51 protein-coding genes (1 of these 51 cut by a window edge) are annotated in these 57,104 nt (G+C 68.1%); 36 read left to right on the forward strand and 15 right to left on the reverse strand.

The window, feature by feature from the left end; genetic code table 11:
• Window positions 1-108 precede the first annotated feature (108 nt).
• On the forward strand, window positions 109-582 hold the full coding sequence (locus tag M4578_RS06480; protein ID WP_258092645.1) for a MarR family winged helix-turn-helix transcriptional regulator: 474 nt from the start codon (window positions 109-111) through the stop codon (window positions 580-582).
• Window positions 579-1,718: an FUSC family protein gene (locus M4578_RS06485; protein WP_258092646.1), complete on the forward strand. Its 1,140-nt coding sequence runs from the start codon at window positions 579-581 to the stop codon at window positions 1,716-1,718. Before M4578_RS06480 ends, M4578_RS06485 begins: the two co-directional genes overlap by 4 nt.
• Window positions 1,719-1,785: 67 nt before the next feature.
• On the opposite strand, the gene M4578_RS06490 is transcribed toward M4578_RS06485, so the two are convergent.
• The 5 genes from M4578_RS06490 to M4578_RS06510 form a co-directional block, all read right to left on the reverse strand.
• Complete coding sequence (locus M4578_RS06490; RefSeq protein WP_258092647.1) at window positions 1,786-2,328, reverse strand: peroxiredoxin; 543 nt, start codon at window positions 2,326-2,328, stop codon at window positions 1,786-1,788.
• 220 nt (window positions 2,329-2,548) lie between these two features.
• On the reverse strand, window positions 2,549-3,649 hold the full coding sequence (locus M4578_RS06495; RefSeq protein WP_258092648.1) for an FAD:protein FMN transferase: 1,101 nt from the start codon (window positions 3,647-3,649) through the stop codon (window positions 2,549-2,551).
• Window positions 3,646-4,131 carry a SoxR reducing system RseC family protein gene (locus M4578_RS06500; protein WP_258092649.1) on the reverse strand — a complete coding sequence of 162 codons (486 nt, stop codon included), beginning with the start codon at window positions 4,129-4,131 and terminating at the stop codon, window positions 3,646-3,648. Before M4578_RS06500 ends, M4578_RS06495 begins: the two co-directional genes overlap by 4 nt.
• A gap of 8 nt (window positions 4,132-4,139) precedes the next feature.
• Window positions 4,140-4,337 carry a 4Fe-4S binding protein gene (locus M4578_RS06505; protein WP_258092650.1) on the reverse strand — a complete coding sequence of 66 codons (198 nt, stop codon included), beginning with the start codon at window positions 4,335-4,337 and terminating at the stop codon, window positions 4,140-4,142.
• 75 nt (window positions 4,338-4,412) lie between these two features.
• On the reverse strand, window positions 4,413-4,700 hold the full coding sequence (locus M4578_RS06510; RefSeq protein ID WP_258092651.1) for a 2Fe-2S iron-sulfur cluster-binding protein: 288 nt from the start codon (window positions 4,698-4,700) through the stop codon (window positions 4,413-4,415).
• Between the two features lie 492 nt (window positions 4,701-5,192).
• Here M4578_RS06510 and rsxA point away from each other — a divergent pair, with 492 nt between their 5' ends.
• The 8 genes from rsxA to M4578_RS06550 are packed head-to-tail and all read left to right on the forward strand — an operon-like array spanning window position 5,193 to window position 11,637.
• Window positions 5,193-5,774, forward strand: a complete 582-nt coding sequence (rsxA, locus tag M4578_RS06515) for an electron transport complex subunit RsxA (protein WP_258092652.1) — start codon at window positions 5,193-5,195, stop codon at window positions 5,772-5,774.
• A gap of 19 nt (window positions 5,775-5,793) precedes the next feature.
• Window positions 5,794-6,360 carry an electron transport complex subunit RsxB gene (rsxB, locus tag M4578_RS06520; protein WP_258092653.1) on the forward strand — a complete coding sequence of 189 codons (567 nt, stop codon included), beginning with the start codon at window positions 5,794-5,796 and terminating at the stop codon, window positions 6,358-6,360.
• Complete coding sequence (gene rsxC / locus M4578_RS06525; protein WP_258092654.1) at window positions 6,360-7,892, forward strand: electron transport complex subunit RsxC; 1,533 nt, start codon at window positions 6,360-6,362, stop codon at window positions 7,890-7,892. The genes rsxB and rsxC overlap by 1 nt, the downstream gene beginning before the upstream one ends.
• Entirely contained in the window at window positions 7,889-8,953 is a 1,065-nt protein-coding gene (locus M4578_RS06530) for an RnfABCDGE type electron transport complex subunit D (RefSeq protein ID WP_258092655.1), read from the forward strand. Before rsxC ends, M4578_RS06530 begins: the two co-directional genes overlap by 4 nt.
• Entirely contained in the window at window positions 8,950-9,609 is a 660-nt protein-coding gene (gene rsxG, locus M4578_RS06535) for an electron transport complex subunit RsxG (RefSeq protein ID WP_258092656.1), read from the forward strand. Before M4578_RS06530 ends, rsxG begins: the two co-directional genes overlap by 4 nt.
• A complete protein-coding gene (locus tag M4578_RS06540; protein WP_258092657.1) occupies window positions 9,609-10,334 on the forward strand; it encodes an electron transport complex subunit E in 726 nt (241 codons plus the stop codon). Before rsxG ends, M4578_RS06540 begins: the two co-directional genes overlap by 1 nt.
• Window positions 10,331-10,588: an RnfH family protein gene (locus M4578_RS06545; RefSeq protein WP_258092658.1), complete on the forward strand. Its 258-nt coding sequence runs from the start codon at window positions 10,331-10,333 to the stop codon at window positions 10,586-10,588. Before M4578_RS06540 ends, M4578_RS06545 begins: the two co-directional genes overlap by 4 nt.
• A 41-nt stretch (window positions 10,589-10,629) precedes the next feature.
• Window positions 10,630-11,637, forward strand: a complete 1,008-nt coding sequence (locus M4578_RS06550; protein ID WP_258092659.1) for an FAD-dependent oxidoreductase — start codon at window positions 10,630-10,632, stop codon at window positions 11,635-11,637.
• A 27-nt stretch (window positions 11,638-11,664) separates the two neighbouring features.
• On the opposite strand, the gene M4578_RS06555 is transcribed toward M4578_RS06550, so the two are convergent.
• Complete coding sequence (locus M4578_RS06555; RefSeq protein WP_258092660.1) at window positions 11,665-12,012, reverse strand: RidA family protein; 348 nt, start codon at window positions 12,010-12,012, stop codon at window positions 11,665-11,667.
• Window positions 12,013-12,241: 229 nt separating this feature from the next.
• Here M4578_RS06555 and M4578_RS06560 point away from each other — a divergent pair, with 229 nt between their 5' ends.
• From M4578_RS06560 to M4578_RS06595, 8 genes are all read left to right on the forward strand, one after another.
• Window positions 12,242-14,125: a TRAP transporter permease gene (locus M4578_RS06560; RefSeq protein ID WP_258092661.1), complete on the forward strand. Its 1,884-nt coding sequence runs from the start codon at window positions 12,242-12,244 to the stop codon at window positions 14,123-14,125.
• 34 nt (window positions 14,126-14,159) lie between these two features.
• Window positions 14,160-15,155 carry a TAXI family TRAP transporter solute-binding subunit gene (locus tag M4578_RS06565; RefSeq protein ID WP_258092662.1) on the forward strand — a complete coding sequence of 332 codons (996 nt, stop codon included), beginning with the start codon at window positions 14,160-14,162 and terminating at the stop codon, window positions 15,153-15,155.
• 117 nt (window positions 15,156-15,272) lie between these two features.
• A complete protein-coding gene (locus tag M4578_RS06570) occupies window positions 15,273-15,980 on the forward strand; it encodes an aspartate/glutamate racemase family protein (RefSeq protein WP_258092663.1) in 708 nt (235 codons plus the stop codon).
• 10 nt (window positions 15,981-15,990) lie between these two features.
• Entirely contained in the window at window positions 15,991-17,151 is a 1,161-nt protein-coding gene (locus M4578_RS06575; protein WP_258092664.1) for an NAD(P)/FAD-dependent oxidoreductase, read from the forward strand.
• A gap of 11 nt (window positions 17,152-17,162) precedes the next feature.
• Window positions 17,163-17,468, forward strand: a complete 306-nt coding sequence (locus M4578_RS06580; protein WP_258092665.1) for a (2Fe-2S)-binding protein — start codon at window positions 17,163-17,165, stop codon at window positions 17,466-17,468.
• Entirely contained in the window at window positions 17,465-18,898 is a 1,434-nt protein-coding gene (locus M4578_RS06585; RefSeq protein WP_258092666.1) for a (2Fe-2S)-binding protein, read from the forward strand. The genes M4578_RS06580 and M4578_RS06585 overlap by 4 nt, the downstream gene beginning before the upstream one ends.
• Window positions 18,899-19,010: 112 nt before the next feature.
• Window positions 19,011-19,703, forward strand: coding sequence for a GntR family transcriptional regulator (locus M4578_RS06590; RefSeq protein ID WP_258092667.1), 693 nt, complete (start codon window positions 19,011-19,013; stop codon window positions 19,701-19,703).
• Between the two features lie 29 nt (window positions 19,704-19,732).
• On the forward strand, window positions 19,733-20,680 hold the full coding sequence (locus tag M4578_RS06595) for an NAD(P)-dependent oxidoreductase (RefSeq protein WP_258092668.1): 948 nt from the start codon (window positions 19,733-19,735) through the stop codon (window positions 20,678-20,680).
• A gap of 9 nt (window positions 20,681-20,689) precedes the next feature.
• Here the strand turns inward: M4578_RS06595 and M4578_RS06600 are convergent, their stop codons facing one another.
• Genes M4578_RS06600 through M4578_RS06610 form a run of 3 tightly spaced genes read right to left on the reverse strand, consistent with a single transcriptional unit; the run spans window position 20,690 to window position 26,175 of the window.
• A complete protein-coding gene (locus tag M4578_RS06600) occupies window positions 20,690-22,330 on the reverse strand; it encodes a thiamine pyrophosphate-binding protein (protein WP_258092669.1) in 1,641 nt (546 codons plus the stop codon).
• Window positions 22,327-23,736, reverse strand: coding sequence for an FAD-binding oxidoreductase (locus tag M4578_RS06605; protein WP_258092670.1), 1,410 nt, complete (start codon window positions 23,734-23,736; stop codon window positions 22,327-22,329). Before M4578_RS06605 ends, M4578_RS06600 begins: the two co-directional genes overlap by 4 nt.
• A gap of 21 nt (window positions 23,737-23,757) precedes the next feature.
• Window positions 23,758-26,175: a GcvT family protein gene (locus tag M4578_RS06610; protein ID WP_258092671.1), complete on the reverse strand. Its 2,418-nt coding sequence runs from the start codon at window positions 26,173-26,175 to the stop codon at window positions 23,758-23,760.
• Window positions 26,176-26,577: 402 nt separating this feature from the next.
• Between M4578_RS06610 and M4578_RS06615 the strand changes: the two genes are divergently transcribed.
• The 7 genes from M4578_RS06615 to M4578_RS06645 all read left to right on the forward strand — a co-directional run bounded on the left by M4578_RS06615 (window position 26,578) and on the right by M4578_RS06645 (window position 36,703).
• Window positions 26,578-27,417 carry an enoyl-CoA hydratase/isomerase family protein gene (locus M4578_RS06615; protein WP_258092672.1) on the forward strand — a complete coding sequence of 280 codons (840 nt, stop codon included), beginning with the start codon at window positions 26,578-26,580 and terminating at the stop codon, window positions 27,415-27,417.
• A complete protein-coding gene (locus M4578_RS06620; protein WP_258092673.1) occupies window positions 27,410-29,530 on the forward strand; it encodes an acetate--CoA ligase family protein in 2,121 nt (706 codons plus the stop codon). The genes M4578_RS06615 and M4578_RS06620 overlap by 8 nt, the downstream gene beginning before the upstream one ends.
• A 1-nt stretch (window position 29,531) precedes the next feature.
• Entirely contained in the window at window positions 29,532-31,025 is a 1,494-nt protein-coding gene (locus tag M4578_RS06625) for an aldehyde dehydrogenase family protein (RefSeq protein ID WP_258092674.1), read from the forward strand.
• 348 nt (window positions 31,026-31,373) lie between these two features.
• Window positions 31,374-32,969, forward strand: coding sequence for a GMC family oxidoreductase (locus M4578_RS06630; protein ID WP_258092675.1), 1,596 nt, complete (start codon window positions 31,374-31,376; stop codon window positions 32,967-32,969).
• A 52-nt stretch (window positions 32,970-33,021) separates the two neighbouring features.
• Window positions 33,022-34,134, forward strand: a complete 1,113-nt coding sequence (locus M4578_RS06635) for a sugar ABC transporter substrate-binding protein (RefSeq protein ID WP_258092676.1) — start codon at window positions 33,022-33,024, stop codon at window positions 34,132-34,134.
• Window positions 34,131-35,702 carry a sugar ABC transporter ATP-binding protein gene (locus M4578_RS06640; protein ID WP_258092677.1) on the forward strand — a complete coding sequence of 524 codons (1,572 nt, stop codon included), beginning with the start codon at window positions 34,131-34,133 and terminating at the stop codon, window positions 35,700-35,702. Before M4578_RS06635 ends, M4578_RS06640 begins: the two co-directional genes overlap by 4 nt.
• Window positions 35,699-36,703 (forward strand): ABC transporter permease, encoded by a 1,005-nt coding sequence (locus tag M4578_RS06645; RefSeq protein WP_258092678.1) that lies wholly within the window; start codon window positions 35,699-35,701, stop codon window positions 36,701-36,703. The genes M4578_RS06640 and M4578_RS06645 overlap by 4 nt, the downstream gene beginning before the upstream one ends.
• Before the next feature lie 212 nt (window positions 36,704-36,915).
• On the opposite strand, the gene M4578_RS06650 is transcribed toward M4578_RS06645, so the two are convergent.
• From M4578_RS06650 to M4578_RS06665, 4 genes are read right to left on the reverse strand one after another with little or no spacing between them, the layout of a single operon-like run.
• Window positions 36,916-37,908, reverse strand: coding sequence for an ABC transporter ATP-binding protein (locus M4578_RS06650; RefSeq protein ID WP_258092679.1), 993 nt, complete (start codon window positions 37,906-37,908; stop codon window positions 36,916-36,918).
• Window positions 37,905-38,882, reverse strand: coding sequence for an ABC transporter ATP-binding protein (locus M4578_RS06655; RefSeq protein WP_258092680.1), 978 nt, complete (start codon window positions 38,880-38,882; stop codon window positions 37,905-37,907). Before M4578_RS06655 ends, M4578_RS06650 begins: the two co-directional genes overlap by 4 nt.
• A gap of 8 nt (window positions 38,883-38,890) precedes the next feature.
• A complete protein-coding gene (locus M4578_RS06660) occupies window positions 38,891-39,817 on the reverse strand; it encodes an ABC transporter permease (protein ID WP_258092681.1) in 927 nt (308 codons plus the stop codon).
• 33 nt (window positions 39,818-39,850) lie between these two features.
• Complete coding sequence (locus M4578_RS06665) at window positions 39,851-40,822, reverse strand: ABC transporter permease (RefSeq protein WP_258092682.1); 972 nt, start codon at window positions 40,820-40,822, stop codon at window positions 39,851-39,853.
• Window positions 40,823-41,337: 515 nt separating this feature from the next.
• Between M4578_RS06665 and M4578_RS06670 the strand changes: the two genes are divergently transcribed.
• The 11 genes from M4578_RS06670 (at window position 41,338) to M4578_RS06720 (ending at window position 54,623) form a co-directional block, all read left to right on the forward strand.
• A complete protein-coding gene (locus tag M4578_RS06670; protein ID WP_258092683.1) occupies window positions 41,338-42,933 on the forward strand; it encodes an ABC transporter substrate-binding protein in 1,596 nt (531 codons plus the stop codon).
• A gap of 104 nt (window positions 42,934-43,037) precedes the next feature.
• The gene (locus M4578_RS06675) at window positions 43,038-44,627 is read left to right on the forward strand and encodes an ABC transporter substrate-binding protein (RefSeq protein ID WP_258092684.1); all 1,590 of its coding nucleotides are present in this window, start codon (window positions 43,038-43,040) and stop codon (window positions 44,625-44,627) included.
• A gap of 102 nt (window positions 44,628-44,729) precedes the next feature.
• Entirely contained in the window at window positions 44,730-46,085 is a 1,356-nt protein-coding gene (locus M4578_RS06680; RefSeq protein ID WP_258092967.1) for a dihydroorotase, read from the forward strand.
• Between the two features lie 126 nt (window positions 46,086-46,211).
• Entirely contained in the window at window positions 46,212-47,129 is a 918-nt protein-coding gene (locus M4578_RS06685; protein WP_258092685.1) for a carbon-nitrogen hydrolase family protein, read from the forward strand.
• Window positions 47,130-47,140: 11 nt separating this feature from the next.
• Window positions 47,141-48,145, forward strand: a complete 1,005-nt coding sequence (locus M4578_RS06690) for an LLM class flavin-dependent oxidoreductase (RefSeq protein WP_258092686.1) — start codon at window positions 47,141-47,143, stop codon at window positions 48,143-48,145.
• Between the two features lie 9 nt (window positions 48,146-48,154).
• On the forward strand, window positions 48,155-48,802 hold the full coding sequence (npdG, locus tag M4578_RS06695; protein ID WP_258092687.1) for an NADPH-dependent F420 reductase: 648 nt from the start codon (window positions 48,155-48,157) through the stop codon (window positions 48,800-48,802).
• 134 nt (window positions 48,803-48,936) lie between these two features.
• The gene (cofE, locus tag M4578_RS06700) at window positions 48,937-49,689 is read left to right on the forward strand and encodes a coenzyme F420-0:L-glutamate ligase (protein ID WP_258092688.1); all 753 of its coding nucleotides are present in this window, start codon (window positions 48,937-48,939) and stop codon (window positions 49,687-49,689) included.
• Window positions 49,686-50,630 carry a 2-phospho-L-lactate transferase gene (gene cofD, locus M4578_RS06705; RefSeq protein ID WP_258092689.1) on the forward strand — a complete coding sequence of 315 codons (945 nt, stop codon included), beginning with the start codon at window positions 49,686-49,688 and terminating at the stop codon, window positions 50,628-50,630. The genes cofE and cofD overlap by 4 nt, the downstream gene beginning before the upstream one ends.
• Entirely contained in the window at window positions 50,627-51,334 is a 708-nt protein-coding gene (gene cofC / locus M4578_RS06710; protein WP_258092690.1) for a 2-phospho-L-lactate guanylyltransferase, read from the forward strand. Before cofD ends, cofC begins: the two co-directional genes overlap by 4 nt.
• Window positions 51,291-53,654 carry a 5-amino-6-(D-ribitylamino)uracil--L-tyrosine 4-hydroxyphenyl transferase CofH gene (gene cofH / locus M4578_RS06715; RefSeq protein WP_258092691.1) on the forward strand — a complete coding sequence of 788 codons (2,364 nt, stop codon included), beginning with the start codon at window positions 51,291-51,293 and terminating at the stop codon, window positions 53,652-53,654. Before cofC ends, cofH begins: the two co-directional genes overlap by 44 nt.
• A 72-nt stretch (window positions 53,655-53,726) precedes the next feature.
• Window positions 53,727-54,623, forward strand: a complete 897-nt coding sequence (locus tag M4578_RS06720) for a MurR/RpiR family transcriptional regulator (protein ID WP_258092692.1) — start codon at window positions 53,727-53,729, stop codon at window positions 54,621-54,623.
• 28 nt (window positions 54,624-54,651) lie between these two features.
• Here the strand turns inward: M4578_RS06720 and acuI are convergent, their stop codons facing one another.
• Window positions 54,652-55,635 (reverse strand): acrylyl-CoA reductase (NADPH), encoded by a 984-nt coding sequence (gene acuI / locus M4578_RS06725; protein WP_258092693.1) that lies wholly within the window; start codon window positions 55,633-55,635, stop codon window positions 54,652-54,654.
• A gap of 31 nt (window positions 55,636-55,666) precedes the next feature.
• Window positions 55,667-57,104, reverse strand: the 3' portion of a protein-coding gene (locus M4578_RS06730) for a GMC family oxidoreductase (RefSeq protein ID WP_258092694.1). It continues 167 nt past the right edge of the window; only the last 1,438 of its 1,605 coding nucleotides appear in the window; its start codon lies off the right edge, out of view — the gene reads right to left on this strand; it ends in the stop codon at window positions 55,667-55,669.

Genomic DNA, 57,104 nt, shown 5'->3' on the forward strand with positions numbered 1-57,104 from the left:
CCCCTTCCCCTTCCCCTTCCCCTTCCCCTTCCCCTTCCCCTTCCCCGACAGGCCGGCCAGAAATTTAATTTGAATTGCAAATCAAATTTTATACGTTATGTCTGCTCCATGCCCGACACACCGACCTCCCCCCGATTCCGCTTTGGCATCCGTTTCTCCCTGCTCGCCCGGCGCTGGCGCCGCGCGCTCGACGCGCATCTGGCCAAGGCCGGGCTCACCGATGCCACCTGGGTGCCGCTGATCCATCTCGAAGAGACCGGCGGCGGGATCACGCAAAAGGCGCTCGCCGCGCTGGTCGGCGTCGACGGGTCGAGCCTCGTGCGGGTGATCGACATCCTCTCCCGTCAGGGGCTGGTCGAACGGCGGACCGACGAAAACGACAGCCGTGCCCGGCTGATCCATCTCACTCCCTGCGGCAAGCGCCGGGTGGCCGAGATCCGAAAGGAACTGGCCAGCGTCGAAACGCTGCTCATGGCCGATCTGAGCGATGACGAGATCGCCCGGATGCTGGCGCATTTCGAAGCCATCGACGCGCGCCTGACCGAGCTTCAGAACCAGGATCAGCAGGAGCAAACCTCATGAGCGCCGCCCCGCAGCCACCCATGTCCTCCGGCATGACCCCGCCCCCGCGCCGGATCGATTCCGCCCGTCATCTGCTGCAACGCTGGCACCTTTCGGACAGCGCCGCGCTGGCGCGCCAGCCCTCGCTGCGCAACTCGATGCTTGTCGGCCTTCAGGCCGGGCTCACCGTGATCATCGCCCTGCCCCTCGTACTCCTCTCCCCTTGGGCGCATCTGATCGGGTTTGCCTCGCTCGGCGCGCTTGCCGCACTTTTCGGGCGGTTCGAAACAAGCCGGGGCCGCCGCCGCATCGTCCTGCTGAGCGCGCTCTGCCAGACCATGGCCGTGCTCGCGATGTCCACTGTCGCCTGGCTCGGCCTGCCCGGCACCGCCGAGCTGCTGCTGCTCGCGCTGGCCTGCGGCGTGCTGTTCTTCGTCACCGTCTCGGATCGCTTCGGCCCGCCGGGCTCGCTGATCTTCGTCTTTGCCGCCGGTGCCTCGCTGAGCCCTCCCGACAGCTTTGCCAATGTGCTCGAACGCGGCGCGGCCACCGCCGCCGTCGCGCTGCTCGCCTGGATCATCTGCCTGATCACCGAGGGGCTCCGCCACCGCCCCGGCCCCGAGCGTCGCTTTCCCGCCGAGCCAATACGCCCTCTGAACCACCGTCTGGTCGCCGCCGCGCGGATCGTGCTCGGCGCCGCCGTCGCGCTTTTCGTCAGCCGCCTCGCCGGGGCCGATCACCCGCTCTGGGCCGCGATGGGCGCGCTCGCGGTCATGCAGGGACCGTATCTGCACATCAACCTGCACCGGGCGCTGCAACGGATGGCGGGCACGGTGCTGGGCGCGACGCTCGCCTGGGTCATTCTGATCCAGGATCCCTCGGTCTGGACGGTCATCGCCGCACTCTTCGTGCTGCAATTCGTGACCGAACTGGTGATCGGCAGCAATTACGCGCTGGGACAGATCTTTGTCACCCCGATGGCGCTGCTGATGACCCAGCTTGCCGCGCCGCAGGCGGCGGGCGCCGCCATGGCGCCCGAGCGGGTGCTCGACACACTGCTGGGCGCCAGCGTGGGCATCGTGATCGCGGTGCTGCTGTCCACGCTCGACGACCGCCACCACCTGGCCACGCAGCACGCCGAACGGGCGGCGCGCTGAGCCCGCCAAATGAAAAGCCCCGCCGCGCGATGCGCGACGGGGCTCTTAACTCACTGTTGCGAAGGGCTTATTCCGCCGCAACCGCCTGCTTGAGATAGGCCAGCAGGGTTTCCGGGCTCGACTCGCCATAGGGGTCGTCCGGGCAATTGTCCATCAGGCCGGGCTCTTCGAACCAGGCTTCGACCACGCCGTTGTTGACGATGGCGGCATAGCGCCAGGAGCGCGCGCCAAAGCCCAGATTGTCCTTGTTCACGAGCATGCCCATCTTGCGGGTGAACTCGCCCGACCCATCGGGGATGACCTTGACGTTCTCGATGCCCTGGGCCTTGGCCCACTGGTTCATGACAAAGCTGTCATTGACCGACAGGCAGTAGATCTCGTCGATGCCCTGCGCCTTGAACTCTTCGAAATTGTTCTCGAAGCCGGGGAGCTGATAGGTCGAGCAGGTGGGCGTGAACGCGCCGGGCAGCGAGAACAGAATCACGCGCTTGCCGGCGAAATAATCCGCCGTGGTCATATCCTGCCAGCGATAGGGGTTCGGGCCGCCGACGCTCTCGTCGCGGACGCGGGTGCGAAAGGTGACATCGGGCAGCTTGACGTTGGTTTTCATGACTTCACTCCTATTGAAAAACACTTCCTGGTGCCTGGCACATGTGCCGGATCCTCCTCCCGATGTGCGCGGGGCAAAACACGCAGACCGCGGGCCCCATGGCATTGCCGCAGCAACGACCATGCCAGCCCGTCCGCCAGCGCCGCTTCACCCGAAACGCCCCGCGCTTGTCCGACGCGGCGGCGGAAAAGTCGAGTCGATTGCCCGTGTTTTCCGAGGCTTAATACGCATCACATTCCGGTGGCGCCGAAAGATGCGGCAGAGCGACTTCGCGCAAAGGTCCGGGAAAGCCGCCACCCGCCGGCTCCAGCCGCGCCGCCATCGCCGGCGTCGCGTATAGCGTGCCCTCCGCGTCGATCATCAGCACCGCCGCGACCCCCATCGCGGCGGCCACTTGCGGCCAGTCGGCGCGCCCAGCGACCGCCAGCGCGGTGGCCGCCGCATCGGCCCGGGTGCCGCTGCTGTCGAGCACGGAAACCGAGACGATCTCGCGCACCGGCCAGCCGCTGCGCGGGTCGATGATATGCGCGAAACGCGCACCATTCTGCTCGAAGAACCGCTCGTAATTCCCTGATGTATAAAGCACCTCTCCGGGTTCGAGCGAAATCGCCCCGACCGTGCCCCAGACAAAGGGATCGCGGATCGCCACCCGCCAGGGCCGCGCGCCATGGCGACCGATCACGTTCACGTCGCCGCCCGCGTTCAGCACGGCGCTGGCGATTCCCGCCGCCTCCAGCGCGGCGGCGGCGGCATCAAGCGCCGCCCCCTTGGCAAAGCCGCCGAGATCGAGCTGCACCGTCGGGTTGACCGAGGCGATCCGGTCGCCGTCAAAGCGCAGATCCGTCATGCGCGGCGCGGCGCGACGCAACACGTCGATGGCGGCGGGGTCGGGCAAGGCGCCTTCGGGCGGCGTATCCGCGTGAAAGCCCCAGAGCCCGATCAGCCGGCCGATGGCCGGATCGAAACGCCCGCCGCTGAGACAGGACAGCCGCCGCCCCTCGCGCAGCAGCGCGGCCAGCGGCGGCGCCACCGCCCGCCCGCGCCCGGCGGCCAGCGCGGCGTTCAGATCGCCCAGCGCGCCCGGCTGCCAGGCGTGCCAGTCGCGATGCTGGCGCTGCAACGCCCGCCCGATCTCGGCGCTCGCCGCGCGCGCCTCGGCCTCGTCCGCGCCGAAGATGACGATCTCGACAAGCGTGCCGAAGACGTAAAGCGTTTCGCGATGCTCGCGGTCGGGCTGCGCCGCGCGCACCGCGCCGAAATACAGCAGCGCAAGACCCAGCCCCAGCAGGATCACCAGACGGCGGACAGCGAGCGGCGTCATGCCCGTCCGTCCTCTGCCGGATGGATCTCGGCCACCGACAGCGCCGACAGGAGACGCCCCCGGCGGTCCGCCCGGCGCAATGGCAGGAGAGACAGCACAAATGCCGGCAGGCAAAGCGCCGCCGCAAGAACATCCGGCGCCCCAGCGGCGCTGGCCAGCGCCGCGGTTGCCGCCAGCGCCGCCGGGGGCAGAAGATAGGCCAGGCTCGCGGCCCCGAGAAAGGCCCCCGCGGGCATTGCGACCACCACCTCGTCGCCGGGGGCCGCGGCGCCGTCATGCGGCAGGCTCAGCCGCAAAGGTGCCGGGCCGGACAGATCGGCCAGCGCCCCGGCGCCGCAGCCGGTGCGGGCGGCGCATTGCGCGCAGGCCGAGATACGCTGCCCCTCGAGCCGCATGCGCCCGCCCTCGACCGCGACCACGCGCAACCGCTGCCGCAGGGCGCGGGGCGCGGCGCCTTCGGGGTCGTCGCGCGCCTCCGCCACGGCGGGTCTCATTCCGCCGGAACGATACAGCCGTCTTCCATGCAAACCGAGAGGCATTGCGGCATGTCGTGGTCGGGCTCGCATTCGGTACAGACCGAGGCGTTGATGAAGAACACCCCTTTCCTGGGCACGATCGCGCCGGTCGGGCAGACCGGCTCGCAATCGCCGCAGGAGGTGCAGAGGTCGGATACGATGAACATTGCCATGGGAGGGGTCCTTTTCTCATATTGTCAGAGGATTGCGCGGCGGTATTGCCACGCCGCATCATGCGCCCGGGCCGCCTAGCCCGGACGGACCTTGACGCGACCGCCCAGCACCTGGCACTGGCAGGCAAGGCGGATGTCGTGACCGGCGAGGTTTTCCTTCAGCACCCGCCGTTCCAGCGCCGAGGGCTCCGAGAGAAAATCGGCCCCTTCGATCACCTGCGTCAGACAGGTGCCGCAATCGCCTTCGCGGCAGCCATAGGTGATGCCCGCGCCGATCTTTTCCGAGATCTCTATGATCCGCGTGCCCGCAGGCACGGTCACCGTCAGATCGACATCGGTGAAGCTGAGTTGCGATTTGGCCATCGGAGGCTCCCTGAAACCCTGCGCCGGCATCTGCGCAGGCCGCATGACGTGGCGCAGCAAGGAGTGTGCCATGTGCCGGAGTACAGCGATGCACCGTGGCGCGCGTCCGGGGGACGGCGCTGTCCGACAAATTGTCGGGTATCCGACACTGAGGGAGGCCGCAGGGTGCCAAAGCCCCTCTCCGACGATCACGCTCCAAAGACCCGCGCGGGATCAGGCCCGCAGGGCGCCGCTTGACCGCCAGCCCGCCCCACCGGACTGGCGATTTGGTGACGCCCGTGCCCCGTTGCGAGGTCCTTCGGATTTGGCGGGGATAAATCGAGAGGTTCGAACCGGCAGCTCGCCATCACGCAGGTCGCGACCGCGCGGCGCGCGCTATGGCCCGGAAGCCCGTCGGCCCGGCGCACCCGCCTCTCGCCCCGCCCACATGGCACAACCCTTGCTGTTTCCCGTCAAAGGCCCGCGCCCTTCGCAACCCAATGGGAGTTTCGCATGCAAGAGTTCTTCATGATCCTGCTCGGCACGGCACTGGTGAACAATGTCGTGCTGGTGAAGTTCCTCGGGCTCTGCCCCTTCATGGGCGTCTCGCGCAGGGTCGATGCTGCCATCGGCATGGGGCTCGCCACCACCTTCGTGCTGACGCTCGCCTCAATGGCAAGCTGGGTCGTGGAAACCGCGATCCTGGTGCCGCTCGGTCTGGGCTTCCTGCGCATCCTCAGCTTCATCCTCGTCATCGCCGCCATCGTGCAGTTCACCGAGACCGTCATGCGCAAGCTGGCGCCCGGGCTCTACCGCGCGCTCGGCATCTACCTGCCGCTGATCACCACCAATTGCGCCGTGCTGGGGGTCGCGCTGCTGAACATCCAGGAGGCGCATGATTTCGCGCAAAGCCTGCTCTACGGCTTCGGCTCGGCGCTCGGGTTCACCACCGTGCTCGTCCTCTTCGCCGGCATGCGCGAACGGCTGGCGCAGCTCTCCGTTCCCGCGCCCTTCTCCGGCCCGCCCATCGCCTTCATCTCGGCGGGGCTCCTGTCCATGGCCTTCATGGGCTTCGCCGGGCTCACCCCCAATTGACCGCAAGGAGACCCATGGAATGATCACCGCCGCTGCCTCCATGTCCGCCCTCGGGCTCGGTCTCGGCCTCCTGCTCGGGGCCGCCGCGCGAAAGTTCCACGTCAAAACGCCCCCCGTGGTCGATGAAATGGAACGCATCCTGCCCGGCACCAACTGCGGCCAATGCGGCTATCCCGGCTGCCGTGGCGCCGCCGAAGCCATCGCGGAAGGCGGCGCGCCGGTCACCCTCTGCCCCCCCGGCGGACGCGACGTGGCGCTGAAACTGGCCGAGATCGTCGGCGTGGACTGCTCCGGTGGGCCGGAGATTTCGGGCATGACCGACATCGAACCGCAGGTGGCCTTCATCTTCGAGGATCATTGCACCGGCTGCACCAAATGCTTCAAACGCTGCCCGACCGACGCCATCGTCGGCGCTGCCAAGCAGATCCACACGGTGATCTGGGATGCCTGCACCGGCTGCGACGCCTGCGTGCAAGTCTGCCCAACCGAGGCGATCGTCCTGCGCAGCAAGCCCCGGACGCTGCAAAGCTGGTACTGGGACAAGCCCGACCAGCCCCTTGCCGCGCTCCGGACAGGAGCCGCGTGATGGGCGCCCTTCTCTCCGCCCTCCTCTCCTCGATCCGCGGCGGGGTCCATCCCGAGACCCGCAAGTTCCTCAGCGCCGAAAGCCCCATCGAGCCGATGCCGATCCCCGCGCTGCTGCGCCTTCCGCTTCAGCAGCATATCGGCGCGCCGGCGGAACCGCTGGTGGCGCGCGACGACCATGTGCTCAAGGGGCAGCTCATCGCCCGGGCCCGCGGGCCGATCTCGGCCAATCTGCACGCACCGACCTCGGGTCGCGTCATCGCCGTGGGCCCGTTCCCGGCGCCGCATCCCTCGGGCCTGCCCGTGCCCACAATCACGCTGCGCCCCGACGGCGCGGATCGCTGGGCGCCGCGCCTGCCCCGCCTGCGCCCCGAAGACGCCGAGCCCGAGGAGATCGCGGCGCGCGTGGCCGAGGCCGGCATCGTCGGCATGGGGGGTGCGACCTTCCCCGCGGCGGTCAAGCTGACCCTGCGCGACCGCTACAGGCTGCACACGCTGATCATCAACGCCGCCGAATGCGAGCCCTATCTCACCTGCGACGACCGGTTGCTGCGCGAACGCGCCGAAGAGGTGGCAGACGGCGCCGGGATCATGGCGCGGGCACTGGGGGTGACGAAGATCATCGTCGCCATCGAATCCAACAAACCCGCCGCCGCCGCCGCAATGCGCCGCCACAACCTCGGGCTCGGACACCCTGTCCAGGTCCGGGTGGTGGCCACACAATACCCGATGGGATCCGAGAAACATCTCGTCCGCGCGGTGACCGGACGCGAGACCCCGGCCCGCGCGCTCACCGCCGAGCTGGGGATCGTGGTGCACAATTCCGCCACCGCCCAGGCGGTGCATCTGGCGGTGCGCTATGGCGAACCGCTGCTGTCGCGCGTGGTGACCGTGTCGGGGCGCGGGGTGGCGCGGCCCGCCAATGTGCAGGCGCTGCTCGGCACGCCGGTGGCGGATCTGCTGGCCCATTGCGGCGGGCTTACCGAAGATCCCGACCGGCTGCTGCTTGGCGGGCCGATGATGGGGCAGCCGATCCGGAGCCCGCGCGTGCCCGTCGTGAAAGGCACCAACGGCGTCCTCGCGCTGACCCGGGCCGAAACCCGCAAGGCCGAGACGATGCCCTGCATTCGCTGCGGCGCCTGCGTGCGGGCCTGCCCCTGCGGGCTGACCCCCTTCGAGCTCAACGCGCGCATCCAGGCCGGCGATCTCGAGGGGGCGGCGGCTGTCGGGCTGCTCGATTGCGTCTCCTGCGGCTGCTGCTCCTACATCTGCCCGTCGAACATTCCGCTGGTGCAGGGCTTCAGCTTCGCCAAGGGCAAGCTGGCCGAGACCGAAAGCCGCAAGCACCAGCAGGAGGAAACCCGGCGTCTCGCCGCCGCCCGTACCGCGCGCGAAGAGGCCATCGCCGAGGCCAAGCGCGCCGCCATGGCCCGGCACAAGGCGCAGATGGCGGAAAAGAAGCGGCGCGCCGCAGAGGAGGCTGCGCAAGCGGCCGAGGAGGCGCCCGCCGAGCCGCAGGAGGCCGCGAAATGACCGCCCTGGCCAGCGCCCCCCACACCCATTCCCTGTTCACCGTGTCGCGCACGATGGTGGCGGTCATGGTCTGCCTCAGCCCGGCCACCGCGCAGGGGCTTTACCAGTTCGGCTGGCCCGCGGTGATCCTCTTCGCGCTCACCCTCGCTGCCGCCTGGCTCTTCGAAATCTTCTGCCTCCTCCTCGCCGGACGCCCGGTTGCGCCCTTCGCGGGCGACGGATCGGCGCTGCTGACCGGCTGGCTGGTGGCCATGACCCTGCCGCCCTGGGCGCCCTGGTGGATCGGCGTGCTGGGCGCGGGCATCGCCATCGTGATCGGCAAGCACGTCTTCGGCGGGCTCGGGCAGAACCTCTTCAACCCCGCCATGGTGGCCCGCGCGATGCTGCTTGTCGCCCTGCCCGTCCCGATGACCCAATGGGTCGCCCCGTCGGATCCGGCGCACGCACCCGGGCTGCGCGCGGCGCTCGACATCACCTTCGGCGCCGGCGCACCGGTCGATGCCGTCAGCAGCGCCTCGGTGCTGGGCCACCTCAAAAGCCAGTTCGACGCCGGCCTGCCCATGGAGCGGATCCTCGCCGGCACCGCCAGCCTGCAGGATCAGCTCTTCGGGATCACCGCGGGCAGCCTGGGCGAGACCTCCGCCTTCCTGCTGCTGGCCGGCGGGCTGTGCCTGATGCTTCTGCGGATCATCAGCGTCGTCACGCCGCTCTTCCTGCTCGGCACGCTGTTCGGGCTGGCGGCGCTCGCCCGGCTGCTTGCCCCCGAGAGCTTTCCGCCGCCGCTTCTGCACCTGACCTCGGGCGCCACCATGCTCTGCGCCTTCTTCATCGCCACCGATTACGTCACCGCCCCGGTGACCGCTGCCGGCAGGGCGCTCTACGGGGCCGGCATCGGCGCGCTGATCTTCGTCATCCGAAGCTGGGGCGCCTTTCCCGAAGGCGCCGCCTTCGCGGTGCTGCTGATGAATGCCTGCACTCCGCTGATCGACACCTATATCCGCCCCCGCATCTTCGGCCGCACCCGCACGGGCAAGCCGCTGCCGCTGAGAGACCGCACATGACCGCCCCAATCCCCGCCTCTCCGCGCCTCGCGGCATTGCGCCGCTCGCCGGGGCTCGTGCTCGGCGCCTTCTCGCTCTGCACAGCGCTGATCCTCGCCGCCGCCGACGACCTGACCCGCGCCGCCATAGCCGCGCGCGCTGCCGAAGATCTCCATGCCTCGCTGGCACAGGTGCTGCCGCCCGCGCAACCTGAGGCCGATCCCACGGCACAGACCCGCCGTCTGGAGGACGCCGAGGAGGGCAGCGTCCCGGTCTATCTGGCGACCGAGGCGGGCCAGATCCGCGCCGTGGCCTTCGAACTCACCGGCTATGGCTATGGCGGCGCGATCCGCGTGCTGATGGGGCTGGCCGCGGATGGCACGATCCTGGGGGTGCGGGTGCTTTCCCATGCCGAGACCCCGGGGCTCGGAGACAAGATCGAAACCGCCAAAAGCGATTGGATTCAGGGATTTGACGGCCGTTCCATAGGCGCCCCCGGGCCCGAGGGCTGGAAGGTGCGCAAGGACGGCGGCGTCTTCGACCAGTTCTCGGGCGCCACCATCACGCCCCGCGCGGTGGTGAGCACGGTGCATCGCGGGCTCGCCCTTTTCGAGCGCCACCGCCCCGAGCTACTCGCCCCCGTGACCGCCAGCCCCAGCACAAGGGAGACCGGCTGATGTCGGAGAATTATGCCAGGATCGCCCGCGACGGGCTGTGGAACAACAACATCGTGTTCGGCCAGTTGCTGGCCCTCTGCCCGCTGCTGGCGGTCACCGGCACCGCGACCAACGGGCTCGGCATGGGGCTCGCCACCGCCGCCGTTCTGGTCGCCTCCGGCGGCACCGTCTCGCTGCTGCGCGCAGCGGTTCCCCCCGAGATCCGCATCCCCGCCTTCGTGCTGATCATCGCCTGCATCGTGACCGTGGTGGACATGGTGCTCAACGCCTGGGCCCACGATCTGCACAAGGTTCTGGGCCTCTTCATCCCCCTCATCGTCACCAATTGTGCGATCCTCGGCCGCGCCGAGGCCTTTGCCTCGCGCAACCGGCCGCTGGCGGCTGGGTTTGACGGGCTGATGATGGGCATCGGCTTTACCCTCGCGCTCACCGGGCTCGGGGCGCTGCGCGAGATCTTCGGCGCGGGCACGCTCTTTGCCAATGCCTCGGTGCTGCTCGGGCCGCGCTTCGCCTTTCTCGAAACAAAGGTCATTCCCGAGTATCAGGGCTTTCTGCTGCTGATCCTGCCTCCAGGCGGGTTCATCGCCCTGGGGATGCTGCTGGCGCTGAAATCCCTCGCCGACCGCCGCCGGACGCCCGGCGCCCTGACCGACGACGGACGCCCGGCGCGCGTCTTCACCGCCGCCGGCGTGCTCACCCCCGCCCCCGAAGGAGACCCGTCATGAAAGTCGGAATCGCCTATGCCAGGCCCACCTCCCAGATCTGGAGGAGCTTCGAGATGCCGGAAGGCGCGACCGTGCGCGACGTGATCGACCGGTCCGGCCTGCTCCGGGACTTCCCCGAACTCGACCTCACCGCCAACAAGGTCGGCATTTTCGGCACCGTCGCGAAACTCGACAAGCCGGTCAAGGAGGGCGACCGAGTCGAGATCTACCGCCCGATCCACCCAGATGCCGAACTGCTGGAGAAGAAGACATGACCGCGCCCCGCACCGCCAAACCGCGCACAGAAGGACCGACCATGCCCCGTCTCGACCGCCGCCGCTTCACCGGAACCCTGCTCGCCGCCGTGGCAGCGACCGGCGCCGCCGCCCTGATCCCCGCCTTGGGACGACAGCGCGCACTGGTCATCGGCGGCGGCCCCGCCGGCGCGACCGCCGCGCTGGCGCTGCGCCAGGCCCGGCCCGATACCGAGGTCGTGCTGATCGAACGCGACCCCGGCCGCCTCGGGCCCGCCGCCCCGGGCGACGGCTTTGCCAAGCCCGGCGCCGGCATCGGCCTGGCCGAGCTGCGCGCCGCTGGCGTGGAGGTGCTGCTCGACGAGGTGACCGGCATCGCCTGGGCCGGCCTGCGGGCCGCGCTGTTCAGCGGCCGCAGCCTGGCCTTCGACCGGCTGCTTCTGGCCCCCGGCACCGCCCCGGTGGCCGAACCCATCGCCGGGCTCGATGCCCGCGCCCGCCATCTCTGGCCCGCAGCCTGGGGCAGCACCCGCGAGGCCCGGCGCCTGCGGGCCCAGCTCGGCGCCCTGCCCGAAACCGGCCGGGTCGTGCTGCGGCTCCCCGCCGAGTTGCCCGGACATCCCGACATCGCGCTGTCCCGCGCCTTGGCGCTGTCCGGCTGGCTGGGCAAGCACCGCCCGCAGGCGCGACTGACCGTGCTGGACGGCGGCAGCGACCCGGCGCTCGCCCGGCGCTTCGCCATGCTGACCGCCGCGCGCGGCGACCGGATCGCCACGGACTGGCGCATCGCGCCGCAGGGCGGCACCGTCCTGCGCCTCGACGCCGGGCGCGGCCTGATCGAGACCTCTCAGGGGCCACTCCGGGCCGATGTCGTGAATTTCGTGCCGCCACAACAGGCCGGACGCATCGCCCAGATCGCGGGGCTGGCCGATGCCAGCGGCTGGTGCCCCTGCACCGAGACCGGTCGTTCGGTCCGGCAGCCCGCCGCGCTGATCCTCGGAGACGCCCGCCGCGGCGCCCTGCGCACCGTGGCGGGGGCCGTGCACTCGGCCCGGTCCGCCCGCCTCTGAACGCCAGACAAGCCCTGTCTGGACGCGCTATTTCGCCGCCACCGGGATCATCTCGACCTTGATCCGGGGATCGGCCATCTCGACCTTGCCGCAGGCCCGTCCCGGCGGATTCTCCGGGTCGATCCAGGCGTCCCAGACCGCGTTCATGGCGTCGAAATCCGCCATATCCGCAATCCAGATCTGCACCGTCAGCACCTTCGACCGATCCGACCCCGCCTCGGCCAGCAGCGCGTCGATGCGCGCCAGCGTCTGCCGCGTCTGCTCGGCGATGTCGCCATCCCAGTCATCCGCCACCTGCCCTGCGAAGAACAGCAGGCCGCCGGCCTCCACCATGCGGCTGCGGCGGCTGTTTTTGTCGTAACGAACTGGCTGCATCGAAGTCTCCCTATGTCACCCGCCTCGCGGGATTTGCTCAAGATTTGCGCGTTGATCCGGCGTTCAACGAAATGATCGGGACATGGCCGCGATAATCCTTGACCGCCTCCCGGCGAGCTTATTAGCGCTGATCCTCAAGGGCAACATATTATATATAATATCAAGTATACGGGCGCCACGCGCCGCAACCTGCCCACCGACTGACCGGAAACCGACAGGGAGACTCCGGATGCGAGAACTGAAGGGGCCGGCGCTGCTGGTCGTCACCACCTGGCTCAGCCTTGCCGTGCTGGTGCATTTCTACTGGGCCGGTTTCGGCTTTCCCGAACCCCTGCAACTGGCGGCGCTGCATGTGCTGGCCTTCCTGCCGCCGGTCTTCCTGCTGTTCCCCTGGCGCAAGGCGGCGACACCGCGCCCGCCTGCCCTGCTCGACTGGGCGCTGGCCGCGCTGGCGATCGTGCCGCCGCTCTTCGTCTATCTGCATTTCGCCGAGATCTACCGGCGCTCGACCTTTCTCTCGCCGCTGCCCGAGGGCGCTCTGCCGCTCGGCCTGGTGATGATCGTGCTGGTGATCGAAGCGGTGCGGCGCGCATTGTCGGCGGTGCTGGCCGGGCTGGTGGCGGTCTCGCTGCTCTATCTCTGGATCTGCGACCTGCTGCCGGGCATGTGGAACTACCGCGACCTGCCGCTGAAGCAGATCGTCGAAATCCAGTATTACATGGTCGATAGCGGCGTCTTCGGCTCGCTCACCCGGATCTCGGCCACGCTGATCGCCGCCTTCCTGATCTTCGGCGCGGTGATGCAGGCCAGCGGCATGGGCCGGCTCTTCACCAATGTCGGCGCGCGCATCGCCGGGCGCTATTCCGGCGGCCCCGCCAAGGTGGCCGTCATCAGCTCGGGGCTGTTCGGCACCATGAGCGGCTCTTCGGTGGCCAATGTGGTGGTGTCGGGATCCATCACCATTCCGATGATGAAGAAGATCGGCTTCCGCCCGGCGCTCGCCTCGGCGATCGAGGCCACCGCCTCGGTCGGCGGGCCGCTGATGCCGCCGCTGATGGGCGCCGCCGCCTTCGTGATGTCGGAAACCACCGGCATCCCCTATCTCGAGATCATCAGCGCCGCCGCGCTGATCGCGGTGATCTATTTCCTCGCCCTGCTCGTCAACGTGCATTTCGAGGCCAAGCGGCTGGGCATCGGCGCCATGGCCGAGGACGAGCTGCCAACCCGCCACGACCTGCTGCGCGACCTGCATCTGGTGATCCCGCTGGCGGTGCTGGTCTTCATGCTGACGGCGCGGTTTTCCCCCTATATCGCCGCCTTCTGGTGCGTGCTGCTGACGCTGGGCGTATCCTGGCTGCGGGCCCATACCCGCATGGGCCCGAAGGCCATCGTCGCGGCGCTGGCCACCGCCGGCCAGACCATCTGCATCGTGGTGGTGGCGGTGGCCGCGGCGGGGATCATCACCGCGACGCTGACCCAGACCGGGCTGGTGCTGGCGATCACCGGGATCATCCGCAACGTGGCCGGCGACAATCTCGTGCTGATGGTGCTGCTGCTGGCGCTGGCCTGCCTGGTGATGGGCATGGGGATCCCCACGACGCCGGCCTATATCATCACCGCCGCCGTCGGGGCGCCGCTGCTGGTCGAGCATGGCGTGTCGATGCTGGATGCGCATCTCTTCGTCTTCTATTTCGCCGTGCTGGCCGATGTGACGCCGCCGGTGGCGGGCGCCACCTATGCCGCCGCCGCCATTGGCAACGCGCCGCCGCTGCGCGCGGGGTTCCTCGCTTTCCGACTCGCCATCGGCGGCTTTCTCTGCGGCATCGCCGTGGCCTTCGACGACGCGCTGACCTTCGGCGCGCCGCTGCCCGAAACCGTGGCCGTGGCGCTGGCGATCCTTGGCGGCATCACCCTGATCTCGGCCGGGATCGTCGGCTGGTTCGAAACCCGCCTGCCGCATTGGCTGCGGCCGCTGTTGATCGTCGCGGGCCTGTTCTGCGGCCTTTATCACGCCGTTGGCGCCTGGGAGCGCGCGGCGCTGGCCGGGCTGCTGATCGGCACGCTGACCGTTCTCGCCCTGCGCAGCCGACGCCTGGCCCGCGCCGGAGCCTGACACAAAAAACCGAACCCCAACAAGGAGAAACGCGATGACCTTCACCCAAACCCTCAGACAGAACGCCCGCGCGGCGGCCGCTGCCGGCCTGCTGACCCTGTCGCCGCTGTTCGGCGGTGCCGCCCAGGCACAGACCGTAGAGTTCACCGCGGGCTCGCCCGGCGGCTCCTGGTTCACGCAGGTGACCGGCCTGACCTCGATCCTGATGGAAAAGATCCCCGGCCTGTCGATCCGCGTCGTCCCCGGCGGTGGCACCGACAACCCCTCCAAGATCCAGGCGGGGATCAGCCAGATCGGCATGGGGCTCGATTTTCTCTCCAAGGCGGCGATGGACGGCAAGGCGCCTTACGAGGCGCCGATGGACAAGATCCGCACGCTCGGCGGCACCGGGGTCGAGGCCCAGTTCATGGTCTATGCCGACCCCGCCGAAGCCCGCTCGCTGGAGGCGCTGCTGTCGGCCGAGGATGTGAAATGGGGCGTCACCCCCGCCTCGACCTCGGAAAACCTCACCTTTCAGCGCGCGCTCGCCTTCTACGGCAACAGCGAGGACAAGATCCGCGCCGGCGGCGGCGCGGTCTACGTGGCCTCTTATGCCGATCTCGTCTCCGCCTATGGCGACGGACAGATCGACGTGCTCTGGGGCGCCGGCGAGATCCCCTCGGGCGTCGCCGCGCAGGTCGCCAGCGGTCGGCGTGCCGCCAAGCTGCGCGCCTTCCCCGAGCCGCTGATGGCCCATCTCGGCAGCGAATACGGCTATTCCAAAACCGTGATCCCCGCCGGCACCTATCCCGAGATGCAGGACAGCGACCTCACGGTCAGCGGCATGGGCAACATCATCCTGGTCTCGGCCGATCTGCCCGACGATCTGGTCAAGACCATCACCGAGGTCTTCATCTCCGAACATGGCCGTTTCGGCTCGATCTACGCGGCGCTTGGCAATTACGACCCGGCGAAGGCGGCGCTGATCCAGCCGATCCCGATGCATCCCGGCGCGCTTGCGGCTTTCGGAGAGGCCGGCCTGCTCGACTGATCCCCACAGCCGCCGGAGCGCTTGTTGCAGCGCGGCGGCATCGTGTCGGGGGCCCTTCTCCCTTGGGGTCCCCGGCCCCCTCTCCGGCGGAAGAAACGACAGGAAAGACAGAGAGATATGAAGAAAAGCTACTATGGTGTGACGGTCGGAATCCTGATGGTCGAAACCTATTTCCGCCGCTTCGTGGGCGACATCGGCAACGCCGAGACCTGGCCGTTTCCGGTGCAATACAAGGTCGTTCATGGTGCCACGCCCGACAAGATGGGCGCCTTCGACGAACATGACGTGCTCGAACCCTTCCGCCTCGCGGCGATGGAACTGATCGAGGGCGGCTGCACCGCGATCACCACCACCTGCGGCTTTCTCGGCTACTACCAGAAGGATCTGGCCAAGGCGCTGCCGGTGCCGGTGGCGACCTCGGCGCTGCTCCAGGTCCCCATCGTCGAACGGATCATCCAGCCCGACCGGACGGTGGGCGTGCTCACCTATTCGGCGGAAAAACTGACCGGCCCCTATCTCGAAGCCTGCGGCGCGCCCGCCGACAGCCCAGTCTTCGGTATGGATCCGGGCTCGGAGTTCTGCCGCTCGATCCGCGAGGGCGACCCCAGCGTGCCCTACGAGGTCTGGGAACGCGAGGTGGTCGAGACCGCGCGCGCCTTTGCACAAGCGCAGCCCGACCTGGGCGCCATCGTGCTGGAGTGCACCAACCTCACGCCGTTCTCGCATCAGATCTCGCAGGCCACCGGGCTGCCCGTCTTCGACAGCATCAGCCTGGTGAACTGGTTCCGCGCCGGGATCGTGCCCTCGGCCTATCCGCATCGCTGAGCGCATGGAGATGACCGGACTGCCCGACCTGCCCGCCGCCCAGGCGCTGCCCGCCACCGCCGATGTCGCGGTGATCGGCGGCGGGCTGGTGGGGGCCGCCGTCGCCTGGGGTCTGCTGCGGCGCGGGCTGCGCGTCGTGGTGCTTGACGAGGGCGACCTTGCCTATCGTGCCAGCCGGGGGAATTTCGGGCTGGTCTGGGTGCAAGGCAAGGGGCTGGATTTCCCGCCCTACGCCCATCTGACGCGCGATTCCGCGGATGCCTGGCCCGGCTTCGACGCCGCATTGACCGAGGCAAGCGGCGTTTCACCGATGCTGACCCGCGCCGGCGGCTACGGCTTCTGCTTCTCGCAGGCCGAGCTCGACAAGGCCGCCGCCAACATGGCGCGGCTCGCGCAGCAGACCGGCGGGCGCTTTGCCTACCGCATGGTCGGGGCGGAAGAGCTGCGCCGGGAGCTGCCCTGGATCGGGCCGGAGATCCCCGGCGCGGTCCATACCGAACTCGATCGCGGCGCCAACCCGCTGTACCTGCTGCGCGGGCTGCATCTGGCCATCGCGCGCGCCGGCGGGGTGCTTCTGCCCGACCACAAGGTCACCCGCCTTGCCGAAACCGGCGCCGGCTATACGGTCGAGACCAAAGCGGGCACGCTGTCAGCCGGTCAGGTGGTGCTGGCGGCGGGGCTTGGCAATGCCGCGCTGGCACCGATGGTGGGGCTGACCGCGCCGGTGCGTCCGGTGCGCGGGCAGATCCTCGTCACCGAGCGTATTCCGCCCTTTCTGAACGCGGTCACCAGCGTGATCCGGCAGATGCACGAAGGAAGCTGCCTGATCGGCGCCACCAATGAAGAGGCCGGTTACGACACCGGCACCCTGCCCGGCGCCCAGGCGGCGCTGGCCGCGCAGACCTTGCGGCTTGTCCCCGCTCTGGAACATGTGCGCATCGTCCGCTCCTGGGGGGCGCTGCGCGTGATGACACCGGACGGGCTGCCGATCTACGACCGCGCCGGACCCGGCGCCTGGCTGATCACCGTGCATTCCGGCGTGACCCTCGCGCCGATGCATTGCGAGCGGCTCTCCGCCGCCATCGCCCATGGCGCCCTGCCCGAAGCGCTCGCCCCGTTCTCCGCCAGCCGGCTTGCCGCCATGCCCGAAGCGGCGCGCGCGGCGCATTGAAGGACTTCTCGATGTTCAAACGTTCCGACGACCCCGCCTCCGCCCCGGTCCGCTTCACCTTCGACGGGCGGCAGATGACCGCCCGCGCCGGCGACAGCGTCGCCGCCGCGCTGCTGGCGGGCGGGGTCACGCGGTTTCGCGACACCCCGGTCGGCGGCGCGCCCCGCATGGCCTATTGCATGATGGGCGTTTGTTTCGACTGCCTGGTGCGGATCGACGGCATTCCGAACCGCCAGGCCTGCCTGGAACCCGTGACCGAGGGCATGGCGGTCGAACGCCAGCCCGCCCCCGCCGCCACCGGGGGCGAGCTGCGATGAACCGGCTGGACGATCTGCGCCGTCTGCGCCCGCTCTACGATCTGGCGGTGATCGGCGCCGGCCCCGCCGGCATCGCGGCGGCGCGGGTGGCGGCCGAGGCCGGGGCCTCGGTGCTTCTGGCCGATCTCGGCACCGCGCCGGGCGGCCAGATCTGGCGCGGCGTGACGCAGGCTCCCGCGTCGCGGCTGGCCGCGCTCGGGGCGGACTACGCCCGTGGACACGCCGCAATCGCCGCGCTCGATGCGCTGGCGATCGACTACATGCCGCAAACGGCGGTCTGGTCGCTGGCCCCCGGCGGCAGCGGAGGGCTGCCCGAAGATCTCCAGGAACTGGGCCTGCGCGCCCATGGCGCCACGCGGCTGATCCGCGCGCGGCGGGTGGTGCTGGCCACCGGGGCGCTGGAACGGCCGATGCCGCTGGACGGCTGGACGCTGCCGCAGGTGATGACCGCCGGGGCCGGGCAGATCCTGCTCAAGAGCGCGGGTCTGCTGCCCTCCGGCAAAAGCGTGCTGATCGGCTCGGGGCCGCTGCTCTGGCTGCTGGCGGCGCAATATCTGCGTCTCGGGCATCGCCCGCAGATGATCCTCGACACCACGCCTCCCGGGCGGCTGTCCCGCCAGCCCGGCCAGGCGCTGGGATTTCTCGCCACCGGCTATGGCCGCAAGGGGCTGGGGCTGCTGGCGGCGGTGCGCGCACGGGTGCCGCTGCGCAGCGGGGTCACCGGCCTGCGCATCGCACGCGACGAGACCGGCCTGTCCGTGCATTGGGCAGAACATGGCCGGGCGCAGCACCTGCGCACCGATCTTGCGCTCTTGCATCAGGGGGTGATCCCGAACCTGTCGCTGGCGCGCGCGGCGGGATGCGCGATCGCCTGGGATGCCGCGCAGGCGGCCTTCCGGCCGGTCACGGGCGCTGCGGGCCAAAGCTCGCATCCCGGCCTGCGCATCGCCGGCGACGGCGCCGGGATCGCGGGCGCCGAAGCGGCGCTCGCCTCGGGCGAGATCGCCGCCGCCGCCGCGCTGGCCGAGATCGGCCTGCTGCCCGAGGCGCCCCGCCCCGGCGCGGAACGCCGTCTGGCGCGGGCCCTGCGCGGCCGCGGCTTTCTCGACCGCGTCTATACCCCGCCGCCCGAGGCCCGGCGCGCGCAGGGCGCGGCGCTGGCCTGCCGCTGCGAGGAAATCCGCGCCGATACGCTCGACGCGCTGCTGCACGAGATCCCGGTCAGCGGACCCAACCAGCTCAAGAGCCACACCCGCTGCGGGATGGGCCCCTGCCAGGGCCGGATGTGCGGCCCCGGGATCTCGGAAACCCTGGCCGCGCAGCAGGGCCGTCCGGTGGAGGAAATCGGATATTTCCGGCTGCGCAGCCCGGTCACCCCGGTTACGCTGGCGGAACTGGCCCGGCTGGCCGAGCCGGAGGCCGCGGAATGAGCCCGCGCTGCGGCAAAGCGTGGCGGCGCGCGAGACGCTGTCTTGTCAACGGCTTGCCCCGGCGGGCAAGATCCGGGGCGGCGCAGGGAAGCAGCCGGAGGAGAACGGGATCATGCCGGTAAAAAGAACGACACTGGCCGAGCAAATCGTCGAGTTCGTGCGCGACAAGATCAGCCAGAATCTCTATCAGCCCGGCGACAAGCTGACGATTCAGGGGCTCGCCGAAGAGCTGGGCGTGTCGATGACCCCGGTGCGCGAGGCGCTCAAGACGCTGGCGGCGGAACGGCTCATCGAACTGCTGCCGAACCGGGGCGCGGTGATCGCGCGGCCGGATCCCGAAGAGATCACCCAGATGCTCGAGATCTATGCCCGGCTCGACGCGATGGCGGGCGAGATGGCCGCGATGCGCGCTTCCGAGGCCGATGTCGCCGAGCTGCGGGCGCTGGCACGGGCCGTGGATGCCGCGGTCGCCGGCGGCGATCTGGTGGAATATTTCCACGCCAACCAGGATTTCCATCTCGGGATCGCGCGGGTCTCGGGCAACGAGGTTCTGCGCGAGCTGCACCGCAATCTGAACGCCCGGCTCTACCACGTCCGGTTTCGCGGCATCGACCAGACCGCGCCCAATAGCTGGCACAGCCTGGCCGCCGAACATCACGAGATCGTCGATGCTATCGCCGCCCGCGACAGCGCGCGCGCCGCCGATCTTCTGACCGCGCATTTCCGTGGCGCGCGGATCAGCGCCGAAGAGCTGCGGCCCCGCGCGGCAGCCTCGGATCCGCAACCGGCGATGCAGCCCGAGTGACCCTTTTCCAATCCCGACCGGACCAAGACATGACCCAGCCTCCCCTGACCATCGTCAACCAGATCAACGCGGAATTCGGCGCCTTCCTCGCCGGGCTCGACGGCGCCCCCCGCGTGATCGACCAGGCGGGCACCGATCGCCCCTGGGAGCTGCCCGAAGAGACCGATGTGCTTTTCACCCGCGCCCGCGGCTGGCGCGCGGCGCCGGACACGCCGCCGGCGCTGCCCCGGTTGAAATGGGTACAGACCTATTCCGCCGGCATCGAAAACTATCCCGACTGGCTCAAGAACGGGCGCATCGTCACCACAGGGCGGGGCCTGACCTCGCCCCAGATCGCCGAATACGTGCTTGCGGCGATGCTGCGGGTCGAAAAGGATCTCGACAGGCTCCGCGCCCGCTCTCCGGCGGACTGGACGGAAAGCCCGCTCGGCACGCTCGAAGGCAAGACGCTTGGCGTGGTGGGCTATGGCGCCATCGGTCAGGAGGTGGTGCAGCGCGCCGCGGGCTTCGGCATGCGTATCCTCGCCTCGCGCCGCAGCGCCTGGACCAGCCCCGACCCCCGCGTCACCGCCTGCGCCGATGCCCGCGCGGTGGTCGCCGAATCCGACCACCTGGTGCTGGCCCTGCCGCTGACCGACCAGACCCGCCGCTCCTTCGATGCGGAGATGTTCGCGCTTGCCCGTCCCGGCCAGCATCTGGTGAATGTCTCGCGCGGCGGCATCGTCGATCAGGAGGCGCTCATGGCGGCGCTCGACAGCGGCCGGCTCTCCTTTGCCACGCTCGACGTGACCGACCCCGAGCCGCTGCCCGAGGGGCACCCGCTCTGGACCCATCCCAAGGTGCTGCTGACGCCGCATGTCTCCTATATCGGCGGGCCCGAAATGGCGCGGTTCCGGACCAAGACCCGCGACAATCTCAGGGCCTTCCTGGCCGGCACTCCGATGACCGACGTGGTGTCGCTCGATCGGGGCTACTAGGCGCGGCGATCAGCTTGCCGGGATATTGTCGGGATCGAGCCGTAGCTCGATCAGCACCGGCCCCCGGCGGTTCGCGATCAGCGCCTCGGCATCGGCCAGCGCCTCCGGACCGGTCACGCAGACCGCCTCGGCCCCGAGCGCCCGCGCCATGGCGGTGAAATCCGGCGGGGCGGTCATCGACAGCGCGGGGTTCATCGCGCGGTTGGTGAACTGCACATGCTCGGCACCGTAAGAGCCGTCGTTGCAGAGGATCACCACCAGATCGAGCCCGTCGCGCAGCGCCGAGGCAAGCTCTCCGACACCGCCCAGCATGAAGCCGCCATCGCCGGCGACCAGAACCGTGGTCTTGCCCCCGGCCGCATGCGCCGCGCCGAGCGCCTCGGCCAGACCGAGACCGATGGAGCCGAAATGCGCGGTATAGACCAGCGCCTCGGGCGCGGTCACCGGCAGGCAGCGCCAGGCGGTGCTGACGAAGCGGCCCAGATCGGTGACCAGCACCCGGTCGGGCGGCAGTGCCCGGTCGAGCCTGCGCATCGCGGGCAGGTAATCGACGGTGCCGGGGGCGGTTGCGGCGAAAGCGGGCAGCGCCGCCTGTTCCTCGCGCTGGCGGGCAAGCCGGTAGGAAAGATCGGCGTCGGTGTTTCCCGAGGGCGGGATCTCGACCAGATCGAGCAGTTCGACCATGCGCCGCGCGGTCAGCACCGGATCGCCGACCAGCAGCAGCGTCGGCTCGGTCCGCCGGCCGTTCTCGCGCGCGTCGGGCAGGATCTGCACCACCCGGCGCCCGGCGGTGAAGGCGCCCGATTCCGTGGTCTGGCGGCTGAGGCTCGCGCCAAAGGCCACGATACAATCGGATTTCTGGATCTCGTCCACCGCCAGCGGCGTGCTGAGCCCACCGAACACCCCCAGATCGAAGGGCGCGCCATGAAACAGCCCCTGCGCCTTGAGCGTGGTGGCCACCGGCGCCTCGAGCCGTTCGGCCAGCGCCAGCAGCGCCTCGCGCGCCTCGGGGCTGGCCGCGCCCCGCCCCGCCAGGATCAGCGGCCGGCGGGCCGAGGCGATCATCCCCATCGCCTCGTCGAAACTCTCGTCCTCGGCCACCTGATGCCGCAGCGCGGGCGGCGACAGCACCGCCGGCGCCGCCTCGGGCGCCGGCTGCCACATCAGATCGACGCGCATGTTGAACACCACCGGACGCCGCTCCAGCGCCGCCTGCCGGAAGGCGCGGGCCAGATCGGTGGCGGCGGTCTCGGGGCTGCGCATCTCGACAAAACCCGCGCCGGTGGCGGCCACCACCTCGCGCTGGCCGATGCGCTGAAGATGTTCCAGATCGCCCGGCGGGGTATCGCCGCAGAGCAGCACCATGGGGATGCAGCCGCGCACCCCCTCGACCAGCGCGGTGACCACATTGGTCAGCGCCGGACCATGGGTGATCGTGGCCACCCCCACCCGCCCGGACACCTGCGCATAGCCAAGCGCCGCCAGAACCGCATTCGATTCGTGATGACAGGCGACATACTGGCCGCTGTTGCCGCGCTGGAACGCATCGACCAGAAAGAGATTGGCATCGCCGACCAGCCCGAAGAGATGGCGCACCTCATGGGCGGCCAGGGATTGCGCCAAAATCTCGTGGGTGGTCTTGCTGCTCATATCGCTCCGTTCCCGGCCCCGGGGCCGTCTGCTGCCTTTGGAACCGCAAGAATGCGGCCCATGTTCAGGATGCCCTGCGGGTCGAGCGCGGCCTTGAGAGCGCGCATCGTGGCGATCTGCCCCGCGTCGCGCACAAGCGGCAGATGCGCCGCCTTCTTGAGCCCCAGCCCATGCTCGGCCGAGATCGCGCCGCCGTTCTGCGCCGACAGCCGGAACACCGTCTGCGAGACCGCGGCGGGTTCGGTCGTATCGACGATGTAATGCAGGTTGCCGTCGCCCAGATGGCCGAAGGGAAAGATCCGCGCCGCGGGGTCGATGGCCCGGATCGCCGCTTCGGTCGCGGTCAGGAAGGTCTCCAGCCGGGCAAGCGGCAGGCTCACGTCATGGCCGACCGAGTTCGCCAGCGTATAGACGAATTCGCTGCAATTCTCCCGAACGCCCCAAAGCGCAAGAACCTCGTTCAGCGATTGCGACAGGATCACATCGGCGCAATGCCCGGCCTCATAGGCCGCCGCCATCGCCTCTTCGAACCGCGCGGCATCGCCCTCGGCAAAGGCCTGCGCCTCGATCAGCAGGTAAAGCCCCGCCCCGGTGGCCAGCGGCGCGTTGCCAAAGCGTTCGGCCATCGCATCGTAAAGCGGCCCCCAGATCGCCTCGAAAGCCGAGAGCGACGCGCCCAGCGAGCCGCGCAGATGCACCAGCAGCGCCTGGGCCTGCGCCAGCGTGTCCACCGCGCAGAATGCCAGCGTTGCCTCGCGCGGGGCCGGATGCAGAGCCAGCCGCGCGCGGGTGACCACGCCCAGCGTGCCCTCGGAGCCGATGAAGAGCTGCTTGAGATCGTAGCCGGAATTGTCCTTGACCAGCCCGACCATCCCGTCGAGCACCGTGCCGTCGGCCAGCACCGCCTCGACCCCCAGCACCTGCGCCCGCATCATGCCGTAGCGCAGCACGCGGATGCCGCCGGCATTAGTGGCGATCATGCCGCCGAGGGTGGCGGTGCCCCGCGCGCCCAGATCGACACCAAAGAACAGCCCCGCCGCCTCGGCCCGCTCCTGAAGGCGCTGCAACGGAACCCCGGCCCCCGCGACGATGGAGGCGGTCAGCGGATCGGGCTCTTCGAGATCGGTCAGCCGTTCGAGCGACAGCACGATTTCGCCGGGCTGCGGGCAGGCCCCGCCGGCCAGCCCCGTCCGTCCGCCCTGCACCACGACCCGTTGCCCGGCATCGTGGCACAGCCGCAGCGCATCGGAGACGTCCATGGTGTCTCGCGGCCGCAGGATCAGCGCCGGCGGCGTTCCGGTATCTCCGGTCTCATCGCTCAGATAGCGGGCCAGATCGGGGCGGTAGGCCAGAACCGCCTCGGCCCCCAGAGCGGCCTCGAGCAATTGGCGCAGATGCTGCGGCACGATACGGATCTCCTTGCGCTGTCAGGGTTTCAACGGCCCTTTGAGCACAAGCGTCACCGGATAGCGACGGCCCGCAACCTCGATTTCCGCCACGGTCCCGTCGCGCGCCTTGGCGTCGCCCCCGTCGAGCGCGATATAGGCCTGCCCGACCGGTTTCCCGGCATGATGGGCAAAGCCCGCCGAGGTGGTCCGCCCGATGATCTTGCCGTCGAGATAGATCGGCTCGTTGCCGAGCATGAGCAGATCGGGGGTCTCGCACGCCACGATCATGCGGCGGGTTTCGCGCGGCTTGGCCTTGGTCGCTGCGGCGGCGTCGCGGCCGATGAAGGCGGCCTCCTTGTCGAAATTCACGAGGAACCCGAGACCCGCCGAGAACGGATCGTCGTCCGGCCCGATGTCGTGGCCCCAGACGCAGAACCCCTGCTCCAGTCGCAGATCGTTGAGCGCATGCGACCCCGCCTCGACCAGCCCCAGCGCGGCCCCCTCGTCCATCAGCCGGTCGTAGATCGGCAGCGCGCATTCGGTGGGGATGAAAAGCTCATAGCCCTCACCCCCGCCATAGGACATATGCACCGCGATGGCATGGGTGCCGCCCGCGTCTATGCGCTTGAATGCGAAGGGCGCAAGCGCGTCGGGGGTGAAGCCTGCCGGGCTGATCCTTGCCACCAGCTCGGGGCTTTGGGGGCCGATGAGGCCGATCACCGACCAGGCGCTGGTGACATCGGCAAGCGTCACGCAATCCTCGCCGATATGGCGGCGCAGCCAGTCCATATCACGCACCACCTGCGAGGTGCCGGTGCAGACGAGCCAGCTTTCGGGGCCCATGCGCATCAGCACGATGTCGCTTTCGATCCCGCCGCGCTTGTTCAGCATGAGCGTATAGACCGCCCGCCCGTCGCGCGCGATATCGCTGCTGCACATACGTTGCAGGAAGGCTTCGGCATCGCGGCCCTGCACCAGAATCTTGCCAAGGCTGGTACGGTCGAACAGCGCCACGCCCTCGCGCGCCGCCAGATGCTCGCGCTGCACGCAGTCGAACCACGCCGGGCGCCCGAAGGTCAGCTCGGCGGGCGTCTCCTGTCCCGGCAGCGAGAACCAGGACGGGCGTTCCCAGCCGTTGCGGCCCTCGAAATGCGCGCCATGCGCCTGCTGGCGGGCGTGGAACGGGCTGAGCCGCAGGTTGCGGCTGCTTTGCCGCTCGCGGCCCGGGTAGCCGATGGCATAATGCAGCGACAGGCTTTCAGCGGCGCGGTCGCGCAGCGTTTCCAGATTGTTCCAGAACGGGCTGAAGCGGCGCACATCGACGGAGCCGAGATCCATGGTCGCCTCGCCGTCGATCATCCATTCGGCCAGCGCCCGGCCGACACCGCCGCCCGAGGCCATGCCCACCGAGTTCATGCCGCAGGCGACAAAGAAGTTCTGAAGCTGCGGCACCTCGCCGATCATGAACCGGTCGTCGGGCGTCCAGCTTTCGGGCCCGTTGATAAGCTGCCGGACGCCGACCTTTTCCAGCGCCGGAATCCGCGCCAGCGCGCTTTGCATCACTGGCTCGAAATGGTCCCAATCCTCGTTCAGCAGATCGAAGGAGAAATCCGCCGGCAGCCGGTCCATGCCCACCGGCACGGCGTTGGGCTCGAAACAGCCGATGAGCAGACCGCCCACCTCTTCGCGGATATAGATATTGTTGTCGTGATCGCCGAGGATCGGCATGGTCGGGCTCATGCCCGGCACCGCCTCGGTGATCATCGCGTAATGTTCGCAGGCGTGCAGCGGCAGGTCGATGCCCAGCATCGCCGCCACGTCGCGGCTCCAGAGCCCGGCGCATAGCGCAACCTGCTCGCAGGCGATGTCGCCCGCGCTGGTCTTGACGCCGGAGATGCGCCCGTTGGTGGTCGTGAACCCGGTGACGCGCGTATCCTCGAAGACCTTCACCCCGCGCGCGGTGGCGCCCTTGATCAGCGCCGCGCAGGTGTCGGTCGGGTTCACCCGCCCGTCGAGCGGCGACCAAACACCCCCGATCACATCGTCGAGCTGCGCCACCGGCCACAGCTCGCGCACCTTGTCGGCGGTGACCTCGAAAGCGTCGATACCGAAGTAATTCGCCAGCGTCGCCTGCCGGGTGATGTGCTGCAAACGGTCGGGGTTGGTGGCAATGGAGAGGCTGCCGCATTGCTTCCAGCCGCTCTCTTGCCCGGTCTCGGCACCCAGCGAGGAATACAGCTCGACGCTGTAGCGCGCGAGCGTCGTCAGGCTCACGGTCGAGCGGAGCTGCCGGACCATCGCCGCCGAATGCCAGGTGGTGCCGCTGGTGATCTTGGATCGCTCGATCAGCACGACATCGCGCTTGCCGTATTTCGCCAGGTGATAGGCCACCGAGCAACCGATGATGCCGCCGCCGATAACGACGACCGAAGCCTCTTCGGGAAGGGTTCCGGACATGGATCTTTCTCCTTCGCCACGCCGCCCCGAGGGATTCGGACAGATATGGAACAAGTTTTCCCAAGAAGGACATCAGTGGAGATAATGTGTCAATATCGAAGACCCGGAAAATCCCGAAACCGTCGAAATTGCGGGCGAATCCAGCAAGATGAAAACGACGATAAAATTTGAAGTTTTCGATATAATAATTTGAAATATAATGATAAAATTCCATGCATCCGCTGCGCGTCGCGCTGTCATTTTGGAGTCTATTTTTTCATCAATCTTTGATATTGAAAATTATGTTCCACTATGGCTAGCATGGCGCACAATCCCTGGAGCGCCTGCCAGATCGGGCGCATTCTGACCCGGGCGGCACAGGTGCCTGCCCGGCAGCGATCAACACGAAGTGGAGACGAGACAATGGCCGGCACAGGGCTTTACGACGCGGACAGGTGGCAGGATATTCTGGTGCGCAAGGACGGCCCGGTGGCCTGGATCACGCTGAACCGCCCGAACAAGGCGAATTGCGTGCGCCCGCAGATGCAGGACGAGCTGTCCCAGGCACTGGCCGAGGTCAACGAAGACCGCGAGGTCCTGACGGTGATCCTCGACGCGGTGGGCGACAAGGTGTTCTCGGCGGGGTTCGACATGTCCGAACAGCACCGCCCGGAATCCTCGCGCGACTGGGACGACCTGACCCGCGCCAGCGCCGGGGTCTGCATGCAGATCTGGGATATGGACAAGCCGGTGATCTGCGCCGTGCAGGGCCATGCCATCGCCTTCGGCTGCCTGCTGGCGCTGATCTGCGACATCACCATCGCCACCCCCGACGCCTTTTTCAGCGAGCCGGAAATCCGCCACGGCACGCTGACGCCGATGATCATCATGCCCTGGCTCACCCATATGAAGGCGGTGCACGAGTTCTACTACACCGGCGACGCGCTGTCCGCGCAGCGCGCGCTGGAGCTCGGCCTCATCAACCGCATCGTGCCCAATGACGAACTGGCCGCCGCCGCCGAAAAGATGGCCCGGCGCATCGCCAACGCCCCCGCCTATACGCTGCTCATGTCCAAGCGCGCGCTGCGCCAGGCCTATGAGATCATGGGCTTCCGCGGCATCCAGAACGGCCACCGCTACATGGACACCTATCTGCTCGACTCCCATGGCGACCCCAAGAAGGACGCGATGAAGCAGGTGCGCAAGGAACAGGGGCTCAAGGCCTTTCTCGAGATGCGCGACGGGCCCTACCGCGATGAGTGAGACGCAGGCGCATCCGCTCGACGCGCTGATGGCCCCGGCCTCGATCGCCGTGATCGGGGCCTCGCCGCGCGGCAATCGCGGCACGGTCATCCTGCGCAACATCCGCGAGCGGGGGTTCGAGGGCGCGCTTTACGCGATCAACCCGAAATACGGTGAGATCGAGGGCGTGCCCTGCTTTCCCTCGATCTCGGCCCTGCCGACAAAGCCCGATTTCCTCGCCATCGCCCTGCCCGCCGCCGCCTCGGTCGCGGCGCTGCGCGAGGCGGCGGCGGCGGGCATTCCCGCAGGGCTGATGATCGCCGGCGGTTTTGCCGAAGGCTCGGGCATCGGCGCCGATCTGCAAGCCGAGGCGCAACAGATCGCGCGCGACGCGGGCATGAAGATCTGCGGCCCCAACTGCTATGGCATCGTCAACGTGACCACCGGCGCCGCCCCCTATTCCGGCGGCATCGTCGAGCCGCTGACCCGCGGCAATGTGGGCTTTGTGCTGCAATCGGGCGCGCTGACCCATGCGCTGCACGACACGCTGGTGGGCCGTGGCCCTGGCATCAGCGCCATCGTCACCTCGGGCAACGAGGCGGTGGTGGAGCTGGCCGAATACGTCGACTGGCTGCTCGACGACCCCAACACCGACGTCATTGCCCTGTTCATCGAGGGGCTGAAGAACCCGGCCCGTTTCGCCGAAGTGGCGGAAAAGGCGCTGCGGCTCGGCAAACCCATCGTGGCGCTCAAGGCCGGGCGCACCGAGCGCGGCCAGCGCGCGACGCTTGCGCATACCGGCTCGGTCGCCGGATCGGATGCGGCCTATGAGGGGCTCTTCTGCAAGCTCGGCGTGATCCGCGCCGAAGACATCGACGACATGCGCGAGACGCTGGTGCTGCTCGCCTCCGGGCAGCGCCCGGTGGGCGACGGCGTGGCCATCGCCTCGATCTCGGGCGGCATCACCACGATGCTCACCGATCTGGCCGAGACCTGCGGGCTGAACACGCCCGCCCCCTCTGCCGAGACGCAGGCGAAACTCGCCGCCGCGCTGCCGGATTTCGGCATCGCCAACAACCCGCTCGACACCACCGGCGTGCTGGCGGAAAATCCCGCGATCCTCGCCGCCGTGGCCGAGGCGTTCCTGTCCGATCCGCAGGTCGGCTGTTTCGCGCTGGCGCTGAACACGCCGCTCGGCACCGAGGGCCACCGCATCCGCGCGCGCATGATGGCCGAGGCGCAGGCGGGCATCGACAAGCCGCTAGTCTGTTTCTCGGTCACCTCTTACGGGGTCGATCCGGACGTGGTGCAGACATTGGGCGAACAGCGCATCCCGATGCTCATGGGCGCGCGCGAAACCGTGCTGGCGCTGTCGCGCTGGGTCTGGTTCGAGGAACGCCGCCGCGCCTTTGCCGCCGACCGGGGCCGCCTGGCCGCCGGCAAGGGACAAAGCCTTGCCCTGCCCGCGGGCGAGACGGTGCTGGCCGAACGCGAAGCCACAGCGCTTCTGCAAGATTATGGCATGAGTTTCACCCCGCAGGGCGCCGCCACCGAGGCCGAGGCCGCCGCAACGCTGGCGGAGAATCTCGGCTTCCCCGTGGTGCTCAAGATCGACTCCCCCGACATCGCCCACAAGACCGAGGCGGGCGGCGTCAAGCTGGGGCTGCGCGATGCAGGCGAGGTGAAAGCCGCCTTTGCCGAGATCATGACAAGCGCGGCCGCCTATGATGCAAAAGCGCGGATCGACGGGGTGCTGGTGCAGAAGATGGCCCCCAAGGGCTTCGAAGTGCTGCTGGGGCTGACCCGGCACGGCGCCTTCGGACTTCAGATGGCGGTGGGCATCGGCGGCACCTTTGTCGAGATCCTGCGGCAAGTAGCCCTGCGCCCCCTGCCCGTCTCGCGGGCCGATGCCGAGGAGATGGTGGATGAAACCCTTTTGGGCGACCTGCTGGGCGGCTTCCGGGGCTCGGGCCCTTATGATCGCGCGGCGCTGATCGAGGCCATTCTGGCGCTGTCCGATGCCGCCTGCGATCTGGGCGACCGGCTCGACGAGCTGGACGTGAACCCGCTGCTGGTGCTGCCCGAGGGTCAGGGCGTCATGGCGCTCGACGCGCTGATCGTGCTGGGCAACTGAGATGCTCACGGACGCCCTGCTGCGCCGCGCCCGTGCCTTTGCCGCTGAACGCCACGGGCTGCTGATTGGCAAGGATTGGCAGCCCGCCGCCTCGGGCCGGCGCTTCGATGTCGAAGACCCCGCCACCGGCGCGGTCTTTGCCAGCGCCGCCCGTGCCGAACGCGCGGATGTGGACCGCGCGGTGACCGCCGCGCGGGGCGCGCTCGAAACCGGTGCCTGGGCCGAGATGAAACCCGCCGAGCGCAGCCGCCTGCTCTGGCGGCTGGCGGCGCTGCTGGAGCGTGACGCCGACCTGATCTCGCTGATCGAGACACTGGACATCGGCAAGCCCTTCGCCCAGATGCGCGGGCTCGACACCGCCTTTGCCATCGAGCTTTTCGAATACAATGCCGGCTGGCCCACGCGGCTTGCGGGCGACAGCCTGCCGCTGTCCAACCCCGGCGACTGGCACGCCTATACGGTCCGCGAACCCATCGGCGTCGTGGGGCTGATCGTGCCCTGGAACGCACCGCTGATGATGGCGGCGGCGAAGCTCGCCCCGGCGCTGGCGGCGGGCTGCACCGTGGTACTGAAACCGGCCGAACAATCGCCGCTTTCGGCGCTCTATCTCGGCCGTCTGGTACAGGAGGCGGGGTTCCCGCCGGGGGCGGTCAACATCCTCACCGGCTTTGGCGCCGAGGCCGGCGCGGCCATGGCGGAACACATCGGCATCGACAAGATCAGCTTTACCGGATCGGCCGCGACCGGGCGGCGCATCACCTTGGCGGCGCTTGGGAATTTCAAGCGCGTGACGCTGGAGCTGGGCGGCAAGACACCGGTGATGATCTTTCCCGACGCCGATCTCGACAAGGCCGCCTCCGCCGCCGCGCGCAGCATCTTCGCCAATACCGGGCAGGTCTGCAACGCGGGCGCGCGGCTTTATGTGCACCGCACCGTCTTCGACCGGGTGGTCGAGGCGGTGGCGGCACGCGCGCAGAGCCTGCGGGTCGGCTCCGGTCTCGATCCCGAGACCGACATGGGCCCGGTGATCTCGGCGGCGCAGCTCGACCGGGTGACAGGCTATGTGGCGACGGGTCGCAACGAAGGCGCCGAGGTGCTGACCGGCGGTGCGCGGCTCGACCGGCCCGGCCATTTCATCGCCCCCACGGTGCTGACCGGCACCAGCCTGGACATGCGCGTGGCACGGGAAGAGATCTTTGGCCCGGTGCTTTGCGCCATGCCCTTCGGCGACGACGACCTGTCCCGCATCGCGGCAGAGGCGAACGGCACCCAATACGGGCTGGGCGCGCAGATCTGGACGCGCGATCTGGGCATCGCCCACCGGCTGGCGGCAAGGCTCAAGGCCGGCACGGTACGGGTCAACGGCAGCGGGCTCGATCCCGCCCTGCCCTTCGGCGGCTTCAAAGCCTCGGGCTGGGGCCGGGAATACGGGCGCGAGGGCGTCGAGGCCTATACCGAACTGAAATCCGTCGCCATGGCACTCCCTGAGGTCTGATCCGATCCCCGCGGACGACCTCCTGGCCCGGCGGTTCACACCGCCGGGCCTTTTTGCGTCCCCGCCGGCCCGCCGCGAAACAGCCTGACACAACATCGACCATTAATTGGTCAAAATGGAATATTTGTGCCGCATATGAGGGCCGCGCCCCTGCCGGCACAAAAGAATTGCCCGCTTGTCCCGCTTAAACGTGCCGAAAGCATTGATCGACCCGCGCTCTGGGCGTCAGATGGCACAAGATTGCCATTAATTGCGCCAATAGATGATTCTGTTTCCTTTCCGGCCGCCACCCCGGGCATCGCGCCCCGTGACGCGCCCGGGCGCCGGGGACAGGACGGACAGGACGAAATGAAAACGGACTTCGATTATGTGATCGTGGGCGCGGGCTCTGCGGGCTGCGTTCTCGCGAACCGGCTGAGCGCCGATCCGAACACCAGCGTCTGCCTGATCGAAGGCGGCGGCAGCGACGACAGCCCGCGCGTGCGCATCCCGGCGGCGCTGCTCGCGCTTTATGGCAACCCGCGCTACGACTACGCCTATCAGACCGAACCAGAAGAACACATGAACGGCCGCCGTATCCCGGTAAACCGGGGCAAGATGCTGGGCGGATCGAGTTCGATCAACTCGATGGTCTATATCCGCGGCGCGAAGGAGGATTACGACCGCTGGGCCGAGAATGGCTGTGCAGGCTGGTCCTACGACGATGTGCTGCCGCTGTTCAAGGCGCTGGAACGCAACCTGATCGGGCAGGATCCGCGCTATCACGGCTTCGACGGCGCGCTTTGCGTCGATGCGGCGCGCGACCCCAGCCCGCTTTCCGAAATGTTCATCGAGGCGGCGAAAAGCGTCGGCATTCCCCGCAACGACGATTTCAACGGCGAAACGCTCTACGGCGCCGGCATCTTCAACCTGACCCAGAAGAAGGGGCAGCGCTGGTCGAGCCACACCGCCTTTGTCAAACCCATCCTCGGGCGCAAGAACCTCACCACGCTGACCGGTGCCGAGGTGACGGCGCTGGAGACCGAGGGCCGCAAGGTGACCGGCGTCAAGCTCCGGCGCGCGGGCCGCGACGAGCGCATCACCTGCCGCCGCGAGCTGGTGCTGAGCGCCGGGGCCATCGGCTCGCCGCGCATCCTGCTGGCCTCGGGCATCGGCCCGGCAGAGGAGCTAAAGACGCTGGGGATCGCCCCGGTGCTGGACCTTCCGGGCGTCGGCAAGAACCTCCAGGACCATGTGGACGGCATGATCACCCTGCGCAGCTCCAGCGCCAAAACGCTGGGCATCTCGCTGCGGACGCTGCCCCGGATCCTGACCTCGCCGCTGCCCTATTTCACCCGGCGCCGCGGGCTGCTGACCACCAACTACGTGGAATCCGGCGGCTTTGCGCGGACGAAATACGCCGGCGACCTGCCCGACATCCAGTTCCATTTCGTGCCCGCCTATCGCAGCCACCGCGGGCGGCTGATCGAGCTGGGCCACGGCTATGCGCTGCACACCTGCCTGCTGCGCCCGAAGAGCACCGGAGAGGTCGTGCTCGACCCCGCTGGAGACGGAACCAAGGCCCTGATCCGGAACCATTTCTTCTCGACCGAAGAGGATGCGGTCATCCTCGCCGACGGGCTGCGCATCGCCCGCGAGATCCTTGCCGCGCCGGCCTTCGCGCCGCTCAACGGCAAGGAGATCCTGCCGGGGCCGAAGGTCACCACCGAAGACGACATGCTCGCCTATCTGCGCGAGAAGGCGGCGACCTCGTTCCACCCGACCTGCACCTGCAAGATGGGCACCGACCCGATGGCGGTGGCCGATCCGGCCAGCCTGCGGGTGCACGGCATGGAGAACCTGCGCGTCGCGGATTCCTCGATCATGCCCGATCTGGTGTCGGGCAACACCAACGCCCCCTCGATGATGATCGGGGAGAAGGCCGCCCGGATGATCCTCGCCTGATCACCGGATCACAACCGCCCGGCACAGCCGGCCAACAGGAAGAGATGAGACCATGCCCCACAAGACCTCCGTTTCCAAGCTCGCGGCGCTGGCAGCGACCCTGAGCCTCGGCACCGCGGCGCCAGCCCTCGCCGATGCCATGGCCGATGCCGAGGCGCTGCTGGCCAAACATTCGGCGCTGCCAGAGTTCATCGTGCCTGGCGAGCCCTTCGACGCCCGCGCCTGCATGGCCGACAAGAAGGTCATGTCGATCCCGCTGACCATGACCGTGCCCTATGGCGTGGAGCTGGAAAAGGGCATGGCCACCGCCGCCGCCGAAGTGGGCTTCACCTTCGAGACCTGGGACAACCAGCTCAAGATCGACCAGTGGATCCAGGGCGTTTCGCAGGCCGTGGCGCAGGATTATGATGTGATCGACCTCGCCGGCGGCATCAATCCCGAGCTGCTCGGCCCGCAGCTTTCCGAAGCGCGCGACGCGGGCATCAAGATCTCGACCACGCAGCTTTACGACGTGACCCAAGAAGCGGTCGCCAGCGTCGATGCCTCTTCCAAGATCGACTTCACCACCGCCGGCAAGATCCTCGCGGCCTGGGCCTATGTGAAAACCGAGGGCAAGCCCAACGTGGTCATCATCGGGTCGAGCGACGTGCTGTCGAGCAAGCCCTATACCGACGCGATGGAAGCGCAGCTTGCCGAATACTGCCCCGACTGCAAGGCACGGGTGATCGACGTGCCGGTCAGCGAATGGGCCACCAAGATCCAGGCCAGCGTGCAATCGGCCGTTCTCTCCGACCCGGGCGTGAACTACATCTTGCCGGTCTTCGACTCCATGAGCCAGTTCATCGTTCCCGCGCTGCGCATCACCGGCTCCGAAGGCGCGGTGAAGATCGCCAGCTTCAACGGCACGCCCTTCGTGCTCGACATGATCCGCGAGGGCACCGTCGATATGGACATCGGCGAAAGCCTCGAATGGGCCGGCTACACCGCCATCGACAATATCATGCGCATGGTCTGCGATCTGCCCGAACCGCAGGGCAATTTCGTGCCGCTCTACATCTTCGACAGCGCCAATGTGGAAACCGCCGGCGTGCCCGCCACCTATAACGACGGCTATGGCGACGCCTATCTCACCGGTTTCCGCAAACTCTGGATGCTGGAAGAGTGAGCCTCGACCTGCCGCTGGCGCCCGTCCTCGAGATGCGCGACATCCGGATGCGCTTCGGGGCGACCTATGCGCTGGCGGGGGTCACCGTCTCGGTGCGGCGGGGCGAGGTGTTCGGGCTTCTGGGCCAGAACGGCTCGGGAAAATCGACCCTGATCAAGGTTCTGGCCGGTCTGCACCAGCCGGAACCCGGCAGCCGCGTCACGCTCTGGGGCGACGAGATGACCCCGCCGCTCGATCCCATGCGGATCAAGCGGCGCGGCGTCGCCTTCGTGCATCAGCATCTGGCGCTGGTGCCCTCGCTCACCGTGCTGGAAAACATGCGCGTGACCGCGCTCAAGACCCGCAGCCCCTGGCGCATGCGCTGGCGGCGCGAGGCGGCGGAAATCCGGCGCCTCTTCGCCGAGTTCGATCTCGACATCGACCCGTTCGCGCCGGTCTCGGCCCTGCCGCCGGTCGAGCGCGCCTTTGTCGCCATCGTGCGCGCTTTCGAGGATCTGCGCGCCTCCGAGGCCGGACGCCATGGCGAGGGCATTCTGATCCTCGACGAGCCCACGCCCTTCCTGCCCGCCGAGGATGTGGAGCGGCTGTTCACGCTCATCCGGAGCATTGTAAAGACCGGCACGTCCGTGGTGATCGTCACCCATGACATCGACGAGGTTCTGGCGATCACCGACCGCGTGGCGGTGCTGCGCGACGGCAAGCTGGTCGATGTGCTCGACACAGCCAGCGCCGGACGGCAGGCGATCCTCGACACCATCGTGGGGACCCGCATCGACAGTTTCGAACGCGCGCGCCACCCGCTGCCCGCAGGGCCCGCCGTGCTGCGGGTGGACCAGTTCCGCCTGCCCGGCGGCGCGCCTTTCGATCTGAAGATCCGCGCCGGGGAAACCCTGGGTGTGACCGGGCTGATCGGCTCGGGCTTTGCGGCGTTGCCCTATGCGCTCTTCGGCGCCGCGTCCGCCGCGGGGCGGCTGACGCTCGACGGCCGGACCGTCGATCTGGCCCGGCTCGACCCGCTGCGCGCGCAGCGGCTGGGGATTGCGCTTTTGCCCGGCGACCGGCTGGGCGCGGCGGGGATCGGGCCGCTGTCGGTGGCCGACAATATCACGCTGCCGCTGCTGGAAACCTACTGGCAGGGCGGCGTGCTGCGGCGCGGGCGCATGGCGCAGGATGCCGCGCGGCTCGCCCTCGCTCATGACGTGCGCCCGCCCCGCCCCGAGCTGCCGCTGGCGGCGCTCAGCGGCGGCAACCAGCAAAAGGTTCTGCTGGCCAAATGGCTACAGACCAAACCCAAGCTCCTGCTGCTCGACGAGCCCACGCAGGGGGTGGATTTCGGCGCCCGCCAGCAGATCTTTGCCGACCTCGACCGCGCCACCCGCGACGGTACGGCGATCCTCTGCGCCAGCACCGACAACGAACAGCTCGCGCAGATCTGCGACCGGGTGCTGGTCTTTGCCCAGAACCGCCCGGTGCTGGAGCTGACCGGCGCCGAGCTGACCAAAGAGGCGATTTCCGAAGCCTGTTTCAACAGCGCGGGCCATGCCGGTGCCGCGAAGGAGCCCGCATGACCGACAAGACCGCCCCCAGTGCCGCCGCCCCGACGCGCGGCGGCATCGACTGGAAATATCAGGCCGAGCGCTTTGCGCTGATCATCGCCTGGCTGCTGCTGATCGTGGGCTTCGGCTCTCTGATGCCCGACAGTTTCCTGAGCTGGCGCAGCTTCTCGGCCATGTTCGGCTCGCAATCGGTGCTGGTGGTGCTGACGCTGGCGATCCTGCTGCCGCTGACTTCGGGGGATTTCGATCTTTCCGGCGCCTCGGTGCTGGTGCTGAGCGCCATGCTCATCGCCATTCTGAACGTGCAGATGAACTGGCCGGTGCTGCCCGCCATCCTCGTGGCGCTGGCCGCAGGCGCGCTTGTCGGCGCGGCGAATGCGTTCTTTGCGCTCTATTTCCGCATCCATTCGCTGATTGTCACGTTGGGCATCGGCACCTTCGTCAACGGGGTGATCCTGTGGATCAGCCGCTCGCAGACCATCGCGGGGATCTCGATGGACCTGGTGGGCTGGGTGATCATCAAGCGGCTTTTCGGCATCCCGCTCGCCTTCTATTACGCGCTGCTGCTGGCGGCGGTGCTGTGGTACATCTTCGAATACACGATCCCCGGACGGCGGCTGCTCTTTGTCGGGCGCGGACGCGAGGTGTCGCGGCTGAACGGCATCAACGTGACGGCGGCGCGGGCGGCCTCCTTCATCTTCTCCGGGGTGATCGCGGCGCTGGCCGGGGTGCTCTACGCGGGCATGACCGGCTCGGCCGACCCGCTCTCGGGGCTGAGCCTGCTGCTGCCCGCCTTCGCGGCGGCCTTCCTTGGCGCCACGACGATCTCGCCGGGGCGGTTCAACCCCATCGGCTCGGTGGTGGCGGTGTATTTCCTGGTGACCGGGATCACCGGGCTCACGATGCTGGGCGCCGAGGCCTATGTGCAGAACCTCTTCTATGGCGGCGCACTGGTGATCGCAGTGGCCCTGTCGCAGCTCGTGCGCAAGCGCCAGCCGCAGGATTTCTCCTGAGGCCGGGGCCAAATCAAAAACGGGGGCAGAACGCGCCGCGCCAGCGCCGGACCGTGGTCTGGCGCTGGCAACGGTGCCCCTCTCGATTTGTCCCTGCGTAATCCGGAAGACCGCGACAGTCCGCGCATAGAACAGCCAAAGCGCCAGACCGTGGGAACGGTCCGGCGCCCGGGCCGCGCATGATGCGTGCAATAGGCCCGCCTAGCGGGGCGTCAGATCCGGCCTTCCTGCACCCCGTGGCAGGCCACCAGCGTGCCCTGCCCGTCCGCGCGGATCGACGGGCGCTCCTGCTTGCAGCGGTCGTTCGCGAAGGCGCAGCGCGGATGGAAGGGGCAGCCCGAGGGCGGGTTGATCGGGTTCGGCACCTCGCCCGACATCGGCTTGCGGGTATAGCCGATGCGGTTCAGATCCGGCACCGTTTCGAGCAACAGCTTGGTATAGGGATGCCGGGGCGCCGAGAACAGCCGCTGCGCGGGGGCCTGTTCGACGATGCGGCCCAGATACATGACCCCCACCCGGTCGGCCATATGCGAGATCACCGCGAGGTTGTGGCTGATGAACAGGAAGGTGAGGTCGAACTCGGCCTGAAGGTCTTTCATCAGGTTGAGGATCTGGCTCTGCACCGACACGTCCAGCGCCGAGGTGGGCTCGTCGCAGACCAGGAATTCCGGATTGGTCGACAGCGCCCGCGCGATCGAGATCCGCTGCCGCTGCCCGCCCGAGAATTCATGCGGATATTTGCGCTTGTCCGCCGGCGACAGCCCGACCAGCGTCAGCAGCTCGTCGATGCGGCGATCCATCTCCGCCGGGCTGCTGCACAGGTTCAGCGTGCGCAGCGGCTCGGCGATGATCTCGCGGATGCGCCAGCGGGCGTTCATGCTGGAATAGGGATCCTGAAACACCATCTGGATGCGCCGCCGCAGCGCCGCCAGATCGCGCCGCCCGGCGCTGGCCAGATCCACACGGTCGAAGCGCACCGCGCCCTCGGTCGGGCGCATCAGTCCCACCGCCAGCCGCGCCACGGTGGACTTGCCGCAGCCGGACTCGCCCACAAGGCCAAAGGTCTCGCCCCGGGCGATCTCGATATCGACGCTGTCCACGGCGCGGACCACCTTGGCCCCGCCCTTGCGGAAGCGCGTGTTGAGCCCCGAGGACAGGGCGAAGTGGCGGGACAGCCCCGCCAGGTCAATCAGCGGCGCGGTCATGCCTCTTGCTCCCCATGTTTCCAGCAGGCGACGCGATGGCCGCCCAGATCAACGGTCTCGGGCCGCTCGCGCCGGCAGCGGTCGAAGACCGCCGGGCAGCGCGGGTTGAACGGACAGCCCTGCGGGATATTGGTCAGGCGCGGCATGGACCCGTCGATCTGATACAGCCTGTCGCGGGTTTCGCCGATCGCCGGGATCGAGGCCATGAGCCCCGCAGTATAGGGATGGCGCGGCGCGCGCACGACCTCGGCGACCGGGCCCAGCTCGGCGATCCGGCCGGTATACATCACCGCGACGCGGTCGGCGGTCTCGGCGATCACCCCCATGTCGTGGGTCACCAGCACCACCGCCGTGCCATGCTCGTGGCAAAGCCGTTTCAGCAGCGCGATGATCTGCGCCTGGATCGACACATCGAGCGCGGTGGTCGGCTCGTCGGCGATGATCAGCTTGGGGTTCGCGCAAAGCGCCAGGGCGATCACCACCCGCTGCCGCATCCCGCCCGAGAACTGGTGCGGATACTGGTCGAGCCGCTGCTCGGGCGCGGGAATGCCGACCTCGGCCAGAAGCGACAGCGCCCGCGCGCGGGCCTCTGCCCGGCTCATGTCCAGATGGGTGCGGATCGTCTCGACCAGTTGCTGGCCCACCGTGAACAGCGGGTTGAGGCTGGTCATCGGGTCCTGAAAGATCGCCCCGGCGATCCGTCCGCGCACCTTGCGCATCTCGGCTTGCGAGAGGTTATCGACGCGCTTGCCGTCGATCCAGATCCGGCCGCCGGCGATCCGCCCGGGCGGGCGCAAAAGGCCGATGATCGCGGCGCCGGTCAGCGATTTGCCCGCCCCGGATTCGCCCACGACCCCCAGCACCTCGCCGCGCGCCAGTTCAAAGGACACGTCATCGACCGCCACAAGCGTGCGGTGGCGCGTGGGAATCTCGATACGCAGGTTCTCGACCTGAAGAATGGGTCCGTCGTGCATCGCCCGGCTCACCTCAATTGCGGATTGAGCGCATCGCGCAGCCAGTCACCGAGAAGGTTCACCGACAGCACCAGAAGCGCCAGCGTGACCCCCGGCAGGATGGTGATCCACCACTCGCCGGAGAACAGGAAATCATTGCCGATGCGGATCAGGGTCCCGATCGACGGCTCGGTGGGCGGCATGCCCAGCCCGAGGAAGGACAGGGTCGCTTCGGTCAGGATCGCGATGGCCAGATGCACCGTGCCCAGCACGAAGATCGAGCCGGTGGCATTGGGCAGGATGTGCCGCATGGCGATGGTCACCGGGTTCACCCCGATGAGCCGCGCCGCCTCGACATAATCCTTGCCCTTTTCCACCATGGCGATGCTGCGCACGGTGCGCGCATATTGCACCCAGCCCGAGATCGCGATGGCCAGGATCACGATGGGCATGGCCAGCGAGGCGTGCTGCTCCTGCGGCAGCACGTTGCGCGCCACCCCGTCGACCAGCAGCGCGATCAGGATCGCCGGAAACGAAAGCTGGATATCGGCCAGCCGCATGATCGCGGAATCGAACCAGCCGCCGACCCAGGCCGCGACCAGCCCCAGCGCCGTGCCCACCAGCGCCGACAGCAGCACCGCCGAGACCGAGATCGTCAGCGACAGCCGCAGCCCGTAGAGGATGCCCGAGAACACGTCGCGCCCCTGATTGTCGGTGCCCAGCGGAAAGGTCATGTTGCCGCCATCCGACCAGAAGGGCGGGATCAGCCCGTTCATCAGGTCGATGCCCGAGGCATCATAGGGATCGTAGGGCGCCAGTATCGGCGCGAGGAGCGCCGACAGGATCAGGCTGCCCGCGACGACAAAGCCGACGATGGCCAGCGGGCTCCTGCGGAACTCGTAGAGGATGTCGCTGTTCCAGAAGGCGGCCCAGCGGGAAAGTCCTTGATCGGTCATGATTGTCCTTGCCCTGCCCGTTCCGTCGCCCGCCTAGGTCCAGCCCGAGCGCAGGCGCGGATCGACGACGAAATAGAGAATGTCCACGAAGAGGTTGATCGCCACGAACATCAGCGAGACGAAGACCAGATAGGCCGCCATCACCGGGATGTCGCCGAAGTTCAGCGCCTGAATGAACAGCAGCCCGAGGCCCGGCCACTGGAACACCGTTTCGGTGATCACGGCGAAGGCGATGATCGAGCCCATTTGCAGCCCGGTGATGGTGATCACCGGCACCAGCGTGTTCTTGAGCGCATGGCGGAAATAGATCGCCCGCGAGGTCAGCCCGCGCGCCTGCGCAAAGCGGATGTAATCGGTGCGCACGATCTCGAGCATCTCGCTGCGCACCAGCCGCATGATCAGCGTCATCTGGAACAGCGACAGCGTGACCGAGGGCAGCAGGATGGATTTCAGGCCCGACCAGCTCAGCAGCCCGGTCGACCACCAGCCCAGCATCACCACGTCGCCGCGTCCGAAGGGCGGCAGCCAGCGCAGCACGATGGCAAAAAGCACGATCAGCACAATCCCGGTGAAGAAGGTCGGCAGAGACACCCCGATCAGCGACACCGACATGAACAGTTTCGACAGCCACGACCGTGGCCGGATCCCGGCGTAGATCCCCATCGGGATGCCGACGAGCAGCGCCAGGAACACCGCGACGAGGCTCAGTTCGGCGGTCGCTGGCAGGCGCTCGGCCACGATGTCGATCACCGGGCGGGCATATTGATAGGAGAGCCCGAAATCCCCCTGTACCGCGCGCCCGATAAAGCGGGCGTATTGCACCAGAAACGGGTCGTCGAGCCCCAGCTCGGTGCGCAGCCGCGCCCGGTCGTCGGTCGAGGCCGAGGGCCCGAGCATATTGTTCACCGGGTCGCCCACATAGGTGAACAGCGCAAAGGCGATGAGGCCCACGGCCAGCATCACGCCAATCGACTGCAAAATCCGGCTGATGATGAATCGGATCACGCCTGGTCCTTTCTTCCGCTCTGCGGATTGTCCTGCCCCCCGCTCCGCGAGGCGCCCGAGTCCGCCCTATCCGCCCCCCGGAGTGGATCAAAGAATCGGTCATTGTTCCCACCGATCAAGACAGTCCCTCGCCGGATGCCGCCGGAAACGGCAGCAAAGCGCACAAGTTTTAAGCTGCGGGGCAAGCCGTCCCTCGGCCCTGCCGGCAGACAACCCGCGACCGGCGCGGCATCACGGGAATTGCCGCCCCGGCGCAACCCGCCTCCGGGCCCCGATTCTTGCAGGATTTCGGGCTGCATGGCACCTTTTACCCCCTGAATTGACCGTATTGTATTTATTGTTTGTCATACACATTCTGAGATAAAGCCCCCAAACGGTCAATCAATAATTCCCATTTTGTCTTGATTGAACGCAAATTGTGTGCAGGAATTCTTCAGAAGGCGCCCCAAGAGCGCCCCGCCGCGCGCTTCTGCGACGCAGAATATCCGCTCACCAACCGGGAATCGATACAACCAATGATGACAATACCTCGCAAACTGACAACCGGACTGCTCCTGGCCGGCGCCACCGCCCTCACACCGGTCGCGAGCCTTGCCGAAACCCTCACCTGGTCCACCGCGGGCGATTTCTCGACCCTGGACCCGCACGCACAAAGCAGCACGATCAACAACCTCGTGCTCGGTCAGATCTACGAGCCGCTGGTCTCGCGCGACAACGACCTCAAGCTGCTTCCCGCACTCGCCACCTCCTGGGCGCCGCTCAGCGACACCGAGTGGGAGTTCAAGCTCCGCGAGGGCGTGACCTTCCACGACGGCGCCACGTTCGACGCCGACGACGCGATCTTCTCGATCGAACGCGCCAAGTCCCCGACCTCGGATTACAAGGTGGCGGTACAATCCATCGACCATGTCGAAAAGATCGACGATTACACCATCAAGATCGTTACAAACGCCCCCTCGCCCACGCTCCCGGACTGGCTGACCACGATCTTCATGGTCGATCAGGGCTGGGCCGAAGCCAATGACGTGGTCGCCCCGCAGGATCTCAAGGCCGGTGTCGAGAACTACGCCGCGCGCAACGAAAACGGCACCGGTCCGTTCATCGTGACCGAGCGTATCCCCGATGTCCAGACGGTCATGCAGGCGGCGCCGGACTACTGGGACCGCGCCAATTTCGCCGAGGGCTACGACACGCTGGTCCACAAGCCGGTGAAATCCGCCCCGACCCGCGTCGCCGGTCTGATCTCGGGCGAGATCGACCTGGTGCTCGACCCGCCGATGCAGGATTTCGCGCGCATCGAGGCCGATCCGAACCTCAAGATCACCAAGGCGCTCGAAGTCCGCACGCTGTTCTTCGGATTCGACGTCAAGAGCGACACGCTGCGTTATGGCAGCGGCGTCGAGGACAACCCGTTCCAGGACCGCCGCGTCCGCCAGGCCGTCTATCAGGCGATCAACGCCGAAGGCATCCAGCGCCAGATCATGCGCGGCAACTCGGTGCTGGCGGGCTCGATCTACCCGCCCAAGACCAACGGCTATACTCAGGCGCTGGACGACGACCGCCTGTCCTATGACGTCGAGGCGGCCAAGGCGCTGATGACCGAGGCGGGCTATGCGGACGGGTTCACCGTCACGCTCGATTGCACCAACAACTACTATGTGAACGACGAGGCGATCTGCCAGGCGCTGGTGCCGATGCTCGCGCAGATCGGCATCACCGTTCAGCCCAACCTGCGGCCCTCGGGCCAGGCCTTTGGCGGGATGCTCAAGCGCGAGACCAGCTTCTTCCTGCTGGGCTTCGGCGTGCCGACGCTCGATGCGGAATATCTCTTCCGCTATCTGCTACACACACCCGACGGCAGCCTCGGCACCTGGAACTTCACCGAATATTCCAACCCCGAGATCGACGATCTGATTGCCAAGGTCGGTGTCACCATCGACCCCGAGACGCGCAACGCGATGATGGCCGAGATCATCCAGCGCACCACCGACGAGTACATCTATGTGCCGCTGCATCACCAGATGCTCGCCTGGGCCATGGCCAAGGATGTCGAGATGGAACCGCGCTCGGACAGCAAGCCCCAGTTCAAATACGCCAAGCCGGCCAAGTGATCCGGCCCCGCCCCTTCCGCCAATCCGGCGGGAGGGGCCCACGGGCAGAACACCCGCGGTCACAAGCGGTCTGCCACAGCCTCGAACAACAGGGACAGAATGATATGCGACTTTCCGGAAAAACCCGCCTCGCCCTTTCGGCCGCCCTCGCCCTTGCGCTGACCGGCCCCGCCTATGCCCAGACCAGCCTCACCTGGTCCACCGGCGCCGACCTGATCACGCTCGACCCGCATGCCGCCAGCGTCGGCATCAACAATACCGGTCTCGGCCAGATCTACGAGCCGCTCATCACCCGCGATCAGGATCTGAAACTGACCCCCGCGCTCGCCACCGAATGGAAGAGCCTCGACGACACCACCTGGGAATTCAAGCTGCGCGAGGGCGTGAGTTTCCACGACGGCAGCCCCTTCACCGCCGAGGACGCGGCCTTTTCGATCAACCGCGCCAAGGCGCCGACCTCGGATTACAAGGTCGCCGTGGCCGCGGTCTCCGAGGTCGAGATTCTCGACGACTACACCATTCACATCAAGACCGCCGAACCCGCCCCCACGCTGCCCGACTGGCTGACCACGATCTTCGTGATGGACAGCGGCTGGGCCGAAACAAACGACGTGCTGCAACCGCAGGACTTCAAGGGCGGTGACGAGAACTATGCCGCGCGGCACGCCAACGGCACCGGTCCCTTCCTGGTGACCGAACGCATCCCCGGCGTGCGCACCGCGATGGATGCGTTCGAGGGCTACTGGGACCGCGAGCATTTCCCGCTCACCTATACCCAGCTCATCCATATCCCCATCGCCTCGGCCCCGACCCGCGTCGCGGGCCTGATCTCGGGCGAGCTCGACATCGTGCTCGACCCGCCGCTTCAGGATCTGGCGCGGATCGAGGCCGACCCGGCCCTGAAGGTCGAGACCGGCAACGAGATCCGCTCGATCTTCTTCGGCTTCGACGTCGAAAGCCCCACCCTGCGCTTCGGCTCCGGCACCGAGACCAACCCGTTCCTCGATCCGCGCGTGCGCCGCGCGGTCTATTTGGCGATCAATTCCGACGGCATCCAGCGCCAGATCATGCGCGGACTCTCGACCCCGGTGGGTACGCTGTTCTCGCCGCGGCTGAACGGCCATAACCCGGCCTTTGTCGAGCGTCTGGCCACCGACCCCGAGGCCGCCAAGGCGCTGATGGCCGAGGCTGGCTATGCGGACGGCTTCAAGGTCCGGCTCGACTGCACCAACAACCGCTACGTCAACGACGAGGCGATCTGCCAGGCGGTGGTGCCGATGCTGGCCCGGATCGGCATCGAGGTCGAGCTGAACTCGCGCCCCGCCACCCAGGCCTTCCCGGACATGCTGAACCGGAACACCAGCTTCTTCATGCTGGGCTTCGACGCGCCGACCATGGATGCGGAATACATCTTCCGCTACATCCTGCACACGCCCGACGGCACGCTCGGCACCTGGAACTTCGGCAATTACTCGAACCCCGAGGTCGACACCCTGCTGGGCGGAATCGCCACCGAGCTCGACCTCGACAAGCGGCGCGAGATGATGGCCAGGGTGATCGAGATCACCCGCGACGAAACCGTCTATGTGCCGCTGCACCTTCAGGGCCTTGCCTGGGCCATGAAGAAAAGCGTCGCCCTCAGCGTGCGCTCCGACAACAAACCGCAATTCAAATACGCCCATCCCGCCGAATGATTTCGGCGGGTGCGCCGGGCCGTTTCTTGCTCTCACCCCGGCCCGGCGCATCGTTTCAAGACCCCGGGAAACCGGTCATCAGGAGGTTTGACCTTGTTCGATATGATCCTGCGCAACGGCATCGTGGTGGACCCGCTCGACGGCGCCCGTCCAGCCGATCTGGCGATCAGCAACGGCGTGATTGCCGCAATCCTGCAACCCGGCAGCGAGGCCGCATCGCGCAGGCAGATCGACGTCAGCGGGAAATACCTGTTCCCCGGAATCATCGAACCGCATACCCATATCGGCTTTCTCAACGATTTCGATGCCGATGTGACCAGCGAAAGCGCCTCGGCCGCGATCGGCGGGGTGACCACCGTCTTCAGCTTCCACCGCCATTACAAAAGCGCCGAGCCGAAACCCTATGACGATCTGCCCGAGCTGATCGGCGCCATCGACGCCGGCGCCCATGTGGACATGGCGCTGCATCTGGGGATGCTGACCGAGGACCAGACCGGCGAGATCGAGAAATACATCGACCAGGGCGTCAGCTCGTTCAAGTTCTACATGGCCTATCGCGGCGAGGACGGCAAAACCGTCGGCATGATCAACGACATCGACGACGGTGTCATGTTCGATGCCTTCACCACCCTGGGCCGCTTCGATCACGCGGTGGCCTGCGTGCATTGCGAGAACACCGAAATCATCGGCCGCCGGGTGCGCGCCGCCAAGGCCGCGGGCCGCGCCGACCTGGCCGCCTGGAACGCCGCCCGCCCCTCTTTTGCCGAGGCGGAACATGTGCGCCGCGCGGGCTATTTTGCCGAAGAGGCGGGGTGTAATCTCTATTACGTGCACATCGGCGCGCAGAAGAGCGTCGACGAGGCGATTCTGCAAAAGGCCCGCTACGACCGCATCACCATCGAGACCTGCCCGCATTACCTGACGCTGACCGAAACCTCGGCCCTGGGCCCCATGGCCAAGGTGAACCCGCCGGTGCGCGCCCAGGCCGATCAGGACCGGATCTGGGAGACCGTGCTTTCGGGCGAGATCGAGACCATCGGCACCGATCACTGCGCCATGCCCCGGACCCGCAAGGCGGGCGACATCTGGCAGGCCTCGCCCGGTTTCCCCGGCATGGCGACCATGCTGCCGGTGATGCTGCACCACGGGCATCACAAGCGCGGGATGGGGCTGCAAGAGATCGCCAAGGCGCTGTCCTACAACGCCGCCAAAGCCTTTAACCTGCTGCCGCGCAAGGGCGCGCTCCAGGTCGGCTTCGATGCCGACATCGCCGTGGTCGATCTGGAGATGGAACAGACCGTGACCCCCGAGGCGCTTGGCTCGAGCGCCGATTTCTCGCTCCAGGAAGGCGAGGTGCTCAAGGGCTGGCCGGTCATGACGCTGCTGCGCGGCAAGCTGGTGGCCGAGGGCGGCCGGGTTGTCGGCTCGGCCGGCGACGGCGCCTATCTCGCCCGGTGACAATCGGGGCAAAGGATTCATAATTTTCATTCTTGACAATAAATGGAACAAGATGTTCCATCCCTCACAGCTCGCGCGCCGTCCCGTCTTCGGAACGCCCCGCAAAACCAGAAGGACCCCCACAAGATGACGACCGACCCCAAGAAGAAACTGTCCGTGCTGACGATCCAGTGCGGCGCCGTCGACCCCGATCCGGTCAAGAACGTGCCCGTGCTCATCGACTTCCTGCGCGAAGCGACCAAGGATCAGGTGCCCGATTTCGTCGTGTTCACCGAGCTGGCGACCACGCAGTATTTCTGCGGTTTCAACGATCCGAAATGGTTCGACGTGGCGGAACCCATCGACGGCCAGGCGGTCACCGCCTTCCGCGAAGAGGCCAAGCGCCTGGGCTGCCATATCCTGCTGCCCTTCTACGAGAAGTCGAAGGTCAAGGGCGAGTTCTTCAACTCGCTGGCGGTCATCGGCCCCGATGGCGAGCTGATCCCCGGCACCCTGCCCGACGGCCGTCAGGTCTCGGTCTACCGCAAGAACCACATCCCCGACCAATACAGCTACAGCCCGGGCCTGAACGAGCGCTATTACTTCAAGGGCGGCCCCGGCCTGCCGGTCTTTGACACGGTGCACGGCAAGATCGGCTGCCTGATCTGCTACGAGCGCTCCTTCCCCGAAGCCTGGCGGGTGCTGGCGATCCACGGCGCGCAAATCATCTTCGTGCCGACCGCCGCCTGGGGTCCGAACCGTGCCGAAAGCTGGGGCTTCGAGCTGCGCACCGCCGCCGTGCAGAACGGCGTCTTCGTGGTCGCGCCCAACAAGGGCGGCGTCGAGGTCACCGAGGGCGAGCGCAACTTCTACGGCCGCTCCACCGTGTTCAGCCCGATGGGCGAGCTGCTTGCCGAAGGCCCCGAGCGCGAAGGCCCCGCCCCGGTCTGGGCGGAACTCGACATGGAAGACGTCTATCGCCACGGCAAGCGCTACACCTTCTTCCGCGACCGCCGTCCCGAGCTTTACACCTCGCTCGGCGACACCTGGCGCAACGTGTACTGAGGAGCCCTGTCATGAGAGTCGGAGTCTTCCTTGGCACCCAGCACCCGGCTGGCGCGGATATGCGCCAGATGTTCGAAAACCACGTCAAACAGACCTGGGCCGTCCGCGATGGCGGTTATGACGGGATCTGGCTGGCCCAGCATTACCTGACCTACCCCGACCAGTTCTTCCAGCCGAACCCGCTTCTGGCGCGTCTGGCGGCGGAAAGCGGTGATCTGACCATCGGCACGAACATCCTGGTTCTGCCGCTGCACAATATCATCGACCTGGCCGAGCAATATGCCACGATCGACATCATCACCGGCGGCAAGCTGGTGCTGGGCGTCGCGCTCGGCTATCGGGACGAAGAGTATAACGCCTTCGGAATCAACCGGAAAACCCGGGCCAAGCGCTTTGACGAACAGCTCGACGCGCTGCGCCTGCTGTGGTCCGAGGACAACGCCACCTATCACGGCGATCACATCAACTTCGAGAATATCTCGATCCGTCCGCAGCCGCTGCAACGCCCCAACCCCGAGATCTGGGTCGGCGCCGCCGCCGATCCGGCGATCAAGCGCGCCGCCCGCAAGGGCGACAACTGGATCGCCACCTCGGTGACCACCGCCTCGGCGATGAAGCCGCAGGTCGAGCTTTACCACAAGACCCGCGAAGAGGCCGGCAAGCCCAAGGCCGACGGGTTTGCGAAATGCGTGGAGCTGTTCGTCGCCGAGACCAAGGAAAAGGCGCTGGAACTGGGCGGACCCTACATCGCCGAGAAATACCGCGCCTATTATTCCTGGGGCATGGGCAAGAACGTGCCCGGCGAATCCGGCGAGGGGCTCGACATCGCCGAGCTGATCAAGGACCGCTTCATCGTCGGCAGCCCCGAGGATTGCATCCGCGAATGCCTCGAACAGCGCGACACGCTGGGGGTCTCGGATCTGCTCGTGCGGATGAACTTCCCCGGCATGCCCATCGACCTGTCGCTGAAGACGCTCAAGCTCTTCGCCGACGAAGTCCTGCCGCATATCCGCTGAGGCAGCACGATGAGCGACAAACCCAAAATCGCCATCATCGGCGGCACCGGCGCACTTGGCGCCGGGATCGCCGGGCGGCTGGCGCGCGCGGGCTATCCGGTGGTGATCGGCTCGCGCGATGCGGCCAAGGCCGGCGCCGCGGCGCTGGAGATCGGCGACGGCGTGACCGGCAGCGATTATGCCGGTGCGGCCTCCGCAGCGGAAATCGTCATCCTGGCGGTGCCGTGGTCGGTGCACGAGGCGACGCTGGCCGATCTGGCGCCGGTGCTCAAGGGCCGTATCCTGGTGGATGCGGTGGTGCCTCTGGTGCCGCCCAAGGTGTCGGTCGTGCAGCTTCCCGAAGGCGGCTCGGCGGCGCAGATCGCGCAGGACACGCTGGGCGACGAGGTGCGCGTTGTCGGCGCGTTCCACAATATCGGCGCGGCGAAACTCGCCGGCGAGGGCGATCTGGGCTGTGATGTGCTGGTGTCGGGCAACGACAAGGAGGCCAAGGCGACGGTGATCGCGCTGTGCGAGGTACTCGGATCGCGCGGGATCGACTGCGGCCCGATCCAGAACGCGGCGGCGGCCGAGGCGATGACCTCGCTGCTGATCGGCATCAACCGCCGCTACAAGGCGAGCGCTGCCGGAATCCGCATCACCGGGATCGACAAGTGACGGCGGGGCCGGCCGCCCCGCCCGCTTCCGCCGTGACAGCACCGGCCCATGCAGTAAGCTCGGCCCCGGCCGCGCATGGGCCGGACAGAACAACGGAAGCAGAGGCAGCAGCGATGGCCGGCAGGTCGCAACGATTGGAAATCACGGCACTCGAGGGATTGCCGCTCTTTCACCCCGGCGACGATCTCGCCGCCGAGCTGAGCGCCGCGCTCAGACGCCAGAACCTCGTCCCGCAGGACGAAGATGTGATTGTTCTGGCACAGAAAATCATCTCCAAGACCGAAAACCGCTATCTCCGCCTGGACGAGATCACCCCAAGCGCCGAGGCGCTCGCGCTGGCCGAGACCGTCCAGAAAGACCCCCGGCTGGTCGCGGCGGTGCTGTCGGAAACCCGCCGGGTGGTGCGCGCGGTGCCGCATGTGCTGATCGTCGAGCACAAGCTCGGCCATGTCATGGCCAACGCGGGCATCGACCAGTCCAATGTGGACCACGACGGCGGCGAGCGGCTGCTGCTCCTGCCGGTGGATCCGGACGGCTCGGCGGCGGCGCTGAAGGCACGGCTCGACGCCGCGTTCGGGGTCTCGATGGGCGTGGTGATCAACGACAGTTTCGGGCGCCCCTGGCGCAACGGTGTCACCGGCGTGGCGCTGGGAGTGGCCGGGTTGCCCGCGCTGCACGATATGGTCGGCGCGACCGATCTTTTCGGGCGCGAGATGCGCGTGACGCAGGTGGCGCAGGCCGACGAGATCGCCGCCGCTGCCTCGCTGATGATGGGCCAGGGCGCCGAAGGCCGCCCCGCGGTGCTGCTGCGCGGCTTGTCTCTGGACGGCCCCGCCACGGGCACGGAGGCGCTGATCCGCCCGGCGGCCCAGGATCTTTTCCGATGAGCGGCCCCCGCAAGATCGTGGCGCTTTCGGGCGGCGTGGGCGGCGCCAAGCTCGCCTTCGGGCTCGACCGCGCGCTGCCCGCCGGAGCGCTGAGCGTCATCGTCAATACCGGCGACGATTTCACCCATCTCGGCCTGCCGATCTCGCCCGACATCGACACGCTGCTCTACACGCTTTCGGGGCTCAACGACACGCGGCGCGGCTGGGGCCGGGCGGGCGAGAGCTGGGCCTTCATGGAAACGCTGCGAGAGCTGGGCGGCGAGGACTGGTTCCAGCTCGGCGACCGCGATCTGGCGCTGCATGTGCTGCGCGGCGCAATGCTGGCATCGGGACAGGATCTGACGCAGGTGACGGCGGCGCTGGCCGCGCGGATGGGCATCGCGGCCAAGGTTCTGCCGATGTCCGACGCGCCTTCGCCCACCCTGGTCGAGACCCCGGACGGGGCGCTGGAATTCCAGCGCTACTTCGTCGAACAGCGCTGCGCGCCGGTGGTGACCGGGCTGCGCCACGGCGCTGCCGCCCCCTCCCCCGCCGTGCTGGCGGCGTTGGCCGATCCCGCGCTCGCCGGCATCGTGATCTGCCCGTCGAACCCCTGGCTTTCGATCGACCCGATCCTTGCCCTGCCCGGCCTGTCCGAAGCGCTACGCGCCAGCAGTGCGCCGGTGGTTGCGGTCTCGCCGCTGGTCGGTGGCCAGGCGGTGAAGGGCCCCACCGCCAAGATCATGGCCGAGCTGGGCCTGCCGGTGACCAACGCCTCCATCGCCGCGCATTATGCCGGGCTGATCGACGGGCTGGTGATCGACCGCGCCGATGCCGGCGATGCCGGCGCGCTGCCGCTGCCCGTCGCCGTGGAAGAGACGCTGATGACCGACGATGCCCGCAAGATCGCGCTGGCCGGGCGCGTGCTGGGCTTTCTCGACACATTGCGAGAGGGCGCATGACCCTTCAGGCGGTGATCCCGGTCAAGCGCTTCGAGGCGGCAAAAAGCCGCCTCTCAGGCCATCTCCTGCCGCAGCAGCGCGCGGCGCTGGCCGAGGCGATGTTCCGCGACGTGCTGGGCACCGCGCAAGCGGCGGGGATCTTTACCCGCATCGCGGTGGTCACCGCCTGTCCGAAGGCCGGCGCCATCGCCCGCGCCGCCGGGGCGCAGGCGATCCCCGATCCCCGCGGCGCCGCCGGCACCAATGCGGCGGTGACGGCGGCGCTGGACGCCCTGCCCCGGCATGGCGGCACCATGATCCTTCAGGCCGACCTGCCGCTTCTGGCGCCCGACGACCTGCGCCGCATCGCCCGCGCCCATGGCGCCGGCCAGGGCGTCACGCTGGTGCCCGCGCTCGACGGCGGCACCACCATCCTCGCGCTCGCCGCGCCCGCGCCGATCCGCCCGGCCTTTGGCCCGCAGAGCTTTGCCCGCCACATCGCCGCCGCCCGCGCCGCCGGGATCGAACCGCAGCTTCTGGCCCCGCGCAACGCGCTTTGCGACCTCGACCGCCCCGCCGATCTGGCGCTGCTCGCCGCCTGCCGGCCGCAAAGCCACAGCGCGCAGCTTGCCCGGCAGCTCGGGCGCGCCGCCCCCACGACACTGCAAGACGGAGAAAGACATGCTGAACGCCTCGCTGACACCGGACTCCTATCTTTCTCCTGAGGCCGCGCTCGCGCTCGCCGGAGAGACCGATCTCGCCGGGCTGATCCGCCTGGCCGGACAGCGCCGCGATCTCGCCCATCGCGATGTCGTCTCTTATTCGCGCAAGGTGTTCATCCCGCTCACCCAGCTTTGCCGCGACGTCTGCGGCTACTGCACCTTCGCCAAGACCCCGCGCAAGCTGGAACAGGCGTTTCTCAGCTTCGACCAGATCCGCGAGATCGCCCGCGCGGGCGTCGCCGCCGGCTGCCGCGAGGCGCTCTTTACGCTCGGCGACAAGCCCGAGCTGCGCTACCGCATCGCGGCGGAAGAGCTGGCGCGCATGGGCTATGACAGCACGCTCGACTACCTGCGCGCCGCTGCCGAGATGGTGTTCCGCGAATTCGGCCTGCTGCCGCATGTGAATCCCGGGCTGATGAGCCGCAGCGACATGACGGCGCTGCGGCAGGTTTCGGCCTCGCAGGGGATCATGCTGGAAAGCGTCTCGCCCCGGCTGATGCAGCGCGGCGGCGCGCATTTCGGCGCCCCCGACAAGGACCCCGAGCTGCGGCTGGCCACCATCCGGCTGGCGGGCGAACTGCAAATCCCCTTCACCACCGGCATCCTCTCGGGCATCGGCGAGACGCGCGAAGAGCGCATCCGCTCGCTGCTGGCGCTGCGCGCGCTGCACGAGGAATACGGCCATATCCAGGAGATCATCGTCCAGAACTTCCAGCCCAAGCCGGGCACGCGCATGGCCGCGACCGCGCCGCAGCCGCTGGAAGATCATCTCTGGACCATTGCCGTGGCCCGGCTGATCTTTGCCCCGGAAATGTCGATCCAGGCGCCGCCCAACCTCAGCGCCGAGGCGATGCCCGCGCTGATCGACGCCGGCATCAACGACTGGGGCGGCGTGTCGCCGGTCACCCCGGACCATGTGAACCCCGAAAAGCCCTGGCCGCATCTCGAAGTGCTGGCCCGGCGCACCGAGGAATGCGGCAAGGTGCTGGTCGAGCGGCTGGCGCTCTACCCGTCCTACGCGCTCGACCGGCAGCGCTGGGTGGACCCCGGCCTGCAACCCTCGGTCATCCGCAGCATCGACATGGAGGGCTATGCCCGCACAGACGCCTGGTCGCCGGGGCGCAACGAGGATTTCCCCATCACCCCCTCGCCGGTCGCCAGCGCGCTGCGCCGCTCGCCCGAGATCGCGGCGATCCTCGCCCGCGCACAGCAGGGCGAGACCCTGAGCGAAGCGCAGGTGGTGCGGCTCTTCCAGGCGCGGGGCGGCGATTTCGAGGCGGTGCTCGAGGCCGCCAACGCGCTGCGGCAGGAGGTGAACGGCGAGCGTGTCGGCTATGTCATCACCCGCAATATCAACTACACCAACATCTGCTCCTACCGCTGCAAGTTCTGCGCCTTCTCCAAGGGCAAGACCCATGAGGCGCTGCGCGGCAAGCCCTATAACCTGTCGCTGGACGAGATCGCCGAGCGCACCCGCGACGCCGCCCGCCGGGGCGCCACCGAGGTATGTATGCAGGGCGGGATCCACCCCGACTACACCGGCGAAACATATTTGCAGATCGTGCGCAGCGTGAAAGCGGCGGTGCCGGGTATGCATGTGCACGCGCTGTCGCCGCTGGAAGTGTGGCAGGGCGCGCAGACGCTGGGCATCTCGCTGGAGGAATTCCTGGTCGAGCTGTCCCGCGCCGGGCTCAGCAGCCTGCCGGGCACCGCCGCCGAGATCCTCGACGACGAGGTCCGGCGCGAGCTTTGCGCCGACAAGCTCACCACCGCGCAATGGTTCGAGGTGGTCGATACCGCGCACCGCGTCGGGCTGAAGACCACCGCCACGATCATGTTCGGCCATATGGAACGGCTGGAGCACTGGGCGCGCCACCTGCTGCGGCTGCGGGCGCAGCAAGAGAAGACCGGCGGCTTCACCGAGCTGGTCCCCCTGCCCTTCGTGCATATGGAGGCGCCGATCTACCTCAAGGGCGGCGCGCGGCGCGGGCCTTCGGCGCGCGAGGCGCTGCTGATGCATGCGGTGGGACGGCTGGCGCTGCACCCGGTGATCCCCAATATCCAGGCGTCCTGGGTCAAGATGGGGCTCGACGGCCTGTCCGCCTGCCTGCGCGCGGGCGCCAACGATCTGGGCGGCTCGCTGATGGAAGAGACCATCTCGCGCGCGGCCGGGGCCGCGCACGGGCAGGAGGTCACCGCGATGCAATTCGAGGAACTGGGCCGCCGCAACGACCGGCAGCCCTACCAGCGCACCACAACCTATGGCGAGGCCCGCGGATCGAACGCCGGGCCGCGCACACCCGACTTGCTCGGCCTGTCGTGAAATGACATAAACTGCCGTCCCGGACGGGCCTTGGCCCGCCCGGACAGGCATGACGAAGGGAGAGTCTGCCCATTGACCGAAAAACCGTCCGAACGCCCCGAGGAAACCGCTGAAGAGATCCTCGACCGGTTGATCCGCGCCAGCACCGAGCTCAGCCCGCAGCGCAAGAAAGCCGCGAAATATCTCATCGACCATCCCGACGAGATCGCCGTGGTGCCGCTACGCCAGCTTGCCGCCAATGCCGGGGTGAAGGCCAGCACGCTGGTCCGGGTCGCAGCCGCCATCGGCTATACCAGTTTCTCGCAGTTGCGCCTGCCGTTCCGCGCCCAGCTCCGGATCGGCGAGGACTATATCTCGGAACGCGCACAGAAGCTCGAAAGCCAGGGACGGCAGGGCGGCAAGCTCTATGCCGGCATGGCACAGGCGGCGATGACCAATCTCGAATTGCTGTTCTCGCAGGACCTGACGCCGCAACTGACCGAGGTCGCGCGCAAGATGGTCGCCGCCCGGCGCGTCGTCGTGACGGCGGTGGGCAGCGGCTACGCGCTGGCGCATCAGTTCTGCTATGTGGGCCGCATGGCGCTGCCCAACCTCTCGCTGACGCCGCAGATCGGCGGGCTGCCGGTGGACGATCTGCTCGACGTGGGCCCGCGCGACGTGGTGCTGCTGCTGAGCTTTCAGCCCTACCGGCGCGAAACCATCGACGCCGCCAATCTCGCGCGCGAACGCGGCGCCACGGTGGTGGCGATCACCGACAGCCGCACCTCGCCCATCGCGCTGCCCGCCGACACGGTCTTTGTGGTGCCCACCGACACGCCGCAGTTCTTCCCCTCGATGTCCGCCGTGCTGTCGCTGCTGGAAACGCTGGTGGCGCTGATCGTCACCCAGGGCGGCAAGAAGGCGGTGACCAATATCAACACCTTCAACCAGACCCGGCGCGATTTCAGCATCTGGTGGCACGAGGACTGACACCGCCCGCCGCACCCCGGCGCGGGTCTCAGATCTCGACGACCACACGGCCACGGACCTTGCCGTCGAGGATCTCCTGCCCCTGCCCGACGATCTCGTCGAGCGGAACCGTCTTGATCATGCCCGACAGCAGCGCCGGGTCGAGATCGCTGGCCAGCCGTGCCCAGGCCGCTTCGCGGCGGGCGCGGGGCGCCATGACCGAGTCGATGCCGTAAAGCGTGATGCCGCGCAGGATGAAGGGCGCGACCGAGCTGGGCAGGTCCATGCCGCCCGCAAGCCCGCAGGCCGCCACCGCGCCGCCATAGCGCGTCATCGACAGCGCATTGGCCAGCGTGGTGGAGCCCACGCAATCGACCGCCGCGATCCAGCGCTCCTTGCCCAGCGGGCGCACCTTGCCCGACAGATCGTCGCGGGCGATGATCTCGCTGGCGCCCAGCCCCTCGAGATAGGCCGCCTCCGAGGCGCGCCCGGTGGAGGCGATCACCTCCCAGCCCGCCTTGGCCAGCAGAGCCACCGCCACCGAGCCCACGCCACCGGCGGCACCGGTGACCAGCACCGGCCCCATATCCGGGGTCAGCCCGTGTTTCTCCAGCGCCAGCACGCAGAGCATCGCGGTATAGCCCGCCGTGCCGATGGCCATGGCCGTCTCGGGCGCCATGCCCTCGGGCAGCGCGATCAGCCAGTCGCCGGGCACGCGGGCCTTTTCCGCATAGCCGCCCAGATGCGTCTCGCCCACACCCCAGCCGTTCAGCACCACCGCATCGCCGGGTTTGAACCCGTCATGCGACGAGCTTTCCACCACGCCGGCGAAGTCGATCCCCGGGATCATCGGAAAGCGCCGCACAACCGGAGCCGCGCCGGTCAGCGCCAGCCCGTCCTTGTAGTTCAGCGTCGAATGGCTGACGCGCACGGTCACGTCGCCCGCCATCAGATCGGCTTCGTCGAAGGGTTTGAGCGCGACGCTCTGACCCGCGTCGGTCTTTTCGATGACCACGGCCCTGAAACCTGTCATGGCATGTCCTTTCCGGTTGCCCCGAAGCCTTTCAGCCGTCGGGATTGGCAATGAAATCGGCCACCCGCTCGCCGATCATCATGACCGGCGCATGGGTGTTGTTCGAGGTGATGAAGGGCATGATCGAGGCATCCGCCACCGACAGCCCCTCGAGCCCGTGCACCCGCAGCTTCGCGTCCACCACCGCCTCGGGGCCCGTGCCCATCTTGCAGGTGCCGGAGGGGTGGAACACCGTATCGGCCTTGGCGCGCACATAGGCGTCGATGGCCGCGTCGCTCTCGACCTCCGGCCCCGGCGCCAGCTCGGCGCCGCGAAAGCCGTCGAAGGCGGGCTGGGCAAAGATCTCGCGCAGGCGCCGCACGCTGTCGCGGGCGCGGCGCACGTCCTCGGGCGCGGTCAGATAATGCGATTCCAGCCTGGGCGGCACCGAGGGATCGGCGCTGCGCAGGGTCATGCGGCCGCGGCTTTCCGGGCGCATGACAAAGATGTTGGAAAAGAACCCGTGCCCCACGGTCCGGCCCGAGCCGTTGAAGAAGGGCAGCCGCAGCGCCGCCGCCGACAGCCCCGGCAGGAACTGCGCCTGAAGGTCGGGTTCGGGCTCTTCGGGGCGGCTCTTGATATAGGCGCCCGCTTCCAGCGGAAAGCTGGTGGCGGGGCCGGTCTTGAACAGCATGGCCTGCGCGCCGGCGAGAAAGGCGCGGTCCATGCGCACGAGGTTGTGCAGGGTGATCGGCTGGGTGCATGCGTGTTCGACGCGGATCAGCAGGTGATCCTGAAGGTTCTCGCCCACCCCCGGCAGATCGTGCTGCACCGCGATGCCCAGCGACGACAGATGGTCGGCGGGCCCGATGCCCGAATGCATGAGCAGCATGGGCGAATTGATCGCCCCGGCGGACAGCACCACCCGCGGCGCCGAGATCCGTTCCAGCGTCCGCCCCCGGCGCAGCTCGACCCCGGTGGCGCGCCCTTTCTCCAGCACCAGACGGGTGACCTGGGCGCGGGTGAGAATGGTGAGATTGGCGGGCGGCTTTTGCAGCAGCGCCCGGCCGGTGCTCCAGCGCTCGCCATGGGCGATGTTGAAGTGGAACCGGCCCACACCATAGAAATCGCGGTTGAAATCGTCGGTCACCGGCCAGCCGGCCTGACGCCCCGCCTCGACGAAGACATCGAAAAGCGGGTTGCTGGGCTCCGACTGGCTCACCGGCACCTTGCCGCAGGGGGTGAAGGGCGCGTGCGGGGGCACATAGGTGACCGAGCGCTCGAAATAGGGCATCACGCTCTGCCAGTCCCAGCCCGGCAGACCGCTTTCCGCCCAGCGCCGGTAATCGTAGGGGATGCCGCGCACATAGATCATCCCGTTGATCGCCGAGGAGCCCCCCAGCGCCTTGCCGCGCGGCCAGAACACCCGGCGCCCGTCGAGCCCCGGGTCGGGCTCGGTGTGGTAGAACCAGTTGGCGAATTTCTGGCGG

The sequence above is a fragment of the Salipiger pentaromativorans genome (genome assembly GCF_024721115.1).
GTDB lineage: Bacteria > Pseudomonadota > Alphaproteobacteria > Rhodobacterales > Rhodobacteraceae > Salipiger > Salipiger pentaromativorans.

What these genes read in the sequence shown, in the direction of transcription:
- M4578_RS06480 (WP_258092645.1), top strand. Translation starts at nt 109, where the DNA reads ATGCCCGACACACCGACCTCCCCCCGATTCCGCTTTGGCATCCGTTTC.
- M4578_RS06485 (WP_258092646.1), top strand. Translation starts at nt 579, where the DNA reads ATGAGCGCCGCCCCGCAGCCACCCATGTCCTCCGGCATGACCCCGCCC.
- M4578_RS06490 (WP_258092647.1), bottom strand. Translation starts at nt 2,328, where the DNA reads ATGAAAACCAACGTCAAGCTGCCCGATGTCACCTTTCGCACCCGCGTC.
- M4578_RS06495 (WP_258092648.1), bottom strand. Translation starts at nt 3,649, where the DNA reads ATGACGCCGCTCGCTGTCCGCCGTCTGGTGATCCTGCTGGGGCTGGGT.
- M4578_RS06505 (WP_258092650.1), bottom strand. Translation starts at nt 4,337, where the DNA reads ATGGCAATGTTCATCGTATCCGACCTCTGCACCTCCTGCGGCGATTGC.
- M4578_RS06510 (WP_258092651.1), bottom strand. Translation starts at nt 4,700, where the DNA reads ATGGCCAAATCGCAACTCAGCTTCACCGATGTCGATCTGACGGTGACC.
- rsxA (WP_258092652.1), top strand. Translation starts at nt 5,193, where the DNA reads ATGCAAGAGTTCTTCATGATCCTGCTCGGCACGGCACTGGTGAACAAT.
- rsxB (WP_258092653.1), top strand. Translation starts at nt 5,794, where the DNA reads ATGATCACCGCCGCTGCCTCCATGTCCGCCCTCGGGCTCGGTCTCGGC.
- rsxC (WP_258092654.1), top strand. Translation starts at nt 6,360, where the DNA reads ATGGGCGCCCTTCTCTCCGCCCTCCTCTCCTCGATCCGCGGCGGGGTC.
- M4578_RS06530 (WP_258092655.1), top strand. Translation starts at nt 7,889, where the DNA reads ATGACCGCCCTGGCCAGCGCCCCCCACACCCATTCCCTGTTCACCGTG.
- rsxG (WP_258092656.1), top strand. Translation starts at nt 8,950, where the DNA reads ATGACCGCCCCAATCCCCGCCTCTCCGCGCCTCGCGGCATTGCGCCGC.
- M4578_RS06540 (WP_258092657.1), top strand. Translation starts at nt 9,609, where the DNA reads ATGTCGGAGAATTATGCCAGGATCGCCCGCGACGGGCTGTGGAACAAC.
- M4578_RS06545 (WP_258092658.1), top strand. Translation starts at nt 10,331, where the DNA reads ATGAAAGTCGGAATCGCCTATGCCAGGCCCACCTCCCAGATCTGGAGG.
- M4578_RS06550 (WP_258092659.1), top strand. Translation starts at nt 10,630, where the DNA reads ATGCCCCGTCTCGACCGCCGCCGCTTCACCGGAACCCTGCTCGCCGCC.
- M4578_RS06555 (WP_258092660.1), bottom strand. Translation starts at nt 12,012, where the DNA reads ATGCAGCCAGTTCGTTACGACAAAAACAGCCGCCGCAGCCGCATGGTG.
- M4578_RS06560 (WP_258092661.1), top strand. Translation starts at nt 12,242, where the DNA reads ATGCGAGAACTGAAGGGGCCGGCGCTGCTGGTCGTCACCACCTGGCTC.
- M4578_RS06565 (WP_258092662.1), top strand. Translation starts at nt 14,160, where the DNA reads ATGACCTTCACCCAAACCCTCAGACAGAACGCCCGCGCGGCGGCCGCT.
- M4578_RS06570 (WP_258092663.1), top strand. Translation starts at nt 15,273, where the DNA reads ATGAAGAAAAGCTACTATGGTGTGACGGTCGGAATCCTGATGGTCGAA.
- M4578_RS06575 (WP_258092664.1), top strand. Translation starts at nt 15,991, where the DNA reads ATGACCGGACTGCCCGACCTGCCCGCCGCCCAGGCGCTGCCCGCCACC.
- M4578_RS06580 (WP_258092665.1), top strand. Translation starts at nt 17,163, where the DNA reads ATGTTCAAACGTTCCGACGACCCCGCCTCCGCCCCGGTCCGCTTCACC.
- M4578_RS06585 (WP_258092666.1), top strand. Translation starts at nt 17,465, where the DNA reads ATGAACCGGCTGGACGATCTGCGCCGTCTGCGCCCGCTCTACGATCTG.
- M4578_RS06590 (WP_258092667.1), top strand. Translation starts at nt 19,011, where the DNA reads ATGCCGGTAAAAAGAACGACACTGGCCGAGCAAATCGTCGAGTTCGTG.
- M4578_RS06595 (WP_258092668.1), top strand. Translation starts at nt 19,733, where the DNA reads ATGACCCAGCCTCCCCTGACCATCGTCAACCAGATCAACGCGGAATTC.
- M4578_RS06600 (WP_258092669.1), bottom strand. Translation starts at nt 22,330, where the DNA reads ATGAGCAGCAAGACCACCCACGAGATTTTGGCGCAATCCCTGGCCGCC.
- M4578_RS06610 (WP_258092671.1), bottom strand. Translation starts at nt 26,175, where the DNA reads ATGTCCGGAACCCTTCCCGAAGAGGCTTCGGTCGTCGTTATCGGCGGC.
- M4578_RS06615 (WP_258092672.1), top strand. Translation starts at nt 26,578, where the DNA reads ATGGCCGGCACAGGGCTTTACGACGCGGACAGGTGGCAGGATATTCTG.
- M4578_RS06620 (WP_258092673.1), top strand. Translation starts at nt 27,410, where the DNA reads ATGAGTGAGACGCAGGCGCATCCGCTCGACGCGCTGATGGCCCCGGCC.
- M4578_RS06625 (WP_258092674.1), top strand. Translation starts at nt 29,532, where the DNA reads ATGCTCACGGACGCCCTGCTGCGCCGCGCCCGTGCCTTTGCCGCTGAA.
- M4578_RS06630 (WP_258092675.1), top strand. Translation starts at nt 31,374, where the DNA reads ATGAAAACGGACTTCGATTATGTGATCGTGGGCGCGGGCTCTGCGGGC.
- M4578_RS06635 (WP_258092676.1), top strand. Translation starts at nt 33,022, where the DNA reads ATGCCCCACAAGACCTCCGTTTCCAAGCTCGCGGCGCTGGCAGCGACC.
- M4578_RS06645 (WP_258092678.1), top strand. Translation starts at nt 35,699, where the DNA reads ATGACCGACAAGACCGCCCCCAGTGCCGCCGCCCCGACGCGCGGCGGC.
- M4578_RS06650 (WP_258092679.1), bottom strand. Translation starts at nt 37,908, where the DNA reads ATGACCGCGCCGCTGATTGACCTGGCGGGGCTGTCCCGCCACTTCGCC.
- M4578_RS06655 (WP_258092680.1), bottom strand. Translation starts at nt 38,882, where the DNA reads ATGCACGACGGACCCATTCTTCAGGTCGAGAACCTGCGTATCGAGATT.
- M4578_RS06660 (WP_258092681.1), bottom strand. Translation starts at nt 39,817, where the DNA reads ATGACCGATCAAGGACTTTCCCGCTGGGCCGCCTTCTGGAACAGCGAC.
- M4578_RS06670 (WP_258092683.1), top strand. Translation starts at nt 41,338, where the DNA reads ATGATGACAATACCTCGCAAACTGACAACCGGACTGCTCCTGGCCGGC.
- M4578_RS06675 (WP_258092684.1), top strand. Translation starts at nt 43,038, where the DNA reads ATGCGACTTTCCGGAAAAACCCGCCTCGCCCTTTCGGCCGCCCTCGCC.
- M4578_RS06680 (WP_258092967.1), top strand. Translation starts at nt 44,730, where the DNA reads ATGATCCTGCGCAACGGCATCGTGGTGGACCCGCTCGACGGCGCCCGT.
- M4578_RS06685 (WP_258092685.1), top strand. Translation starts at nt 46,212, where the DNA reads ATGACGACCGACCCCAAGAAGAAACTGTCCGTGCTGACGATCCAGTGC.
- M4578_RS06690 (WP_258092686.1), top strand. Translation starts at nt 47,141, where the DNA reads ATGAGAGTCGGAGTCTTCCTTGGCACCCAGCACCCGGCTGGCGCGGAT.
- npdG (WP_258092687.1), top strand. Translation starts at nt 48,155, where the DNA reads ATGAGCGACAAACCCAAAATCGCCATCATCGGCGGCACCGGCGCACTT.
- cofD (WP_258092689.1), top strand. Translation starts at nt 49,686, where the DNA reads ATGAGCGGCCCCCGCAAGATCGTGGCGCTTTCGGGCGGCGTGGGCGGC.
- cofC (WP_258092690.1), top strand. Translation starts at nt 50,627, where the DNA reads ATGACCCTTCAGGCGGTGATCCCGGTCAAGCGCTTCGAGGCGGCAAAA.
- cofH (WP_258092691.1), top strand. Translation starts at nt 51,291, where the DNA reads ATGCTGAACGCCTCGCTGACACCGGACTCCTATCTTTCTCCTGAGGCC.
- acuI (WP_258092693.1), bottom strand. Translation starts at nt 55,635, where the DNA reads ATGACAGGTTTCAGGGCCGTGGTCATCGAAAAGACCGACGCGGGTCAG.